This is a genomic window from Cyanobium sp. ATX-6F1 (genome assembly GCF_047395825.1).
Lineage (GTDB): Bacteria > Cyanobacteriota > Cyanobacteriia > PCC-6307 > Cyanobiaceae > ATX-6F1.
In genome coordinates this window covers 109,807-162,809 of sequence record NZ_JBCEBF010000002.1, presented here as the reverse complement: position 1 = coordinate 162,809, position 53,003 = coordinate 109,807, and the positions used below count along the sequence as shown (strand labels likewise).

General features: G+C 66.8%; 63 protein-coding genes, 1 tRNA gene and 12 pseudogenes (1 of these 76 running past the window's edge). 45 read left to right on the top strand and 31 right to left on the bottom strand.

The annotated features are described in order from the left end of the window. Nucleotides 1-54, bottom strand: the 5' end (the start) of a protein-coding gene (locus AAF143_RS10730; protein WP_315859652.1) for a carbonic anhydrase. Its footprint begins 771 nt before the window's first position; the window shows 54 of its 825 coding nt (coding positions 1-54); the start codon lies at nt 52-54; the stop codon falls past the left edge of the window. On the opposite strand from AAF143_RS10730, the pseudogene AAF143_RS10725 reads away from it, so the two are divergent. Both AAF143_RS10725 and AAF143_RS10720 read left to right on the top strand, forming a co-directional pair. Further along, nucleotides 36-736: pseudogene (locus AAF143_RS10725) on the top strand (MFS transporter); the annotation flags it as partial. The gene AAF143_RS10730 and the pseudogene AAF143_RS10725 sit on opposite strands and share 19 nt — an antisense overlap. Then, a complete protein-coding gene (locus AAF143_RS10720; RefSeq protein ID WP_414027052.1) occupies nt 725-1,300 on the top strand; it encodes an MFS transporter in 576 nt (191 codons plus the stop codon). The pseudogene AAF143_RS10725 and the gene AAF143_RS10720, both read left to right, overlap by 12 nt. On the opposite strand, the gene AAF143_RS10715 is transcribed toward AAF143_RS10720, so the two are convergent. Next, the gene (locus AAF143_RS10715; protein WP_414027000.1) at nt 1,301-1,489 is read right to left on the bottom strand and encodes a hypothetical protein; all 189 of its coding nucleotides are present in this window, start codon (nt 1,487-1,489) and stop codon (nt 1,301-1,303) included. It abuts the gene before it with no gap. 169 nt (nt 1,490-1,658) lie between these two features. Between AAF143_RS10715 and AAF143_RS10710 the strand changes: the two genes are divergently transcribed. Then, the gene (locus AAF143_RS10710; protein ID WP_255010681.1) at nt 1,659-1,982 is read left to right on the top strand and encodes a hypothetical protein; all 324 of its coding nucleotides are present in this window, start codon (nt 1,659-1,661) and stop codon (nt 1,980-1,982) included. Here AAF143_RS10710 and AAF143_RS10705 read toward each other — a convergent pair. Then, a complete protein-coding gene (locus tag AAF143_RS10705) occupies nt 1,898-2,830 on the bottom strand; it encodes a sterol desaturase family protein (protein ID WP_414026999.1) in 933 nt (310 codons plus the stop codon). The genes AAF143_RS10710 and AAF143_RS10705 overlap by 85 nt on opposite strands. Nucleotides 2,831-2,942: 112 nt before the next feature. On the opposite strand from AAF143_RS10705, the gene AAF143_RS10700 reads away from it, so the two are divergent. Beyond that, nucleotides 2,943-3,182: a hypothetical protein gene (locus AAF143_RS10700; RefSeq protein WP_255010679.1), complete on the top strand. Its 240-nt coding sequence runs from the start codon at nt 2,943-2,945 to the stop codon at nt 3,180-3,182. A gap of 23 nt (nt 3,183-3,205) precedes the next feature. Here AAF143_RS10700 and pdxH read toward each other — a convergent pair whose 3' ends face one another. Then, nucleotides 3,206-3,868 (bottom strand): pyridoxamine 5'-phosphate oxidase, encoded by a 663-nt coding sequence (gene pdxH / locus AAF143_RS10695; protein ID WP_255010677.1) that lies wholly within the window; start codon nt 3,866-3,868, stop codon nt 3,206-3,208. Nucleotides 3,869-4,099: 231 nt separating this feature from the next. Between pdxH and AAF143_RS10690 the strand changes: the two genes are divergently transcribed. Beyond that, nucleotides 4,100-4,735, top strand: a complete 636-nt coding sequence (locus AAF143_RS10690; protein ID WP_255010675.1) for a hypothetical protein — start codon at nt 4,100-4,102, stop codon at nt 4,733-4,735. A 44-nt stretch (nt 4,736-4,779) separates the two neighbouring features. Beyond that, nucleotides 4,780-5,480: pseudogene (locus AAF143_RS10685) on the top strand (VIT family protein). 2 nt (nt 5,481-5,482) lie between these two features. Here the strand turns inward: AAF143_RS10685 and AAF143_RS10680 are convergent. Both AAF143_RS10680 and AAF143_RS10675 read right to left on the bottom strand, forming a co-directional pair. Beyond that, on the bottom strand, nt 5,483-5,923 hold the full coding sequence (locus AAF143_RS10680) for an NUDIX hydrolase (protein WP_255010672.1): 441 nt from the start codon (nt 5,921-5,923) through the stop codon (nt 5,483-5,485). Further along, nucleotides 5,923-6,114, bottom strand: a complete 192-nt coding sequence (locus AAF143_RS10675) for a hypothetical protein (protein ID WP_255010670.1) — start codon at nt 6,112-6,114, stop codon at nt 5,923-5,925. Before AAF143_RS10675 ends, AAF143_RS10680 begins: the two co-directional genes overlap by 1 nt. 105 nt (nt 6,115-6,219) lie before the next feature. On the opposite strand from AAF143_RS10675, the gene AAF143_RS10670 reads away from it, so the two are divergent. The 3 genes from AAF143_RS10670 to AAF143_RS10660 all read left to right on the top strand — a co-directional run bounded on the left by AAF143_RS10670 (nt 6,220) and on the right by AAF143_RS10660 (nt 7,600). Beyond that, on the top strand, nt 6,220-6,453 hold the full coding sequence (locus tag AAF143_RS10670; RefSeq protein WP_255005453.1) for an antitoxin: 234 nt from the start codon (nt 6,220-6,222) through the stop codon (nt 6,451-6,453). Further along, the gene (gene vapC, locus AAF143_RS10665) at nt 6,450-6,851 is read left to right on the top strand and encodes a type II toxin-antitoxin system tRNA(fMet)-specific endonuclease VapC (RefSeq protein WP_255010669.1); all 402 of its coding nucleotides are present in this window, start codon (nt 6,450-6,452) and stop codon (nt 6,849-6,851) included. Before AAF143_RS10670 ends, vapC begins: the two co-directional genes overlap by 4 nt. A 215-nt stretch (nt 6,852-7,066) precedes the next feature. Beyond that, nucleotides 7,067-7,600 (top strand): cupin domain-containing protein, encoded by a 534-nt coding sequence (locus tag AAF143_RS10660; RefSeq protein ID WP_255010658.1) that lies wholly within the window; start codon nt 7,067-7,069, stop codon nt 7,598-7,600. 35 nt (nt 7,601-7,635) lie between these two features. Here the strand turns inward: AAF143_RS10660 and AAF143_RS10655 are convergent, their stop codons facing one another. The 7 genes from AAF143_RS10655 to AAF143_RS10625 form a co-directional block, all read right to left on the bottom strand. Then, complete coding sequence (locus AAF143_RS10655) at nt 7,636-8,061, bottom strand: type II toxin-antitoxin system VapC family toxin (RefSeq protein ID WP_255010656.1); 426 nt, start codon at nt 8,059-8,061, stop codon at nt 7,636-7,638. Nucleotides 8,062-8,065: 4 nt separating this feature from the next. Continuing rightward, nucleotides 8,066-8,362, bottom strand: a complete 297-nt coding sequence (locus AAF143_RS10650; protein ID WP_255010654.1) for a type II toxin-antitoxin system Phd/YefM family antitoxin — start codon at nt 8,360-8,362, stop codon at nt 8,066-8,068. A gap of 156 nt (nt 8,363-8,518) precedes the next feature. After that, on the bottom strand, nt 8,519-8,932 hold the full coding sequence (locus AAF143_RS10645) for a type II toxin-antitoxin system VapC family toxin (protein WP_255010653.1): 414 nt from the start codon (nt 8,930-8,932) through the stop codon (nt 8,519-8,521). Then, complete coding sequence (locus AAF143_RS10640; RefSeq protein WP_255010651.1) at nt 8,929-9,183, bottom strand: antitoxin; 255 nt, start codon at nt 9,181-9,183, stop codon at nt 8,929-8,931. The genes AAF143_RS10645 and AAF143_RS10640 overlap by 4 nt, the downstream gene beginning before the upstream one ends. Before the next feature lie 235 nt (nt 9,184-9,418). Continuing rightward, the gene (locus AAF143_RS10635) at nt 9,419-9,550 is read right to left on the bottom strand and encodes a hypothetical protein (protein ID WP_414026998.1); all 132 of its coding nucleotides are present in this window, start codon (nt 9,548-9,550) and stop codon (nt 9,419-9,421) included. A gap of 14 nt (nt 9,551-9,564) precedes the next feature. Then, nucleotides 9,565-9,981: a pyridoxamine 5'-phosphate oxidase family protein gene (locus AAF143_RS10630; protein ID WP_414026997.1), complete on the bottom strand. Its 417-nt coding sequence runs from the start codon at nt 9,979-9,981 to the stop codon at nt 9,565-9,567. Next, nucleotides 9,978-10,169 carry a hypothetical protein gene (locus tag AAF143_RS10625; protein ID WP_255010648.1) on the bottom strand — a complete coding sequence of 64 codons (192 nt, stop codon included), beginning with the start codon at nt 10,167-10,169 and terminating at the stop codon, nt 9,978-9,980. Before AAF143_RS10625 ends, AAF143_RS10630 begins: the two co-directional genes overlap by 4 nt. A 144-nt stretch (nt 10,170-10,313) precedes the next feature. Here AAF143_RS10625 and AAF143_RS10620 point away from each other — a divergent pair, with 144 nt between their 5' ends. The 8 genes and pseudogenes from AAF143_RS10620 (at nt 10,314) to AAF143_RS10585 (ending at nt 16,091) form a co-directional block, all read left to right on the top strand. Continuing rightward, the gene (locus AAF143_RS10620) at nt 10,314-10,583 is read left to right on the top strand and encodes a hypothetical protein (RefSeq protein WP_255010641.1); all 270 of its coding nucleotides are present in this window, start codon (nt 10,314-10,316) and stop codon (nt 10,581-10,583) included. A 444-nt stretch (nt 10,584-11,027) separates the two neighbouring features. Then, nucleotides 11,028-12,119 (top strand): acyltransferase family protein, encoded by a 1,092-nt coding sequence (locus AAF143_RS10615; protein ID WP_414026996.1) that lies wholly within the window; start codon nt 11,028-11,030, stop codon nt 12,117-12,119. Nucleotides 12,120-12,326: 207 nt separating this feature from the next. Next, nucleotides 12,327-13,240, top strand: a pseudogene (locus AAF143_RS10610) (histone deacetylase). A gap of 123 nt (nt 13,241-13,363) precedes the next feature. Further along, nucleotides 13,364-13,894: a DUF4236 domain-containing protein gene (locus AAF143_RS10605; RefSeq protein ID WP_255010636.1), complete on the top strand. Its 531-nt coding sequence runs from the start codon at nt 13,364-13,366 to the stop codon at nt 13,892-13,894. Between the two features lie 538 nt (nt 13,895-14,432). Beyond that, nucleotides 14,433-14,675 (top strand): AbrB/MazE/SpoVT family DNA-binding domain-containing protein, encoded by a 243-nt coding sequence (locus tag AAF143_RS10600; RefSeq protein WP_255010634.1) that lies wholly within the window; start codon nt 14,433-14,435, stop codon nt 14,673-14,675. Then, a complete protein-coding gene (locus AAF143_RS10595) occupies nt 14,672-15,088 on the top strand; it encodes a type II toxin-antitoxin system VapC family toxin (protein ID WP_255010632.1) in 417 nt (138 codons plus the stop codon). The genes AAF143_RS10600 and AAF143_RS10595 overlap by 4 nt, the downstream gene beginning before the upstream one ends. Before the next feature lie 193 nt (nt 15,089-15,281). Next, nucleotides 15,282-15,932: a hypothetical protein gene (locus AAF143_RS10590; RefSeq protein ID WP_255010630.1), complete on the top strand. Its 651-nt coding sequence runs from the start codon at nt 15,282-15,284 to the stop codon at nt 15,930-15,932. Nucleotides 15,933-15,956: 24 nt separating this feature from the next. Then, nucleotides 15,957-16,091 carry a hypothetical protein gene (locus AAF143_RS10585; RefSeq protein ID WP_255010629.1) on the top strand — a complete coding sequence of 45 codons (135 nt, stop codon included), beginning with the start codon at nt 15,957-15,959 and terminating at the stop codon, nt 16,089-16,091. A 190-nt stretch (nt 16,092-16,281) separates the two neighbouring features. Here the strand turns inward: AAF143_RS10585 and AAF143_RS10580 are convergent, their stop codons facing one another. From AAF143_RS10580 to AAF143_RS10570, 3 genes are all read right to left on the bottom strand, one after another. Next, nucleotides 16,282-16,461 carry a hypothetical protein gene (locus tag AAF143_RS10580; protein ID WP_255010627.1) on the bottom strand — a complete coding sequence of 60 codons (180 nt, stop codon included), beginning with the start codon at nt 16,459-16,461 and terminating at the stop codon, nt 16,282-16,284. Nucleotides 16,462-16,618: 157 nt separating this feature from the next. Continuing rightward, nucleotides 16,619-17,098, bottom strand: a complete 480-nt coding sequence (locus AAF143_RS10575) for a DUF427 domain-containing protein (protein WP_255010626.1) — start codon at nt 17,096-17,098, stop codon at nt 16,619-16,621. A gap of 447 nt (nt 17,099-17,545) precedes the next feature. Further along, nucleotides 17,546-18,193 carry a hypothetical protein gene (locus tag AAF143_RS10570; RefSeq protein WP_255010625.1) on the bottom strand — a complete coding sequence of 216 codons (648 nt, stop codon included), beginning with the start codon at nt 18,191-18,193 and terminating at the stop codon, nt 17,546-17,548. A gap of 190 nt (nt 18,194-18,383) precedes the next feature. Here AAF143_RS10570 and AAF143_RS10565 point away from each other — a divergent pair. From AAF143_RS10565 to AAF143_RS10550, 4 genes and pseudogenes are all read left to right on the top strand, one after another. Beyond that, a pseudogene (locus tag AAF143_RS10565) lies at nt 18,384-19,189 on the top strand (prohibitin family protein). Between the two features lie 81 nt (nt 19,190-19,270). Continuing rightward, nucleotides 19,271-19,795 (top strand): hypothetical protein, encoded by a 525-nt coding sequence (locus tag AAF143_RS10560; protein ID WP_414026995.1) that lies wholly within the window; start codon nt 19,271-19,273, stop codon nt 19,793-19,795. 167 nt (nt 19,796-19,962) lie between these two features. Next, a complete protein-coding gene (locus AAF143_RS10555; protein ID WP_255010622.1) occupies nt 19,963-20,394 on the top strand; it encodes a VOC family protein in 432 nt (143 codons plus the stop codon). 129 nt (nt 20,395-20,523) lie between these two features. Beyond that, complete coding sequence (locus AAF143_RS10550) at nt 20,524-21,243, top strand: GAF domain-containing protein (RefSeq protein ID WP_255010621.1); 720 nt, start codon at nt 20,524-20,526, stop codon at nt 21,241-21,243. A 197-nt stretch (nt 21,244-21,440) separates the two neighbouring features. Here AAF143_RS10550 and AAF143_RS10545 read toward each other — a convergent pair whose 3' ends face one another. The 4 genes and pseudogenes from AAF143_RS10545 to AAF143_RS10530 all read right to left on the bottom strand — a co-directional run. Then, nucleotides 21,441-22,103 carry a hypothetical protein gene (locus AAF143_RS10545; RefSeq protein ID WP_414026994.1) on the bottom strand — a complete coding sequence of 221 codons (663 nt, stop codon included), beginning with the start codon at nt 22,101-22,103 and terminating at the stop codon, nt 21,441-21,443. Between the two features lie 135 nt (nt 22,104-22,238). Beyond that, on the bottom strand, nt 22,239-22,448 hold the full coding sequence (locus tag AAF143_RS10540; protein WP_255010615.1) for a hypothetical protein: 210 nt from the start codon (nt 22,446-22,448) through the stop codon (nt 22,239-22,241). A gap of 49 nt (nt 22,449-22,497) precedes the next feature. Then, a complete protein-coding gene (locus tag AAF143_RS10535; protein ID WP_414027053.1) occupies nt 22,498-22,902 on the bottom strand; it encodes a hypothetical protein in 405 nt (134 codons plus the stop codon). Between the two features lie 193 nt (nt 22,903-23,095). After that, a pseudogene (locus AAF143_RS10530) lies at nt 23,096-23,347 on the bottom strand (flavin reductase family protein); the annotation flags it as partial. Nucleotides 23,348-23,536: 189 nt separating this feature from the next. Here AAF143_RS10530 and AAF143_RS10525 point away from each other — a divergent pair. After that, nucleotides 23,537-24,412, top strand: a complete 876-nt coding sequence (locus AAF143_RS10525) for a transglutaminase family protein (RefSeq protein ID WP_255010606.1) — start codon at nt 23,537-23,539, stop codon at nt 24,410-24,412. Nucleotides 24,413-24,471: 59 nt separating this feature from the next. On the opposite strand, the gene AAF143_RS10520 is transcribed toward AAF143_RS10525, so the two are convergent. Both AAF143_RS10520 and AAF143_RS10515 read right to left on the bottom strand, forming a co-directional pair. Continuing rightward, complete coding sequence (locus AAF143_RS10520; RefSeq protein WP_255010604.1) at nt 24,472-24,786, bottom strand: SemiSWEET family sugar transporter; 315 nt, start codon at nt 24,784-24,786, stop codon at nt 24,472-24,474. Nucleotides 24,787-24,794: 8 nt separating this feature from the next. Next, nucleotides 24,795-25,349, bottom strand: coding sequence for a GNAT family N-acetyltransferase (locus tag AAF143_RS10515; protein ID WP_255010603.1), 555 nt, complete (start codon nt 25,347-25,349; stop codon nt 24,795-24,797). 276 nt (nt 25,350-25,625) lie between these two features. Between AAF143_RS10515 and AAF143_RS10510 the strand changes: the two genes are divergently transcribed. From AAF143_RS10510 to AAF143_RS10500, 3 genes are all read left to right on the top strand, one after another. Continuing rightward, the gene (locus AAF143_RS10510) at nt 25,626-25,850 is read left to right on the top strand and encodes a hypothetical protein (RefSeq protein WP_255010602.1); all 225 of its coding nucleotides are present in this window, start codon (nt 25,626-25,628) and stop codon (nt 25,848-25,850) included. A 985-nt stretch (nt 25,851-26,835) separates the two neighbouring features. Next, nucleotides 26,836-27,123 (top strand): hypothetical protein, encoded by a 288-nt coding sequence (locus AAF143_RS10505; RefSeq protein ID WP_255010601.1) that lies wholly within the window; start codon nt 26,836-26,838, stop codon nt 27,121-27,123. A gap of 173 nt (nt 27,124-27,296) precedes the next feature. Continuing rightward, nucleotides 27,297-27,605 carry a zincin-like metallopeptidase domain-containing protein gene (locus AAF143_RS10500; RefSeq protein WP_315859653.1) on the top strand — a complete coding sequence of 103 codons (309 nt, stop codon included), beginning with the start codon at nt 27,297-27,299 and terminating at the stop codon, nt 27,603-27,605. 385 nt (nt 27,606-27,990) lie between these two features. Here the strand turns inward: AAF143_RS10500 and cobA are convergent, their stop codons facing one another. From cobA to AAF143_RS10485, 3 genes are all read right to left on the bottom strand, one after another. Further along, nucleotides 27,991-28,776: a uroporphyrinogen-III C-methyltransferase gene (gene cobA, locus AAF143_RS10495; RefSeq protein ID WP_255010599.1), complete on the bottom strand. Its 786-nt coding sequence runs from the start codon at nt 28,774-28,776 to the stop codon at nt 27,991-27,993. Next, nucleotides 28,773-29,246 (bottom strand): hypothetical protein, encoded by a 474-nt coding sequence (locus tag AAF143_RS10490; RefSeq protein ID WP_414026993.1) that lies wholly within the window; start codon nt 29,244-29,246, stop codon nt 28,773-28,775. The genes cobA and AAF143_RS10490 overlap by 4 nt, the downstream gene beginning before the upstream one ends. Before the next feature lie 133 nt (nt 29,247-29,379). Beyond that, nucleotides 29,380-30,135: a hypothetical protein gene (locus tag AAF143_RS10485; protein ID WP_414026992.1), complete on the bottom strand. Its 756-nt coding sequence runs from the start codon at nt 30,133-30,135 to the stop codon at nt 29,380-29,382. 225 nt (nt 30,136-30,360) lie between these two features. On the opposite strand from AAF143_RS10485, the gene AAF143_RS10480 reads away from it, so the two are divergent. Next, nucleotides 30,361-30,783, top strand: coding sequence for a hypothetical protein (locus AAF143_RS10480; protein WP_255010595.1), 423 nt, complete (start codon nt 30,361-30,363; stop codon nt 30,781-30,783). On the opposite strand, the gene AAF143_RS10475 is transcribed toward AAF143_RS10480, so the two are convergent. Beyond that, entirely contained in the window at nt 30,707-32,272 is a 1,566-nt protein-coding gene (locus AAF143_RS10475; protein WP_255010593.1) for a ferredoxin--nitrite reductase, read from the bottom strand. The two genes, AAF143_RS10480 and AAF143_RS10475, sit on opposite strands and share 77 nt — an antisense overlap. Before the next feature lie 125 nt (nt 32,273-32,397). Here AAF143_RS10475 and AAF143_RS10470 point away from each other — a divergent pair. The 8 genes and pseudogenes from AAF143_RS10470 to AAF143_RS10435 all read left to right on the top strand — a co-directional run bounded on the left by AAF143_RS10470 (nt 32,398) and on the right by AAF143_RS10435 (nt 39,828). After that, nucleotides 32,398-33,429: pseudogene (locus tag AAF143_RS10470) on the top strand (anthranilate phosphoribosyltransferase). Continuing rightward, complete coding sequence (locus AAF143_RS10465; protein WP_414026991.1) at nt 33,430-33,786, top strand: nitrate reductase associated protein; 357 nt, start codon at nt 33,430-33,432, stop codon at nt 33,784-33,786. Then, entirely contained in the window at nt 33,758-33,913 is a 156-nt protein-coding gene (locus AAF143_RS10460) for a nitrate reductase associated protein (protein ID WP_414026990.1), read from the top strand. The genes AAF143_RS10465 and AAF143_RS10460 overlap by 29 nt, the downstream gene beginning before the upstream one ends. A 201-nt stretch (nt 33,914-34,114) precedes the next feature. After that, entirely contained in the window at nt 34,115-35,413 is a 1,299-nt protein-coding gene (locus tag AAF143_RS10455; RefSeq protein WP_255010590.1) for a CmpA/NrtA family ABC transporter substrate-binding protein, read from the top strand. A gap of 97 nt (nt 35,414-35,510) precedes the next feature. Further along, entirely contained in the window at nt 35,511-36,362 is an 852-nt protein-coding gene (gene ntrB, locus AAF143_RS10450; protein WP_414027051.1) for a nitrate ABC transporter permease, read from the top strand. 4 nt (nt 36,363-36,366) lie between these two features. Continuing rightward, nucleotides 36,367-38,386 (top strand): annotated as a pseudogene (locus AAF143_RS10445) (nitrate ABC transporter ATP-binding protein). 12 nt (nt 38,387-38,398) lie between these two features. Continuing rightward, nucleotides 38,399-39,232, top strand: a complete 834-nt coding sequence (locus AAF143_RS10440; protein WP_255010587.1) for a nitrate ABC transporter ATP-binding protein — start codon at nt 38,399-38,401, stop codon at nt 39,230-39,232. After that, on the top strand, nt 39,229-39,828 hold the full coding sequence (locus tag AAF143_RS10435; protein WP_255010586.1) for a Crp/Fnr family transcriptional regulator: 600 nt from the start codon (nt 39,229-39,231) through the stop codon (nt 39,826-39,828). The genes AAF143_RS10440 and AAF143_RS10435 overlap by 4 nt, the downstream gene beginning before the upstream one ends. Here AAF143_RS10435 and AAF143_RS10430 read toward each other — a convergent pair. Both AAF143_RS10430 and cynS read right to left on the bottom strand, forming a co-directional pair. Continuing rightward, a pseudogene (locus AAF143_RS10430) lies at nt 39,825-41,959 on the bottom strand (molybdopterin oxidoreductase family protein). The gene AAF143_RS10435 and the pseudogene AAF143_RS10430 overlap by 4 nt on opposite strands. After that, nucleotides 41,956-42,411, bottom strand: coding sequence for a cyanase (cynS, locus tag AAF143_RS10425; RefSeq protein WP_255010584.1), 456 nt, complete (start codon nt 42,409-42,411; stop codon nt 41,956-41,958). The pseudogene AAF143_RS10430 and the gene cynS overlap by 4 nt, the downstream one beginning before the upstream one ends. 195 nt (nt 42,412-42,606) lie before the next feature. Between cynS and AAF143_RS10420 the strand changes: the two are divergent. The 6 genes and pseudogenes from AAF143_RS10420 to AAF143_RS10395 all read left to right on the top strand — a co-directional run. Next, nucleotides 42,607-43,007: pseudogene (locus tag AAF143_RS10420) on the top strand (NTP transferase domain-containing protein); the annotation flags it as partial. Nucleotides 43,008-43,162: 155 nt separating this feature from the next. Next, a pseudogene (locus AAF143_RS10415) lies at nt 43,163-44,232 on the top strand (GTP 3',8-cyclase MoaA). 6 nt (nt 44,233-44,238) lie between these two features. Continuing rightward, nucleotides 44,239-44,688 carry a hypothetical protein gene (locus tag AAF143_RS10410; RefSeq protein WP_414026989.1) on the top strand — a complete coding sequence of 150 codons (450 nt, stop codon included), beginning with the start codon at nt 44,239-44,241 and terminating at the stop codon, nt 44,686-44,688. A 5-nt stretch (nt 44,689-44,693) separates the two neighbouring features. Then, a complete protein-coding gene (locus AAF143_RS10405) occupies nt 44,694-44,900 on the top strand; it encodes a hypothetical protein (RefSeq protein WP_255010572.1) in 207 nt (68 codons plus the stop codon). 96 nt (nt 44,901-44,996) lie between these two features. Beyond that, a complete protein-coding gene (locus AAF143_RS10400; protein WP_255010570.1) occupies nt 44,997-45,641 on the top strand; it encodes a hypothetical protein in 645 nt (214 codons plus the stop codon). Nucleotides 45,642-46,194: 553 nt separating this feature from the next. Next, the gene (locus AAF143_RS10395; protein ID WP_255010568.1) at nt 46,195-46,908 is read left to right on the top strand and encodes a hypothetical protein; all 714 of its coding nucleotides are present in this window, start codon (nt 46,195-46,197) and stop codon (nt 46,906-46,908) included. On the opposite strand, the gene AAF143_RS10390 is transcribed toward AAF143_RS10395, so the two are convergent. From AAF143_RS10390 to AAF143_RS10380, 3 genes are all read right to left on the bottom strand, one after another. Further along, nucleotides 46,850-47,989 (bottom strand): hypothetical protein, encoded by a 1,140-nt coding sequence (locus AAF143_RS10390; protein WP_414026988.1) that lies wholly within the window; start codon nt 47,987-47,989, stop codon nt 46,850-46,852. The genes AAF143_RS10395 and AAF143_RS10390 overlap by 59 nt on opposite strands. Further along, the gene (locus AAF143_RS10385; RefSeq protein WP_414026987.1) at nt 47,986-48,258 is read right to left on the bottom strand and encodes a hypothetical protein; all 273 of its coding nucleotides are present in this window, start codon (nt 48,256-48,258) and stop codon (nt 47,986-47,988) included. The genes AAF143_RS10390 and AAF143_RS10385 overlap by 4 nt, the downstream gene beginning before the upstream one ends. Nucleotides 48,259-48,472: 214 nt before the next feature. Further along, nucleotides 48,473-48,544: transfer RNA gene (locus tag AAF143_RS10380), tRNA-Lys, on the bottom strand. A 60-nt stretch (nt 48,545-48,604) separates the two neighbouring features. Here AAF143_RS10380 and AAF143_RS10375 point away from each other — a divergent pair. From AAF143_RS10375 to AAF143_RS10355, 5 genes and pseudogenes are all read left to right on the top strand, one after another. Beyond that, nucleotides 48,605-49,129, top strand: coding sequence for a gamma carbonic anhydrase family protein (locus AAF143_RS10375; protein ID WP_255010565.1), 525 nt, complete (start codon nt 48,605-48,607; stop codon nt 49,127-49,129). 110 nt (nt 49,130-49,239) lie between these two features. Next, a complete protein-coding gene (locus AAF143_RS10370; protein ID WP_255010563.1) occupies nt 49,240-49,362 on the top strand; it encodes a photosystem II protein Y in 123 nt (40 codons plus the stop codon). Between the two features lie 8 nt (nt 49,363-49,370). Next, nucleotides 49,371-50,739: pseudogene (trmFO, locus tag AAF143_RS10365) on the top strand (FADH(2)-oxidizing methylenetetrahydrofolate--tRNA-(uracil(54)-C(5))-methyltransferase TrmFO). A gap of 52 nt (nt 50,740-50,791) precedes the next feature. Further along, nucleotides 50,792-52,332, top strand: a pseudogene (gene crtH / locus AAF143_RS10360) (carotenoid isomerase). A 178-nt stretch (nt 52,333-52,510) separates the two neighbouring features. After that, the gene (locus AAF143_RS10355; protein WP_255010558.1) at nt 52,511-52,795 is read left to right on the top strand and encodes a hypothetical protein; all 285 of its coding nucleotides are present in this window, start codon (nt 52,511-52,513) and stop codon (nt 52,793-52,795) included. Nucleotides 52,796-53,003: the final 208 nt, after the last annotated feature.

The window sequence follows — 53,003 nt, the reverse complement described above, 5'->3', positions numbered from 1 at the left end:
TCGGGCCGCCGCTGCCTTGGTGAGCACCGACGGACATGCCGGCTGGGGAGTCATGCCAGGCTCGCCAGCGTCGCTTGTCCCGTCGCTCGCCCCGGATGCGCCAACCACTGGCGGTGCTGCCCCGCGAGGTGTGGCTGATCGGCCTGATCAGCCTGGTCAACGATGGCGCCAGCGAGCTGATCTACCCGCTGCTGCCCCTCTATCTCAGCTCCGTGCTGATGGCGGGGCCCCGGGCCCTGGGGCTGATCGAGGGTGTGGCGGAGGCCACCGCCAGCCTGCTCAAGCTCGTCTCCGGCGTGGTGGTCGATCGCACCCGCAGGACCAAGCCCTGGATCGTGGGCGGCTACGGGCTGGCGGCCCTGGCCCGCCCCCTGATCGCCCTGGTGGCCTCCTGGCCGGCGTTGCTGCTGCTGCGCTTCCTCGATCGGGTCGGCAAGGGCCTGCGCACCTCCCCCGTGACGCCCTGCTGGCGGGCTGCGTCGGAGCCGACCAGCGCGGGCTGGCCTTCGGGGTGCACCGCGCCATGGACAACGCCGGCGCCGTCATCGGTCCGCTGGTGGCGGCACTGTTGCTGGCCCAGCAGGTGCCCCTGCGCCAGATCATCCTCGGGGCCGCCCTGCCCGGGGCCCTGTGCGTGGCCCTGGCCCTGAGCCTGCGGGAACGCCCGGGGCCTGCTCCCCGAACCGCGCCGGCGGCGGCTCCCGCCGCTCGCTTCGACTGGCGGGTGGGATCCCTGCCGCCTGAGCTGCGCCGCTACCTGGCGGTGGTGGCCCTGTTCACCCTGGGCAACTCCTCCAACCTGTTCCTGCTGCTGCGGGCCCAGGAGCTGGGGGTGCCCCCCGCCCAGGTGCCGCTGCTCTGGGCGGCGGTGTCAGCGGTGGCGATGCTGTTTTCGGCCCCGCTGGCGGGCTGGTCGGATCGGGTGGGCCGCTGGCAACTGCTGGTGGGCGGCTACGGCGCCTACGCACTCTTCTATCTGCTGCTCGGCAACTTGAGGCTGGGGGGCATGGCCCTGTTTGCCCTGTTCGGGTTCTATGGCCTGTTCATGGCCGCCACCGAAGGGGTGGAGAAGGCGCTGGTGGCGGATCTGGCCCCGCCGGAGCAGCGGGGCCGCGCCTTCGGCTGGTTCAACCTGACCACCGGGGCCCTGCTGCTGCCGGCGTCGATCCTGTTCGGCTGGCTCTACCAGGCGGCCAGCCCAGCGGCGGCCTTCGGCTTATCCGCCAGTTGCTCCCTGGCGGCCGCCCTGCTGCTGGCCCGGTTCCGACCAGGCGCCGGAGGCGCCTTGGCCTCGCCCTGATCAGCCTTCGCCCCCTTCGCCGCCCTCGCCGCCTTCCTTCCCCTCGTCGTGAGCCTTGGCGCCAGGGGTTTTGGCGGCGTGGGGCTTGGCCGTGGGGGCCGACTGATCGGGGGCAGTCGCTTCGGGTTTGGCGTTCTCCGGGGCCATGGTCGGTTCGGGGGTCTTGCCGCAGGCGCTGACCCCCGCCACCAGGCCGGCGGTGGCCAGGAACAGGGCGAGGCTGGAACGGGGGGCATGGGCGTGGGTGAGGAGTTGAACCCATTGTTGGCTGTTGCCGCCCCGGAGCCCCCACCGATGTGACGATGGCCTGTGCCATTGGTGACCGGGCTGACCAGGGTGGGTTCAGCTGGGGGGATCGATGGGATCGGAGTTCGCTCGTCGCCTGCGCCAGTTCCTGGCCCTGTTCGTGGTGTTCGTGCTCAGCGCCGATCTGCCCTTGCGCGTGTTTCACCTGGCCCAGCATCTGATCTGGCGCGGGCCGGGTTTCGCGGCCGCCAGCTTCGAACATGGCTGGCAACTGCTGGCTGTGGCGGGGGCGTTGGTCTGTGCCCTCTACTTCGCCCAGGAGCACCTGGGCAGCCGGCGCCTGGTGGCGTCCTACCCGCCCAGCGAGCCCGTGCCCCTGGCCCTCCACGGGCTCGGGCTGCTCTCGGGGCTGATCACGTTGCTCGTGGGTCGCTGAGGGCGGGCTCGCCCAGCGCAGCGGTGCCCAGGGAGCTGACGTAGGCGGGATCCTCGCTGCCGAACAGGCGATCGAGGTGGGTGGAAGTAGAGGCCGAAGTGCACCGCCGGGCGCCTGTGGTGCAGGGCATGGTGGCTGGGCCCGATCAACCAGCGGCCCAGCCAGTGGTGCGGAAAGGCCGTGGGCAGCCGGTCCAGGCCCAGGTGGTTGACCACAGCCCAGACGGTCATGGTGGTGAGCACGGCGATCAGGGTGATCGGGTGCAGCGGGATCAGGGCCACCACCGCGAGCAGGAAGAGGGCCTGCACCGCCGCTTCGGGGGGATCGAAGGCGAAGGAGGTCCAGGGGTTGGGGCAGCGGGAGCGGTGGTGACCCCGGTGCATCCAGGGGTAGAGCGCGCTCAGGTGGACGAGCCGGTGGGTCAGATAGAACCAGGCGTCCTGCAACAGCAGCACCAGGAGGTAGCTCGCCAGGCCGTAGGCCAGGCCGCCCAGGGGCTCCGGCACCTCCGTGTAGAGGCGGGTCAGCCCGTGGCGATGGGCCGCCAGCAGGACCAGGGTGGCCAGGGCGAACACCCCGGCCGAGAGCACCGAGAGGACGATGTCGCGGCGGATCGAGACCGCCGAGGGTCGTTGTGGTGGCGCCTGGGGGATCGCTTGCGGGGTGGCGCCGGGGCGGTAGAGCAGCAGGTAGGAACCGCCGGCCACCAGGAAGTAGCGGGCCAGGATCAACCCGAACACGATCAGCCCGTCGATCAGCGGTGTGAACCCCTGAACTCCCATCGAAAAAACCATGTCCGCCATGTCCGCCAGCCCACCCATCCCATCGATCCCCACCGTCAAGGCCATCCCTGCGCTCCGCCCGGCGCCCCCTTTGCGGCCAAGCTAGGCGCGGATTCACACCACAACGGCCTCCTCTGCCAACGGGCCAAGCTCACCAGCCCTTTCCCCTGCGCTCGCCATGGCTCTCGATCCACTCACCCTGTTCGGCGTGGTGGCCGTGGCCGTGATGCTGATCGCCTACGCCCTTGAGGAGCGCGCCCCGTTCTGGGTGCTGGTGTTCGCCGCCGGTTGCCTGGCCTCGGGGGTCTACGGGCTGCTGGCGGGTGCCTGGCCGTTCGCGGTAGCGGAGGGGATCTGGTCGCTGGTGGCGCTGCGGCGCTGGCGCAGACGCACGGGACTGGCCCGCCGAGGCGGCTGAACGGCCCGGCTGGCCTGCGGGCCCTAGGGGGCCAGGCGCTCGATCGCCCAGGCCTCCTCGCCGTTGCTGCGCCCGTAGCGGAAGCGGTCATGGAGTCGGTTCTCCCTTCCCTGCCAGAACTCCAGTTCACGGGGAACCACCCGGAAGCCGCCCCAGAAATCGGGCAGGGGCACCTCACCTCCGGCGAACTTGCGCCGCAGTTCCTCCCACTTCAGCTCCAGGATCGTGCGCGAGTTGATCACCTCGCTCTGCTGGGAGACCCAGGCCCCGAGTCGGCTGCCGTGGGGCCGCGAGGCGAAGTAGGCGAGGGATTCACCCAGGCTGATGCGCTCGGCGCGGCCGATCACCCCCACCTGGCGCTCGAGCGCGTACCAGGGAAACAGCAGGCTGACCTGGGGGCAGGCGGCGATGTCGGTGGCCTTGCGGCTGCCGTAGTTGGTGAAGAACACGAAGCCCCGCCCGTCGAAGGCCTTGAGCAGCACCGTGCGTGAACTGCAGCGGGACCCATCGCTGGTGGAGAGCACCATCGCGTTGGGTTCCGGCAGCTCGGCGGCGCTGGCCTCGGCGAGCCAGCGGCGGAACTGGGCCATGGGATCGGCCGCCAGATCAGCCCGGCGCAGTCCGGCCAGGCGGTACTCCCGGCGCAGGGAGGCCACATCAGTGCTGCTGGTGCCGGCGGGATCCATCGTTGGCTGTGGCTGTTGGATCGCCCCAGCCACCGTAGGTCGATCTCCGCCGGCGCCAGGCGGCCTGGGGCTGGCGGAGTGGTCGGGTTGGTGGAAGGCTTTTCACCCGGGTGATCAGCGGTTGCAGGCGGCTGCTGGGCACGATGCGGCAAACCGTGCGGCCCCGGCGCGGGTTTCCCCTTCCCCTGGCGTCCCTCTGCCTGCAGATTGGTCCCTAGGTGAGTGCATGCGATGGAATGGACGCCCAGGGCCTACGGCCACAAACTTGGAAATCTGCTGGTGCGCTGGGGCTCAGCCCTGCAGGCCCAGCCTGCCCCTGAGACCCAGCCTGAGGCCCAGCCAACGGACCAGGCCCAGCTTTTGATGGCGGACCCGCTCCCCGGCGCGCTGGAGTCCGCCGGCCCCAGTGCGGCGCCGATCCCGATGCGGCCGGGGGTGCGCCTGCCGCTGTCGATGGAGCGGGCGGTCCAGAGCCGCAATCTCTCGGTGCTCAAGCGCGAGGCCACCGATGCCCTGGCGGCCCTTGGCTCGGCCCATGCCCTGGTGACCTCGGCGCGGCTGGCCCAACTCCAGGGACTGCACCAGGCCCTGGAGCTCGGGAAGGTCTCCGAGCAGGATCTCAATGCCGCCGCGATCGACTACCAGGCCTGGCAGCACGACCAGGTGCGGCTCTTTGATGTGTTGCGTCTGGTGGCCGGGATGCAGGTGCCCAGCGGTCGCACCTTCGATCAGATCGACCCCCGCTTGCACAAGGCGGCCAAGCACCATCTGTCCTCGCTGTCGATCGAATACCAGCGCTCGCTGCTCTCCGAGCAGTTCCGCGGCAGCCTGCCTGCGGCGGAGGAGGACGGCACAGGCCACGACTGATCGGCCCCAGGCGCCATGCTGCACCGAGGCAAGCGCAGAGAACGATGAGCCACGACGCTGGACGCAGCGAGGGGCACCGCTCCCACCGCGCCGGATGGCTGCGTGCCGTGGTGCTGGGGGCCAATGACGGCATCATTTCGGTGGCCAGCCTGGTGGTGGGCATCGCCGCCTCCGGGGCAGCCAAGGAGCAGGTGCTCGTGGCGGGGGTGGCGGCCACCGTCGCCGGGGCGCTGTCGATGGCGGCGGGGGAATACGTCTCGGTGCAATCCCAGGCCGACACCGAGCGGGCCGACCTGGCCAAGGAGCGCCAGGAACTGGCCCTCGATCCTGCTGGTGAACTCGCCGAGCTGACGGAGATCTACATCCGGCGGGGCCTCGATCACGGCCTCGCCCGGCAGGTGGCCGAGCAACTCACGCTCCATGACCCCCTGGGCGCCCATGCCCGCGATGAGCTGGGCCTCAACGAGATTCTGCGGGCCCGGCCGATCCAGGCCGCGCTGGCATCGGCCGCCAGCTTCGCCATCGGCGCCAGCCTGCCGCTGCTCACCCTTGAGCTCACCCCCGCCGGGCGGATCACCGAGCTGGTGACGATCAATGCGATCGTCGCCCTGGCGCTGCTGGGGGGCTGTCGGCCTCGATCGGCGGCGCCTCCCTCTGGCGCGGTTCCCTGCGGATGCTGTTCTGGGGCACGTTCGCCCTGGCGCTCACGGCCGCGGTGGGGCGGCTGTTCGGTGCCGCCGGCTGAGCTCAGGGTGGCGGGGGCGCCGCCAGGGCGCTGGCGGCGATCAACAGCGAGGGGGCCAGGGGCCGGTGCTGCCGCAGCTTCGGGCTCCACACACGGCCGCTGTTCAGTTCCCGGGTGCTGGCGAGCACCAGGTCCTGGCCCTCCAGCAGCTGCAGGGACTCCAGCGGCACGGTGAGATCGGCGCGAAAGAAATGGGCGACGCGCGCCGGGTTGCTGTGGCGGAACCAGAAGGGCAGCTCCCCGGCCTGCCAGTTGATCTCCTCGAGCAGTTCACGGCGCAGGGCCTGCTCGGGCGTTTCGCCCGGATCCAGATGGCCGCCGAACAGCCCCCAGTGCCCCGGCGCGACGATGCCCGGGAGGTCGTCGCGGAGCTGCAGCAGCCAGCGGCCCTGCCGTTCGAGCATGGCGATCGCCACTTCGACTCCCAGCGGCGCAGGCTCCATCAACCCAGGGCCGCCTTCGGGGGTTCGGGCAGGGAAGGCGGCTTCTGGGGTTGAAACAGCGGCAGCAGGCTTGTGATCCCGATCATCACAAACGACAGCGCCCCCACCAAGGCCAGCAGCCGCAGGCCCAGGGGCATGCCGCGATCAACGGCCCAGTCATCGGGATCCTGGTCGGGGGGCAGGGATGGCAAGGCGTGGGCGCGGAGCTGGCGACCAGCCTGGCAGGGGGCTTGCCGCCATGGGCCAAGTTCCAGCCGTGGTGGCTACCATGGGTCACTACCGGATCCGGGCCTCCGATGGACACCGCACGTCTGTTTCAGTCGGGCCGCAGCCAGGCGGTGCGGCTGCCGAAGGACTACCGCTTCAGCGGCAACGAGGTGGTTGTGAAGCATTTCGGCAACGGTGTGCTGCTGCTGCCGATCGATGACCCCTGGCAAACCCTGGAGGCAGGGCTGGCAGCCTTTGAGCCGGGGTTCGTGATCACGCGCGAGCAACCCGAGGAGCAGATCCGGGAAGCGATCAGCCCATGATCTTGCTCGATACCAACATCTGCATTTACATCATCAATGCCAAACCAGCAGCTGTACTGGAGCGGTTCAAGAACTACCGACTTGGAGAGATTGGCCTCTGCAGTGTGGTAGCTGCCGAGCTGGCCTTTGGTGTTGCCAAGAGCGGATCGGCACGCAACCGTCAGGCTCTGGAGATGTTTCTGGCCCCACTAACGATCCTGCCCTTTGACGAGCGCGCCGCCTGGGCCTACGGCGACCTGCGTGCGGAGCTGGAACGCAGGGGTACACCGATTGGTTCACTCGACACGATGATCGCGGCCCATGCCCTGAGCCTGCAGGCCACGCTGATCACCAACAACACCCGTGAGTTTGCCCAAGTGCCCGGTCTGCATGTTGATAACTGGGCACCAACGGCGTAAGGCGCCGCACAGGCGCTTTGACCTCCACAGGATTCGGATCAGCAGGGCCGCCAGCGCTTCTCGTGCTCCAGCCATCGAACCTCTTGCCTCTCCACAGCTCTTGCCAGACCGGACCGATGGCGCGGTTCTGGCTGGGTGGTTCACCAACCCCCCAAAGGGCTTGACCGGTCCAGCCGTCTGCGCCTGATTTGGAACAGATTGGGGCCATTGCAGAGGTGGGTGTTGTCACTGACGGCCGTGCACTGGCTCTGGTCTGTGGACTGGGGCTGCTGGCGCAGGCATCGCCTGTCCGCACCGACGAGGTGATCGGCCGTCCTGGCGACGGCGGGGTCATCACGGTGCGGCCAGCCACGCAGCACGACAGCCGCCAGGGTCTGGGGCGATTCGTGGGCATCTCCGGTGCCAACAGCGGGGCCCGCACACTCTCGCTCAACCGCATCGTCATACCGCCCGGTGCCAGAGCAAGGGCTCATCGCCACCGCAACTACGAGACGGCGATCTATCTGCTGCAGGGAACGGTGGAAACCCGCTATGGCGCCGGCCTGCGCCAGCGGGTGGTGAACCGCGCCGGCGATTTCATCTTCATTCCAGCCGATCTACCCCATCAACTGGTGAATCTCAGCGCCACGGAGCCAGCGATCGCCATCGTCACCCGCTCCGACCCAAACGAGCAGGAAAGCGTGGAGCTGCTCGACGATGCCGGTCTGCCCCTGCCAGCTGACCACCAGCACGGTCCCGCCCATCCCTGAGTAGATCTGCGGCTAAAGGGTTGGAGCGTCTCTGCTCACGAAAGAACGTCCATCTTCAGCAGAGCCGCAGCCTGCTTGAGCCGGCGATCGAAGCAGGCAAAGGTCAGCGGTTGTTCACTGTTGATCTGCAGTTCATGGGCTGCTGCCAGCTGCACGCTGTCGTAGCCACGCAAGGCAAAGACATCAGCAAACCGCCCGGCTGTCTCGACGAGGCTCTGGCTGACCTCGACGATCGTGCAGAGCGGCCAGCTCTGGATCAGTTGCTCGCGGGCCTGCTCGAGCATCACGGCGTCGCCGGGCACCTCTCGCTGCCGGCGGGCCATGCCCGCCATGACTTCTGCCCAGGTGATCCGGCACACCGCAATCGCCTCAGCTTCCATGCTGGCTTGCAGCATCTGATCGGAGCCGGGCTCGCTGATCAGCAGCTTGATCAGCGCACTGGTGTCACAGAACAGGATCACCGGCTCAATCCCGGTCTTCCAGCACGATCTCACTCACGAGCTTGCCGCTATCGTTCAACTTCACCGGCGGTGGAAAGACCGGCTTCTGGCCGCTCCAGGTGATGACGCAGGCATCGATCGCTTTCTGCAGCGGATGCGGCGAGGAGGATGGATCTGGCTGCTTCACAGCGGTGATGCGGGCAATGGGTCTGCGATGGGAGGTGACCTCCACCACCTCACCGGCCTGAGCGCGGGCCAGCCACTCAGAGAGGTGGGTCTTGAGATCCCGCACCGACACCTGCTTTGCGACCACATCAGCCATGGGCACTGCTGTTTTTGTGACTACATTAGACGGTTGGCTAGGACTGCGGCGCTCCGACGTCCTCACTGACTCAAGTGCGCCGCTGGAGACGATCGTCGCCTGCGTGATTGATCTGGTTCAGTCTTCGTTGTCGCCTGACATGCGACATTCCATCGGTTATCCCGCTGCGGCCCAATCTTCCAGGGCCAGCCCCTCGATGCGGGCGAATTCACGCCCGTTGTGGCTCACCAGGGTGGCGCCAAGGGCCAGGGCGTGGCAGGCGATCCAGAGATCGTTGCCGCCGATGGGTGTGGCCTGCCGCTTGAGGGTGGTGGCCTGCACGGCGTAATGGCGGCAGATGGCAGGGCCATCGGGATAGAGCACCGGCACCTGCCGGGCCAGGGCCTCGAGCTGCAGGAGGGTGGTTTCGCGGCGCTGGCTGCCCTCGGCACCGCGCAGCAGTTCGGCCCAGGTGATGAACGACATCGCCAGGCTGTCGTCATCGGCGAGCTGATCGATGCGCTCAGCTACCTGCGGCGGCCGGTTCTTGATCAGGTCGATGAGGATGTTGGTGTCGAGCAGGTAGATCAAAGGGTCTCCCGGTCCTGCACCGCGCTCGGACTTGCCTGCTGCGCTTCCAGGCTGGCCACGAAGCTGGGTTCAAAGCCCGCGAGGGTGTCGAGCAGGGCCTGGCCACGCTGGGCCGGGCAGGGGTGAATGATCAGATCACCGCTGGGGCTGCGGGTGATCTGCACCCGGTCGGTGGTGAGGCGGAACTCGGCGGGGATGCGCACGGCCTGGCTGTTGCCGTTCATGAACACCCGGCTGGGAAGCACGTCCATGGGCTGCCGACTTGTGTGTACGAGTGTGTGGATACACTCTAGTCGAACGACCGTGGCCGTCTCGCGCTTGGGCTGCCGTGGCCTGCGCGGGGGCCTGGCCGGTGCCGGTGCGCTTCGGGGGGATCGCGCCCGCCAACTGCCAGCGGCGTTCTGCGCCACCTGGGCCCATGGGGTGCTGGTCCTGGAGTTCACGCGGGTGCCTGCTGGTTCAGGTGCTCAGCGGCCGCTTCCTCCTTCAAGGATTCAGGCGCTCCTCGGTCCAGCCGTCGTCTCGGCGCCAACGCCGGCGCTGGTGCGGATGATCCCGTAGCTCCAGCAACTCCACCTGCGCCAGTTCGATGCGCAGCAGCTGGAAATGCTCGGGCAAGGGAGTGCCGTCCGCTAGCTCTGATGGGAACCCCCTGAGGCATCGAACGCTGCTCCCGGTTCGGGCCAGCCCCAGAGCGCGCGTCCTGCGGGGGTGAGACCTTGCCAGTGCCGAAGACGCTCATCCCATTCCAGGTCAGTGGGCAAGGTCAGAACGTCCCCGCGCAGGCGGAACTGACAGCGGGCTTTGGGCAGCAGCCAGCACAGCTCAACGGCGGGCTGCTGCCGGAGCTCAGCCGGTTTGGCGCTGCGGCCATCGGTGAACAGATCCAACGCGGCGCCATCGGCCCAGCCCCGGAAGACCAGGGTGCGCACCCGTGGGGTGCCATCGGGGGCCACAGTGGCGAGCTGCAGCCAGCGGGCCGCTGGTGATCTTCCTTCCCGCTCGCGGGCCCCGCGCAGCAGCGGCCGCCATGGCGGCAGCGCCGTCATGCCGCTTGCGCTGGGCGGCGGTTCAGGGCCAAGGCCCCAGCGGCGAGGGTCGCCAGACCCAGGGCGCCCGAGGCGGCCTTGATCTGGACCCGAGCCTTGATCAGCAGGGTGAGCAGCAGCAGCACCATGGCCTGCAGGCCGGCGATCTTGGCGGCCGTGAGGGGGCAGAAGGGGCTGGGCAGCAGCATTGGAGAGAAGCGATGGCCCAATCCTGGCGAGGTAGCCCAGTCGCCGTGCCAGCAAAAGGTAGTTGGGGGAACCCTGCGCCAGGCCGTGACAGGTGACGGCAGCTGCGGAGCCGAAGCAGCAGAGCCGCCTCTGATCTCAACTGGGTGGCGGCCTGGCCGGTGCCGGTGAGCTTCGGGGGGATCGGGCCTGCTATCTGCAGGCGATCGATTGAATCCCGCGAGGAGCTGGGGGCTGTGCTGGTGGGTGATCGCCTGGAGATCGGTAGCGAGATCGAGAGCCATGCCGCTGTTCTGGGCCACTGGATTGGGCTGCTCAAGGAATCACCAAAGGTGCTGTTTCAGGTGCTCAGCGAGGTCCGACAGGCGGCGGAATTGATTTGCCCGGAGAAGGGTGCGATTCAGGATGTGGAGTAGCTGCTGGTCGGCCAAGTTCACCTGTCGATCCAATCCTTCGGCGAGATCCTGCAATCCCAGCCCTCCCGACAGCTGTGCGTGCTGACTGCCGCCTTCCTTGCTGCTTTGGTAGCTGCTGGCTCGCACCAGATCCGGTGAGGCCCATGGTGGTGATGCATCAATCAGCTGGACCCTGACGTTCAATCTGAGGTCAGCCAGAGCAAGAAGGCGCTGGTGTCCGACCATTCAGCGCAGGTGTTCACTTCGCGACCAGTATTCCCATCCATAGACGTATGACCTTGGCGCCGCAACTCCTGCATGCGTTCATAAGCACCAATCGCCGTGCTGCCGGGCTGCGGCCCCTCTGCCGGCACAGCTTGATGCATCGGGCTTAAACTGAATCATGGGCGAAGTCACTGACTGCGACATGCGGCGGGAGGGAACTCTTAAGGCGCCCATGCCCCCTTGCCCCGTTCCCATGATCTGGATTGGCTGCGGTTGTTGGCTGTCTTGCTGCTGATCGCTTTTCACTCAGCTGCTGTGTTCTACGAAGGGGAACTGGGCCGTTTCTATGTGGTCAATGCACAAAGCAGTGCCGGCCTGGGTGTGTTCATCCATTTCGTGTACCAGTGGCACATGCCACTGTTTTTCTTTCTGGCCGGTGCAGCCAGCTGGTATTCCCTTCAGACCCGCACCCATGGGGAGTACCTTCGCCAACGTCTGCGGCGGCTTCTGGTGCCCCTGCTGATTGGAATTCTGGTGCTTGTTCCACCTCAGGTGTATGCACACGAGCTGCAGGCTGGCCGAGAGAAGGGCAACTTTCTGGAGTTCTACCCCCACTTCTTTGCTGGAATCCGACCGGCCGGTCTGTTCGAATGGGCCCATCTCTGGTTTCTGGCCTATCTGCTCGTGATCTCGATCGTTTGCCTTCCGCTCATGCTGAAGCTCAGCGAGCTCACCGCGGTGAGCGTCAGGCTTCCGCTGGATCCAATCACCCAAGGCGTGGGATCCTTGATCCTCCTGGCCGTGCCATTGATGGCGGTCGAGGCCCTGTTACGCCCCCACTGGATCGGCTTTCAGAACCTCTACGACGACTGGGCTAATCTACTGCTCTATTTTCTATACTTTCTCTATGGCTATCTGTTCTGCTGTCGCACCGGGCTGTGGTCGGTGCTGGATCAGCACAGGTGGCTCCTCTGTGCCACGGCCGGGCTGGGAATGGCGCTCCTGCTGGCCCTTGAAATCACCCAGCGGGCGCCGGAGCGTGCCTACTCGGCGCCTTACATGATCTATCAGGCCTTTCGAGGTTTCAACAGCTGGTGCTGGGTCCTGGCCCTGCATTCTCTGGCACGGCCCTATCGCACGAGCAGCCACCCCATCCTGCTCTATGGCAATCGAGTGGCCTTTTCCATCTATCTATTTCACCAACCTCTGGTTGTGATGGTCGCCTTCATTGTGGTGCCGCTCTCTCTGGCGATTGCTGCAAAGTTCGTGCTGATCAGCTTGGTCGCTCTGGTGCTCAGTGTGGGCCTCCATGAGGCACTGACCCAGCGCTAGCACCGTGCCCATGGGATGGCTCCCGATCAGCATCCATTCCAATGGCTCCAGCCTCACCAATTCCACGGCGGTAGGCTCCCAAACGAAGTGACCAATCCTATGGACGATGCTTGTTAAAATGTCTGGTTATTGTGATGGTTGTGATGTCCGCATGGCAGCAAACTGCGCTCATCGAGTGCGCCTGCCATCGATGCAGACGTGCCGCTGATGCGTCCCGCACTGGTGTACCACCCGGCTTATTCCGTGCCACTGCCGAGCAGTCATCGCTTTCCGATGGCGAAGTTCAGGCTGTTGAACGAGTATCTGCTCCGGCACGATCTGGCCCATCCCGAACAGTTCCATGCACCGATGCCGATCTCCCGCCGGGAGCTCGAGCTGGTTCACAGCAGGCCGTATCACGAAGCATTCTCCCGCGATCAACTCAACCCGGCTGAGCAGCGGCGGATCGGCCTGCCCGCCACCGGGCCCCTGGTGCGGCGTAGTTGGCTGGCCGTGGGGGCACCCTTCTCACGGCAAGGCTTGCCCTGCAGCAGGGACTGGCCTGCCATCTGGCTGGTGGGACCCACCACGCTTTCCCGGATTACGGAAGCGGGTTCTGCATTTTCAATGACGTCGCCGTGGCCGCACGGGTTCTGCTGGCCGAGGGAGCGGTGCGCCAGGTGATGGTGATTGACCTGGACGTGCATCAGGGGGATGGCACCGCTGCGATCTTTGCCGGTGACCCGCGCGTGTTCACGTTGTCGGCCCACGCCGCCAGCAACTTTCCCCTGCACAAGCAGACCAGCGACCATGACCTGCCCCTGGCCGATGGGCTGGACGATGACGCCTATCTGGCAGCGGTAGGGGGAGGGATCCCTGAACTGCTGGAGCAGGTGCAGCCTGATCTGGTGCTCTACAACGCCGGCGTCGATCCCCACCGCGACGACCGCCTGGGCCGGCTTTCCCTCAGCGACACCGGTCTGCTGCTGCGCGACCGGATGGTGCTGGAGCTTTGCCTCAGGCGGCGCATCCCTGTGGCCACGGTGATCGGCGGCGGCTACGACGCCTTGGAGCCTCTGGTCGAGCGCCATTCCCTGGTGTTCCGCGCCGCGGCAGAGACGGCTCGGCAGCTGAGGCTCTAGGGCTGGTCCAGCTGGAGCCCATGGGCTGAGGGCCGGGCTGGTGGCGCGCAAGGCCCTCACCTGACCCCAGGCAGGGGGCGGCAAGATCGGCCTACACCCTGGCCCCTGAGTCGGTGCGCTCCCATGCCCTTCCGCTACCGCCGCAGCGCCCGTCTGGGCCCGTTGCGCTTCAACTTCGCCAAAACAGGCCTCAGCTCGATCTCGCTCGGTGGTCCTGGGGCCTCCTTCAACATTCCCGTAGCGCGCTCCGGCGGCGCCCGCACCACGGTGGGGTTGCCCGGCACCGGGCTGAGCTGGAGTGTCGAGGCTGGCCCCGCAGAAGACCTGCCCAACAGCCGTCGCCTCAGGCCCGGCCAGCTGGATGCACTCAAGGCGAGCTGCCTGAATGTGCTGCACCAGCAGCTGTTCCAGCCCGGCGGCATGGGAGCGAAGCTCTGGGAGCTGAACCTGGTGAGCCGTTTGTTGAACGATTCCTCCATCGGTGAGCGCACCAGCGGGCTGCTGACGGTGATCGAAACCGCCGAGGCGATGGAGGCCTACCTGCTGCGGGCCCAGGGCCAGGACGACTTGAAGCGCAGGGCCAAGCGCTGCGTCGAGGCGGTTCAGGAGGCGCACCGGCAGGCCAGGATCCGGGGCTGGCCGAGTCAGGCATAAACCCCTATGGCTCCTGCCAGAGGGCCGGACGATGGTGAGTGCATCGACAACCGGGAGGCTCCAAAGCATGGAAGACACCCCACCTGAGCATCAGCCAGGAGCGCGCTGACGATCCGGTCCCTGCTCCAACACTCTCGACGGATCACTGACTTCCCCGGCGTGTGACGTTGTCGCCGTCCACTGCACCGTTAACGGCCTCGCCTCAGGTGCCAGCGTCAGCAGCTCCGCCCCCACCAACCCAACTGCTTCAGAGCCCAGTGGCCTCGTCACCGGGCTTTGTCGTGAGCACGCTCCCGATCAGCCACGACAACCTCGCCGAGCTCACAGCCCCTTTCCAGCACCGCTTCATTGGTGGTGTATGGCCGCTCAACAAGATCACCAATCAGGGCAAGCAACCACAGCCGCTTGTTCTCTGGGTCGTCGTCTGTGGGGAACGGCTTGCTATGAGAGCTGCAGCGGCGCCATCGCCAAGGCCAGCGGCCGTTGGCCGTAAGCAGGCCCGCTATTCTTACTTGGTAATACTCCTTGGCGTTCGGTCGTGGATCCCTCCAGCACCAGCTCGATGACCAGCAAGGGGCAGGTCACCATCCCCAGTGCCCTGCGCCAGCAACTCGGTCTGGCCCGGGGCAGTTGCGTCAGCTTCCAGCTGGTGGGCGACCACATCGAACTGCGGCCCTGGCGGCCGCAGCAGCCCCTGCCCGCCAGCGGCTTCGGACTGCTCAAAAGCCAGCGCTCGCCCGTTCCGGTCGACTTCGATGCCGCCAGCCTGCTGCGGCCATGATCGGGCTGGACACCAATGTGCTGGCCCGCTACTTCGTGGAGGAAGCCAGGGGCGATGCCGCCACCGAAGCCCAGCGTCAGGCGTCTCGCCAGTTGATCGAATCCGGCCAGGATCTGTTTCTGCCCAAGACCGTGACCCTGGAACTTGAGTGGGTGCTGCGGGGCTACTACGGCTTCCCGGTGGAGCAGGTGCTGCAGGTGTTGGATCAGCTGCTCAGCCACCCCTGCCTTGAGATCGAAGACCGCCCGGACCAGGAGCAGGCGGTGGCCGGCCTGCGCTCCGGTCTTGATTTCGCCGACGCCCTGCATCACGCCAGTTGCCGCCACTGCGAGACGATCGCCTCGTTTGATGATCGTGGTTTTGCCCGGCGCATCCGCCAGCTCAACCTGTCGCCCCGCGTGGTGGTGCCGTAGCCAGGCCCTCGCCATCGGATCGGGCTTCAACCTATGGTCACGACGACGGCTCTCGCGATCGTGCTCCCTGCTGTCGTTGTTCCCAGTCCCATCGGGGTTGTTGGGTGGCTGGGGGCGCTGAGCGGCCAGGCCTCCAAGATCGTCTGGAACGACAGGCCTAGGATCCCGCCTCCGACGTTGCCCTCCCTGGTGCATGGTCCGCCTTCTGCTCGCTCTGGCCATCGCGACGCTGCTGCCAGCTCCGATGCTCCCGGCCGCAGCAGAACCGCCCCAGGCCGATCCGCCCACCGCTGCGACGACAGCAACCCCCACCGAAGCACCCAGCCAAGCGCCGAGCGCAGCCGAAACCACAGCCCAGAGCGAGGGCCTGGCGGCGGCGGCCCAGAACCCGATCGCCAACCTGGTCAGCCTTCCCTTTCAGTACAACCTCACCCCGGGCCTCGGGCCGAACGGTGCGGACAGCCTGAATGTGCTCAACATTCAGCCGGTGGTGCCCTTCGCGCTCAGCAAGGACCTCACCCTGGTGACCCGCACGATCCTGCCGCTGCTGAGCCAACCCACCGCATCGGGCACCCAAAGCGGCATCGGTGATCTCAACCCCAGCTTCTTCTTCGTGCCCAAGGGCAGGGGGCCCTGGACCTTCGGATTCGGCCCCACCCTGGTGTTGCCCACGGCCAGCGACAGCAGCCTGAACAACGTCTGGTCGTTCGCGGGCGCCAGCGACCGCGTCCCGGTGAGCGCCTTTCTGCTGCAGCCGTTCATCAACTACAACCTGCCCAACGGCTGGTATCTGGTGACCTCGCCGGTCATCACCGCCAACTGGCAGGCGCCCAGTGGCGAGTAGTGGATCGTGCCGGTGGGGGGCGGCGTGGGTCGGCTGTTCCGCCTGGGTGGCCAGCCGATCAATGCCTCCCTGCAGGCCTACGCCAACGTGCTGAAGCCCGATCTCTTCGGCGACGTGACGATCCGGGCCCAGATCCAGTTCCTGTTCCCCCAGCGTTAGGAGCAAGGCCTGTTGCTCCTGCTCCGCCAGGCGGATCAGATCCCCTTGGGTGATGGTCGACCAACCCAGCCCATCAGCTTCGAGCACCCCACGGCCGGTCCGTGATCGGCGGGGGCGGCGCCACGGGGCGGAGTTTGACCATGCAGCGCCTGGTCCTCGATGGATCAAGACGCGTCCACAGCCGAGGCTCTCAGCCCCCGAACCTCCGATCCAGCCATTGCGTGATCACATAGACGCCGATGAACATCGGCAGATAAGCTATCCACATATTGGGGAGATCCAGCTCTGAGTTGTTGATCAGAACAAGCCCTAAATAGCTGATCAGGCCATAGATCAAAGCCCTGCGCAGGGGGCCAGCAAATTTGTTCAAGTGAGCGGCAACAGTGGCTTGAATCGATCCTATCTGCGCTCAAAACATCTTGGCCTTCCCAGGGCGGGATCAACCCTGCACAGGGCCAGGGGTTGCCCCGTTGATGCACCAGTTCAGGGCTCCTGGGCTGGCGGCTGCCCATCGGGGAAGGGTGGCCTCAGATCAGCTCCGGGTGGAGGGGATCTCCCTTGAACGGGCCGCTGACGGCACTGGTGATCCAGCCGCCATAAAAGCCCCCTTGTTGGGGGCGCACCCGTTCCCCATCCACCCAGCAACCGTCCATCTGGGCTGGATAGAGGGCAAACCAGCCCGCCAGGGCCGCGAAGGCCGCGCTCGGCTCGGGGTAGTGCCAGAGGGCCCGCTCGATCCGCCGCGTCCCCACCACCAGATCGAAGTAATGGGCCACACCCTTCCACTCACAGAAGCTGCGGCCGGGCACCGGCTCAAGCCATTGCAGCGCGATCGACTCCGGTGGTAGGTAGTAGGTGGGTGGATGGAAGGTCTCAAGCACCTGCAACGACTGCCGGGTGTCGCAGAGCAGCTCACCGAGGGCCCGCACCAGCACATGGGAGTGGCAGACCCGCAGGGCCGGGGGCCGGGGATAGTCGGAGGCTTTCTCCGCGGCTGGTGAATCCATTCGAACGCTCCCTTGATGGCCATGGCTCCACCATGGCTCCACCTCCCTCCGATCGGTGATCGCCGCCTCTCGATCGGGCCCTGGTCCGCGATGGTGTCACGGCTCTGATCCCTTGGTGGCTGCTGGCGCTGCTGCTGGCGCTGGCGCTGCCCATGGGCAGGTGACGGTGGGGTTCCTGGAGCCAATGAAAAGGGCGCCCCGTGTCGGGCGCCCTCGGGCCGGTTGCAGGGAACTGGTTGGAACCGCCCTGGTCGAGGCCTCTGATTCATGTATAGATCCGTTGGGCCGTTGTGTCAGTACGGCAAACCTCACTCCTGGGCCCCACCCCATCAATCCTGGGGCTCGCAGGCGCTCGGCGAACCAGCCATGGCACTGGCCGGCGTCCACCGGCTTGCCTTTGGGGTCCTGCGTGCGGGGCAGCTCCGCCATTCAGCTCAGCAGGTCAGATCAGCGATGCGCAGCCGGTGCGGGCAGCCGCTCCAGCAGCAGCTCCAGCTTGCGGTCCTGCTCGCGCAGTACTCCCAGGAAGCCGGCCGCGGTCAGAGCCAGCACGGCCAGCCAGGCCAGGGAGGTCCACAGCACGGCCTTCAGGACTCCGGAACCACCCACGACGGCAAGCGGGGCATGGGTCAGAAGAGCCGTCGCGGCGGGGGCGGTGTCGTCGACATCGAGATTGAGGACCAGCCGCAGCACGGCCTCCGGAGTGACCGGAACGATCGCTGAGCTGAGTGCTGGCGATTCCGAGCTGGCCAGCAGTTCCTGGCGGCAGCGATGCAGTCCGCCACCTGCCCAGAACAGCCCCCAGGCTCTGTTGTTCCGCTGCAGCACCACCCACCGCTCGGGTCTGGCGTCAAGCCGCGCCAGCTGAGCGGCCTTGGACAGCGACCAGCTGCGGCCCGCCGCCACGGAGGGATGGGCCTCCAGCAGCAACGTCCCTTGCGGATCACGGGTGAAACCCGTCACCACCTGCAGCGCAAAGACATCCACGATCTGGCAGGGCACCGCTCGCTGGGCCTCGCTCCACTCCGGTGCCATGAACAGCAGCGCACCGTTCTGGCGGCGCAGGCAGTCCTTGACGAGATGGTTCTCCTGCACCGTGCCCTTGCACCAGAGAAAGCAACGCTAGGGAACGTCATGCCTCACGCCAACAGCACCTGAGGCCTTGAGGGCACCTGTCACAGAGGTGAACGCATCCCCCCAGCGGCAGCGAGCAAGCCCCGGCCAGAGGCTCGCCGGCGGGCCCATCCCCCTAGGGTCGTCGCACCCCCAAGGATTCAGGCCGCCCATGCAATCTCCGATGCGCTCCGGCGCAGACAACGGCTTCGGTGGCCTCTGGCAGCTGACCGTTGCGGCGATTCTGGTCGTCCTGCTGCTGCTGACCCAGACGGTGTTCATCGTTCCGGCGGGCACCGTCGCGGTGGTCACCACCCTCGGCAAGGTCACCGGAGTGCCCAGGCAGCCGGGGGCCAACTTCAAGATCCCCCTGGCCCAGAACACCTCGCTGTTCGATGTGCGCACCCAGGTGGAAGCCGGAGCAGTTCTCCACCCTCACCAAGGATCTGCAGGTGATCCAGGCCACCGCCACGGTGGAAGTACGCCATGAAGCCCGACGAGGCGGGCCGCGTCTACGAAACGATCGCCACGGACGACCAGCAGATCTATCCGCGGGTGATTCAGCCCTCGCTGCTCAAAGCGCTCAAGTCCGTGTTCTCCCAGTACGAACTGGTGACGATCGCCACGGAGTGGAACTCCATCTCCGAACTGGTGCAGGAGAAGGTCGCCGATGAGCTGCGCAAGTTCGACTACGTGACCGTCCAGGGTCTGGATCTGACCGGCCTGCAGATCGCCGAGGAGTACCGCGCCGCGATCGAGCAGAAGCAGATCGCCGAGCAACAGCTGCTGCGGGCCCAGACCGAGGTGCTGATCGCCGAACAGGAGGCCAAGCGCTACCAGACCCTCAACTCCAGCCTCGATGACCAGGTGCTCTACAAACTGTTCCTCGATAAGTGGGATGGCCAGACCTCGGTGGTGCCCGCCCTGCCGGGGGCGGCTGGGGGCGGCAATCCGGTGATCGTCAACGGGCGCCGTTGATCTCCGTGCTGGTGACGGCCCAGCAACGCTGTTCACCACGATCCCCGCCACCATCGAGATCCTTTCGCCCCTCCCCCGCCGGTGTCCAGCTTCGATCGCCGATCCGTCCTGCTGGCCCACAACGCCGGCGTCTGGGAGGGCTGCTTCATCCGTCTGGATGGACGCGGCGTTGAGAGCGAGCGCTTCGGCACACGTCTGCTGGTGCAGGAGAGCGGCGGCCAGATCGAAGCGGCCCTCACCTACCTGAACACCGGCAAGGTGGCCACGATGGGCTTCGCCGAGCCGCCGGATCTGATGGCGATCAGCCCCGAGGGCCACTGGAGCCTCGGCCCCGACAGGACCGGTCCCTGGTTCGCGGTGATGGAGCTCTGCCTGGTGGACGGCGAGCGCCGCCGGCGGGTGGTGGTGCGCCACGGCGCCGAACGGCTCGAGAGCGTGGTGGTGGTGGTGGAGGCCCGTCCCGGACTGGCGGATCCGGCTCCGGCGGCGCCCTGCGGGCGGCGGTCCTGGAGGGGGTCGATGGCCCTGCCTGCACCTGGCAGCTCAGCGCCGACCTCACCCTCACCACAGCGCTGGAGCGGCGCATCGGCGACTCCCTGGCGGTGACGCTCCGCTGGCAGAGCACGCCCGGCCGGGAGCTGGTGCTGGAGCGGGTCTATGGCGCCAACGGCCTGCCCCAGGTGGCGCCTGCGCTGGTGTGAGCGCGCACCGGGGCCTTCCAGTGTGATCATCACCATTGACGTCCACCGAGCTCCCCTGAGGGAGCGCATGCCATGACGACCCCGCCTCCGACTGGCGTTCCAACGGTGCTCTCCGGCCTCGGTGGCTTGGCCCACATCGGGATCCGCGTTCACGACCTGGAGCGATCGGCGGCCTTCTACGCCCGGCTCGGTTTTCAGTTCGTGGCTGGGCCGATCGGCCTTGAACCGGTGGCGATCCTCAGCCACCCCAGCGGCCTGGAACTCAATCTGATCCTCAATGCGCCCACGGCGACCGCGGCCAACGTGCTGATGGACGGCCCTGACAAACCGGCGGGCCTCACCCACTTCGCCCTGCTCTGCAACGACCTGGACACCGCGATCAAGGAGCTGCGGGCCGTGGGCCTGGAGCCCAGCGCCGGGCCGGTGGACTTCGGCGGCCAGGCCCGCGGTTTGTTCCTGCGGGATCCCGACCGCAACGTGATCGAGCTGCACCAGCGGCTCTGATCTGAGGCTCTGATCTGAGTCCCTGGTCGGGGCAGGGGAGCGGTGAGGAAACGTGAAGCCGCTGCTGAGCCGGGGGAGTGGCCCCGACAATGGGGCCAAGGGACATCAGGATCCTTCGGTTTGATGCCCATGAAGGCGCCACTGAGCGAGCGAGAGAACGAGCGGCTGGAAGCCCTTCGCGACTACCGCATCCTCGACACAGCGCCCGAGCGGGCCTTCGACGATCTGACCGCACTGGCGGCCTACATCTGCGATGTGCCCATCGCCCTGGTCAGCCTGGTCGACACGGACCGTCAGTGGTTCAAATCGACGTTCGGCCTGGAGGCCACGGAAACCAGCCGGGACGTCTCCTTCTGTGCCCACGCCATTCTCGAAGACAAGATCCTGGTGATTGAGGACACCCACCTCGATGCGCGCTTCGCCGCCAATCCCCTGGTGACCTCGGAGCCCAACATCCGTTTCTATGCGGGCGTCCCGTTGCTGACGCCGGAGGCCTTGCCCCTGGGCACCCTCTGCGTGATCGACCACAGGCCGAGGGAGCTGAACGCCGCCCAGATCCGGGCCTTGGAGGGGATCGCCCGCCAGGTGGTGACCGAGCTGGAGCTGCGGCGCGTGTCCGCCCGGCTGGCTGAGGCCCTGGAGAAAATCAACCTGATCGAGGGGCTGATCCCGATCTGTTCCTATTGCAAGGCGATCCGCAACGACGCGGGCTACTGGTCGAGTGTGGAGGCCTTCATCAAGCAGCATGCCGATGTGTCCTTCACCCATGGGGTGTGTGAGGCCTGCATCGACAAGCACTTTCCTGAGGTGGCTGAGGCGATGCGCCAGCAGGACGCCGGCCATCCTTGACTCTGCGGATGTGGCTGACGCTCCCGTGGCCCCCTCACAGGGGATCGCGCCCGCTCAGCAGAAGCCAGCGCGGCTGACCTGAGCTCCGGTCGGCGAATCAGCTCCAGGAGACCCATGCCCAGTCGCGATCTCCCTGATCCTTGAAGCCTGAACCAGTTGAACGTCGAGGCCCCTGGCCGCCAGCCATCTGGAGCCGTTCAGCCGCGCTGCTCACCCCGGCCAGAGAAACGTATTGAACAGACGTGCACCCAACGTCGTTTGATAGCGAAGGGTGTGCGTCGCCGACAAGCTGACCACCGCCCCCAGTCGGTCGGCCGTTTTGACACATTGTTGGAATGTCTGCGCCGTGTAGCACTGCACGTCGAGCTGATTGCAGCCGCCGGGAGGTACCAGTCCAGCCTGGAAGGGCTGGATACTGCAGAAAATCGGCTTGGTGTAGAGCTGACGAAGCCGATAGAAATCGGCCAGGCTGTAGTTTGCAAAAAGTGATCATCCACCTGGATTCCATCACCGTTGCGGGCCTCATGCAGCAGGTCTGGGATGGTCAGCGAGCGGTACTGAGGGGATTGCACCCAGACCACAGGCATCAATCCTTGCCGACGGGCTTCCTGGGCAACCTGCTGTTGCATTGGATCGGACACCTTGCGGTAATCCAGAAACACCACGTTGTAGTGAACGGCGCGAATCTGAGCCATGACCTGGCTGATTCCATTGGTTGAGGTGTAAAACCAGATCTGCGGCTGCGACAGCCATGTTCCATTCGGTGCGGCGCCTGCGGCGAGCGGTGCCAGGAGCAGCCCCGCTGCGGCGACAACATGGGGGGCGATGGATCTGAGCAATTCAGATCTCTGAAAAACCACGAAAGCTGAAATCCAGGATTGGTTGAATCTAAGTGGCTGTAAAAGGCAACGGCCTCTCGGCTTGTGTTCTTAAGCCTGCATCAAGGGCAGCGGCTGACTCCTACCCACCGGGAGCCATGGGCTGCTCAATCGTTGCTACTCCACGGAGAGGAGCAGCAGTGCACCGGCGATGCTCAAGGCGCAGATCGCCAGCAGTGCGGGCCAGAGCAGGGCGTAGCTGAAGAAGGCTGAGATGAAGGCAAAGGCCGCCCCGATCAGGCAGACCACACCAGCCCGGGCGCGTTCGCCGGGGGAGGGCCGGGCGATGGTCAGGAGCCGTTGCAGGAGGGAGTTTTTGGTGTTCATGGAGATGGTGTTGGTCAGGCTTCCAGTGCCGCCAGTTGGGTCGGGGTGTTCAGTGCTGAGCGACGAGGCTCGAGCGAACGCCGTCGCCTTCGTTGGTGCAGACCGCCTTGCCTTGGGTGGATCCGCCGGAGCCATCGCGGCTGCGGAACACCAGGGCCGCGTCATCGCTCGCCTGCTCAAAGCTGATCGGCTGATACGAATTCGGTTCGCGGAGTTGCAACCTGGTGGCCAGTTCGCAGGAGTAGCGCTCGACCACAGCAGAGGGGGCGGATACCCCCTGGGCCTGGCCGGCAAGGGCCTGGGCTTCCACACGCTCGGCCAAGCGGGGATCCTTCCTGGGGTTGGCGACGACGTTGCCGTAGGTGATCAGGGCTCCGGCGAGAAGGCCGCCGCCGAGGGTCATGGCAATGGTTGAGGGCCGGTTCATGGTGGAGGGGGTGCTGGTGGGATTCATCACCCTTGATCTCTTCACGATCTCCTCTGCCCATCCCGTTGTGCATCCCCCGAATGGGGAGACCCAGCCGCGGCCGCACCAGCTCGAACACGTCCCCCAGGCAACGCTCCTGCACGTGCACCATCACCACCTGGCCCAGCGCCATCGTGAACGTGGTACCGGGCACGGCGATCAGTCCGGCGGCTTCGAATTCATTGCTGCCGGGTGGGAAGTCGGTGGCGGTGATGTTCATCGCCCCGGCAAGCCGCTCATCCACCCCATGCACCGCAAAGCAACGGGTCTGGCGGATGTTCCGCAGGGTGTCCTTCTCCCGATCAGGCCGCGCACCGATCGAGACCATCAGCACCGCCGGCTGATCACTCACGGCATTGAAGAAACTGAACGGCGCCAGGTTGGGCTGGCCCTCGCCGCTGATGCTGCTGACCCAGGCAATCGGCCGCGGCACCACCACGCTGGTGCAGAGCCGCTAGAGCGCCCCCATCCAGGCTGTCGGGGTCGATGGAGCGAATCGGCTCGGGTCCGGGCATCAACGGGCCGCAGTCAGGGGCTCCCATGCTGCAGCAACCCCCCCAGTCCCGAGGGCGGTGAGCTGTCCGTAGGCTTGGGGTGGCGGTGTGACTTACCCGGGCTGACGATGCTGTTCCAGATCCGACATGCGCTGCGCTACGTCTACGACCGCCCGGTGTTCCTGGAGCCGATGACGGTGCGGCTCACCCCGCAGCAGAACGGCCACCAGCGGCTGGTGCAGCATCACTTGCATGTGAGGGAGGAGCCCGCCGGCATGAGCCGGATCGTGGAACCCGACGGCACCGATGCGCTCGTGGTCTGGTTCGACCGGGAGCGGGCGGAACTGGAGATCGAGATGGAATCGGTGGTGGAAACCCTGCTCGAGAACCCCTTCGGCTGGATCGAGACCCATGGGGCGGCCCAGAAGCTCCCCGTGGCCTACCCGATTGAGGCGGCCGACTCCCTGGCGCCGACCATGGGAGCGGCGACATCAGGATCGGTGCGGGTCTGGGCGGAGGCCCTGGCCGAGGCGGCTGATCGATCGACCACGGCCTTTCTGATGCGGCTGGCCGACGAGATCCACTCGGGCTTTCACCATGTCGGACGGCTGGATGGCGATCCGATGACGGCGGAGCAGACCTTGCAGACCCGCAGCGGTGCCTGCCGCGACACGGCCACCCTGTTCGTCGAGGCCTGCCGCAGCCAGGGTCTCGCGGCCCGCTTCGTGAGTGGCTATTCGATGCACCATCCCCCTGAGGTGAGCGAACACGAGCTGCATGCCTGGGCGGAGGTCTACCTGCCGGGCGGCGGCTGGCGCGGCTACGACCCCAGCCTCGGCCTCGCCGTCGCCGATGGCCATGTGGCCCTCGCCGCCGCGCCCGATCACCGGCTGGCGGCTCCGGTCACGGGCACCTACCGCGGCACGGGAGTGGGCTCGCAGATGACCTACAGCGTGAGCGTCAAGGCGACGGAGGCGGAGCCTGAGCTGGAGTGGGCACCTTGATCAGCAACGGCCAGCGGGCGACGGAAGGAAGCGAGGCCCTCGCCGCCGTCCTGACTCCCTCAGTCGTCTTGATCTGTTGCTCGATGGGGAGGTTGGCGCCATTCCTTCAACCGGTCGCGCAGCTTGTGCTGAAGAATCAGGCCGGCCAGCACGACGGTGACGGCATTGGCGACCATCAGCGGGCCGTTGCGCGTCAACACGCCGTAGACAAGCCACAGGGCAATGCCGCTGGTGAACAGGCTGTACATGCTCAGGGAGATGCCACGGGTGTCCCCGCGTCTCAGTGTCTTGATCGCCTGCGGAATGAAGCTCAGGGTGGTCAGCGTGGCGGCCCCGTAGCCCAGCAGGTCAATGGTTGTTGATGGTTGAGCCATGGAGGTTGTCAGGGCTTTGAGGCTAGGGCGGTAGGTGGATGTTCCCTGGGCTGAGCCTGAGCCTCCACCAGCGCCTGAACCATCACCAGGGCATCCACATAGCCCCGTTGTTTGTGGCGAAATGCCCCGGGCAGCACGCCGACGGTGCGGAAGCCGTTGCGCTCCCAGCAGCGCAGGCCGGCGGTGTTGGTGCTCACCACCAGGTTGAACTGCATCGCCCGAAACCCGAGCTGCCGGGCAGCCTGGAGCGAGTGCTGGCAGAGGCAGCTGCCGAGGCCTTGCCCCCGGCACGGCTCCGCCACCACATAGCCGGCATTGGCCACGTGGGCACCCAGGCACAGGGAATTGGGCCTGAGGTAGTAGGTGCCCACCAGGGCCCCGGTGGCATCGAGCGCCACCATCACCGCCTGGCTCTGCTCCACCCACAGGCCCCTCGCCTCGGTTTCGCTGATCGCCGGGTCGTGGGGAAAGGTTTCGCCGGCGCGCAACACCGGCTCCAGCAGGCGCCACACCCCCGGCCAGTCGGCCGGCTCAAAAGGGCGGATCTGCAGCGGAGGTGCCATGGCCGCGTCGATGTCTCAGAACGATCAGCCGCGGGCCTTCGAGCGTTGGCCATCGGTGCCCCCATGGGCCAACCCGGCGGCGATCTCCCAGAGGATGGTTCGCCCAGGGGCCGGTGATTGCCTGCCCTGGTTGAGATGGGTCGCCTGAGATTCGAACTCAGGACCAATCGGTTAAAAGCCGGGTGGTTTGGCTTCAGTGTGCTTGGCATGACTGGCTCTTGTTCATGAAGTGACAGATCTTTTGACAAACATGGTGGTCGCTGATTCGACTTGCCTGTGCGGAGATCGAGTCGCTTGGCCCGCTTCGAGCACCTCTACCTCGGGTACGGCCTGAGCTTTGTGCTCCCCCGCGAGCAGCAGGTAGAACTCCGCCATGCCCTCCTGCCGGAGCGCCCGATCTATGCCGTGCCCGGCCGGGTTCGCGCAAGGGCCTCCTGGTCGGCCGAGGGGACCGACTTCGACTACCGCCTGCCCGAGGCCGAGCGGAAGTGGTGGTACTGATTCGGACCCGAGAGCCTGGAGCCTCCAGCGACGATCGAGGACATGGCCGAGAGGCTGGCCGAGGGGCACCGCTGGTAGGGGGCTGCTGTCAACCTGCTGTCAACCTGCTGTCAACTTGACAGCAACCTGACAGTCAACTTGACACGTTTCGACGGATCCTCTCTATAGGTCTTCTTCTACTCTGAGAACGAGAACGAGAAAGAGAAGAGACGACCATCGCTCCATCCCGATCGAGACTCCGTCCCGATCGGGACTCCGCAAGCGTCCACCTGGGAAGCAGAGGGGACAGATCCGAGAACCCTCGTCTCTGACCGCCGAGAGGCTGCTCGTCCCCAGAAGCCCCGAGAAGGGCCCTCGACCGACCCCGACCGATACGTTCCATCTGTCCGCCCCCTGACCGAGCTTCCTGGGGCGCCTGGGCCCCGATCGGGAAGCCTCAGGCCCCAGGGACGACCCCCGATGCTGACCGACTACCAGATCCGACTCCTGGAGATCGTCGACAAGGTCCGCTGGAGCGAGCCGACCGACGTCTACGACTTCCAGCTGGTGCGGAGCGTCTGGACACGGGTAGATCTCTGGAGCAACCATGAGCGGACGCCGAGAGGCTGTTCAGCTCCAGAAGCCCCGAGAAGGGGCCTGAACCGACCCCGACCGATACGTTCCACCTGTCCGACCCCTGACCGAGCTTCCTGGGGCGCCTGGCCCCCGATCGGGAAGCCTCGAGGCCCCAGGGACAACCCCCCGACTCTGAGCGACTACCAGATCCGACTCCTGGAGATCGTCGACAAGGTCCGAATGGAGCGAGCCGACCGACGTCTGCGCGTTCCAGCTCCTACGTAGGGCCCTGGGCATGGACGACCACGTCGTCAACTTGGGTCTTGAATGTGAGTTTGGAGCAGGTTGAGTTCCTGACGGGGGGTGTTATCTGCCAGGGCCATATCGAGTCCCTGCAGGCCCCCGTAGAATGGGTGGTCGCACTTTCGTCATGACACCAAGTCGCCTTAGCCGTCCGGCCTCACGCCGGGCTTCCGTTCTCTCAACAGCCTTTGTCGAAGAGTTCCATCGCCTGCTGTTAGAGCGGCCCAACCTGCCGAAGACGGCGCTGGCAAAGTCGGCGCTGGCCATACACCCGGACGGCAGGCGGCTGCGCCTCCACTTCCTTGACGAACGGTCGATGTGCCAGGCACTCCTGCAGCGGCATCGTGCGAAATATTTCGACTCCCACCCGCAGATGTGGAAGCTGCGCGGGACCCGTCAGGGCGTGAAGGCGTAGACAGCCTCGGTGGAAACCCCCAGCTTCACCGCTGGGGTTCATTTGATCAGGCCCGGGCGCTGACGTTGCAAGGCTGCGGCGTCTCCATCGGGAAGATTTCGCGTCTGCGGAACGGGCCTCTGGAACCGACTCCCTGCAACTTGAACCAGCTACATCTCGGCATTTGCGATGCCATGCACGGGTCAATGCTCAAGAGGCAGGGGCAAGGAAGGAGCGGGAGTTTTCCGGTTGGTGAAGTTCGTCACTGCTGGCGACACGGCTCCCCGTCGACATCGTCGAATTTTTCACTAGGTCACTACGCCCGAGAGGCGCTGGTCGCTGAGCTCGGGGCGGTGCTGCTGGGTGATCGGCTGGAGATCGGCAGCGAGATCGAGAGCCATGCCGCCTATCTGGGCCACTGGATTGAGCTGCTGCAGGAATCACCCAGGGTTCTGTTCCAGGTGCTCAGCGAGGCGCGGCAGGCGGCGGATCTGAATCTGTAGAGAAATACATTGATCAATCCTGGAAGCAGATGCTGAAAGCCCTTATTCAACCCTCGATCAAAGCCAGGAGTCGCTCCCGACTCTGCTGATGTGAGCCGCTGAGTTCCACCGTCGCGAAGCGAATCGCGTGGCCCTAGATCGTGATGGTTTATCGACCTCGCCGTCGATGGCGGGGCAGAAGCAGCAGGCTTCCGGCCCGATCAGCAGCTGCAAGCCCATGGCCCGCCTGTGACCGGAGGTAGGCGTATATGTGGTACACATTCCCCGACTTGAGGGACTGGCCGAGATGCCAACTTTTCCCAAGGATTGAGGTGATCTTGGTGGCGATTACTAACAGGCGTCCCCCACACTTCAGCAGCTGACAACGGGAGTCTCTGGGGTGAACTCAGAAGGGGATCGGCAGCTCCACATCCGCGGGGGCGGGGGCGCAGGACGGCACCCGCTCCTCCACCACCTGGCCGATCACCACGATCGAGGGGGACTCAAAACCCTCCGCCTCCACCCGGTCGGCCAGCTGGGCCAGCTCCGTGACCAGCTCCCGCTGGCCGTTCACGGTTCCCTGCTGGATCACCGCCGCCGGCGTGGTGGCCCCCAGGCCTCCCGCCATCAGTTCCTCGCAGATCCGGCGCAGGTTGTGCAGGCCCATGTAGATCACCAGCCCGTCGCTGCAGCGGGCCAGACCGCGCCAGTCGACCCCTGGCCGGCCCTTGTCGATCTCCTCGTGACCGGTCACGAAGGTGACCGACGAGCCCGCCCGGCGGTGGGTGACCGGGATGCCCACATAGGCGGGCGCCGCGATGCCGGCGGTCACACCCGGCACCACCTCCACCGGCACCCCGTGGCGGGCCAGGTGGGCCGCCTCTTCGCCACCGCGGCCGAACAGGAACGGGTCGCCCCCTTTGAGCCGCACCACGCAGCGGTGGCGCTGGGCCAGCTCCACCAGCACGGCGTTGGTGCTGGGCTGGGGCACGGAATGGTGGCCGCGGCGCTTGCCCACGAAGTGGCGCTCGCAATGCTCCGGCGTGAGTTCCAGCAGCTCCTGCGGCACCAGGGAGTCGTAGACGAGGGCATCGCACGCGCGCAGGAGCCGATGGGCTTTGAGCGTGAGCAGCTCCGGATCCCCCGGGCCCGCCCCCACCAGGTACACCTTGCCTGGGATCGGCTCACTCATGGCAACTCGCCCAACAACTCCAGCAGCAGCGCGCGGAAACGGGGGCGCTGCAGCAGGGGCGGCCCGAGCAGAGCGCCCAGGCTGTCGGTGAGTCGGTTGGCCGCCAGGGTGAGGGGCAGGGCGCCTGTGGGGATCGCCAGCGTCAACGCCTCCAGATCTGCCGCACTGTATGGACTGGCCACGCAGATCGCCCCGGTGACCTTGCTCAGATGGCGCAGGTAGCGCTGCCCCAGTTCGCCCTCGACGGGGTGATGCAGCAACCGGGGCGACTCCAGGCCATTGGACACCGAGGTCACCTGGACCTGCTCGGCCCGTTCAGCCAGTTCAGCCCTGAGGGCCCGCTGCCAGGCGGGCCAGGCCCCCAGAAACGGCAGCCGCCGCGGCGGCCCCGCCTGGCGCCAGGCGGTGGCGATCGCCGGCACGTCGTGGCGCACATGGCCGCCGGGGAGCAGCAACAGCGGCACCAGCAACCAAGGGGGCGGTTCCCCATCGCCGTGCCCGCCGGTGCTGCCACTGCCGTTGCTGCCGTGAGCGCCTGGAAGCGCACCGGGGCCCCACGGCGGCGCTCCAGGGTCTCGGCCAGTTCCAGCAGCTCCGGCGGAATCACCCCTTCCGAGCGCCCGTGCACCACCAGCAACAGGGGGCTGGCCGCCGCTGCCGCCAGACGCCTGTGCAGGCGAGCGCCCACGGCGGGATCCAGGGGGCGGCGGGCCAGACGCGCCAGGCCGGCGCGGCCAGCGGGAAGACGGGCCAGCAGATCCACGGCCTGGGCGGCCAGGATGCCGTCGAGATCCTCGGCCAGCCGCTCCAGGAGCTGACGCAGGGGGCGAGGGGCCAGGCGCTCAACCCCACCGCCAGCCCTTCGAGCGCTCCCCGGCGCAGGGCCCTCGACCCTGGATCACCGGCCAGCCGCGCCAGTAAAGGGAAATCGTCGCCATCCCGCTGCAGACCCAGGGGCGGCAGCAGGGCCGCCGACAGGGGAAGGTCAGCGCGCTCCAACTCCTCCACCGCCTGGCGCAGGGCCCTGGCGCAGGCGGGGTGGCGCCGGCGGCCGATCAGGGCCAGCTGCTCCGCCTCTCCGGGCGCCCCGAAGCGGGACCCGCCGGGGCCATGGTCGTTGAGCCAGCACACCAGCAGTCGCGCGGCATCGGCCCCCTCCAGCCGGTCGGCCAGCACCGCCAGCAGGTCAGTCTCGGAAGCGAGGGATCCCGCCTCCAGCGCCCGCAGCCAGGGCTCCAGCTCGCTGGGCTCCAGGCGCCGCAGCTGCTGCAGCAACGGCCAGCGGCCGCCATCGCCGGGGGGCGGCAGGAGGGCGGGGAGCGGCGGATCCGCGGGGGCGCCGTTCAAGAAGCTGTGCACGCGCTCAGGAATTGCCCACCCCCAGCCAGCAAGGCCCACACCTTGGCACCCCTCCAGCGCCAGCGCTGGTTCCTTGGCGGGGGCTGCATCGAAGGCCAGGGGGCCCGTTGACCCATGGCGCCTCATTGGTAGCCATCGCTACGTTTCATGTGCTGGTGGCGATGGGGCCTGGACCCCGGCGGCGGCGTGAGTAGCAAGGGGGCAGGACTGAGCTGGACGGGCGCCATGGCTGGGAACCAAACCGTTGTTGGGACCACAGGATCGAGGGCCTGCCCCCAGCTCAGCTTCACGGACTTGAAGGAACGGCAGTTGGTGTGGCTGCTGGTGCGGCAACTGGGCCATGTGCAGTTCGAGCGGGCTGATGCCGCCCTCAGCCAACGGCTCTGGCAGGAGGTGGCGGCCCTTGGGATCGATCCCGAGCGCATCTGTGCCCTGCTCTACGGCGGCCACGACCTGGGCGACCAGGGGGCGCTCGAAGAGCTGGACCGCAGCTTCAGCCAGAGGTGCCGCCCCAAGCTCAGCAGCAGGCGCGGGCCACGGGGCTGGCTCCCGGGGCGCCCAGGCCGCTCCCTCAAAGGGGCTGCGTTCGCCGCCGGGCCCCGAAACGCTCCACCAGCAGCGCCTCAAGCACATCGGGCAGCTGGCTGAGCGGTACGGGCGTTTCGTGCAATTCGCCCAGGCGGGGATCCCCCGCCATGGAGCCGTCCAGGAAGATCTTGACCGCTTCCACCATCTGGCCATCCAGGCGGGCTTTGGCACCCATCAGACCGATTTCGCCCATGTAGGGCTGGCCGCAGGCGTTGGGGCAGCCGGTCCAGTGGGTGCGCACCCCATGGGGCAGCTCCAGCCGCTGCTCCAGCTCATCGACCACCGCCTGGGCCGTGCTCTTGGTGGGGATGAGCGCGAAGCTGCAATAACGGTTGCCGGTGCAGCTCACCGCTTCGGCCTGCAGGGGCCCCGGGGTCACCTGGAAGCGTTCCAGCAGGGGCTCCTCCAGCAGGGCCTCCAGCCGGCCCTGGGGCACATGGGCGATCAGGACATTCTGGCTTTCGCTCAACCGCAGTTCACCCGTGCCGTACTCCCGGGCCAGGCGGGCGAGCTCCACCATGCTTTCGGCCTCCAGCCGGCCCATCGGCACGTGCAGGCCGACCCAGTAGAGGCCCTCCTGCTTCTGCCCATGGACCCCACAGATGTCCCGCGGGGCACGGTCCACCAGGTGGGAGCCATCGTGGCGTGGCACCGCCGCCGCTGCCGCCGCACCGGCTAACTCGCCGTAGGTGTCAAGCACCTCGCTGCGATAGCGCTCGAGGCCGAGGGCATCGATCAGATACATCAACCGGGTCTTGTTGCGGTTGGTGCGATCTCCCTGGCGCTCGTAGTGACGCAGCAGCGCGAGGCTGAACTCAGGCAACTGATCGCCTCGCAGCCACAGCCCCAGGGGCATGGCCAGCTCGTTGCGCTGGGCCGAGAAGAAGCCCCCCACCATCACGGTGAAGCCGAGTTTGTCGCCGTGACGGGCCGGCAGGAAGGCCAGATCGTTGTGGAGCAAGAAGCTGTCGGGCGCGCCGCCCACGGCCACGTTGAACTTGCGCGGCAGATTCTTCGGACCCTCCGGACCGAGCAGCCGTTCCTGAATCGCCTCCACAAGCGGCCGGGTGTCGACGAACTCCTCCGGGTCGATCCCCGCCAGGGGATTGCCGGTGACGTTGCGGGGGTTGTCGTGGCCGGACTGCCGGCTGGTCAGGCCCACGGCCTCCATCGCCGCCACCAGGGGCGCCATGTCTTCGAGCAGCAAGCCCCGCAGCTGCAGGTTCTGGCGGGTGGTGATGTCGGCACTGCCATGGTCGCCGCAGCGGTCCAACACCTCGGCCAGCACCTCAAGCTGGCTCGCCTGGATCAGCCCATTGGGGAGCCGCAGCCGCACCATGAACCGACCGGGGGTCACTGGCCGAAAGAAGATCCCCAGCCACTTCAGATGGATGGTGAGGGTGGCTTCGTCGAGGGATTCCCAGCCGGCTTGACCAAGCTCGGCCAGCCGGGGCTGGAGATCAAGGCCGCAGAAGTCGGCCTTGGCCTGCTCCACTTTGTTGCGCTTGGCCGGAGTGCCGGGGGAAGGAGCGGTGGTGGGGGTTGTCACGGAGCGGCGCTGGGGTCAGTCATTCTTAGGGACAATGTTTCAGGGGACGCGCCCAGCACTTGTCGCAACCATCACTCAAGGCCTTCAAGGGGAGCCACCCTTCTGAGCTGGAGCGACGGCCGGCGATGGCAGCCCATGGCCTGCGCTTCCGTGAGTTGCTTGCCAAAGTGGGCAGTGGCGAGCACACCAGCACGGGCCTGAGCCGGGGCGAGGCCCGTGAGGCGATGGACCTGATGCTGGCCGGCGAGGTGGGGGAAGCCCAGCTTGGCGCCTTCCTGATCGCCCATCGGATCCGGCGCCCTTCGCCGATCGAGCTCACCGGCATGCTCGACAGTTACCGCGCCCATGGCCCGGTGTTGCGCAGTCCTGGCCGCAGGCCGCTCTGCTTCGGGGTGCCCTACGACGGACGCAGCCGCACGGCGCCCCTGGTGCCCCTGGTGGCGCTGTTGCTGGCGGCCAGCGGCCAGCCGGTGGTGCTCCACGGCGGCGATCCGATGCCGGTGAAGTACGGAGTCACCCTTGCCGAGCTTTTTGCGGTGCTGGGGATCGAGTGGCGGGGTCTGACGCTTGCGGCGGTGCAGGCGCGGCTCGATGATCACAACCTTGCCCTCACCCACCAGCCCCTGCACTTCGTCGCCGCCGATCGCCTCCGGCCGGTGCGCGACGCGATCGGCAAGCGTCCGCCGGTGGCCAGCCTGGAGCTGCTGTGGACACCCCATCAAGGCGAGCACCTGCTGGTGAGTGGTTTCGTTCACCCCCACCGAGAGCCGGGCCTGGGAAGCCCTCGCCGCCGCGGGCGAATCCGACCTGCTCACCATCAAGGGGCTTGAGGGCTCCACCGATCTGCCCACCACCCGCGCCGGCATCACCGCCCGGGTGCGCCAGGGGTGGTGGAACGGCTGATCCTGCACCCCCGCGACCACGGCATCGCCAGCGAGGAGGTGCGCTGGGAGTCGCTCGAGACCTGGGGCTCCCAGGCCCTCCAGGCCCTGGCGGGGAAAGGGCCCCTGGCGGAGGCCCTGGTCTGGAACCTGGGGGCGCTGCTGTGGCTCTCGGAGGTCTGCTCAGGCCTGGAGGAAGGGGTGCAGCAGGCCAGGGCCCTGCTGGCGGCCCGGGCCGGTGAGCGCCTGCGGGCCGCTCTGGCGGAGGCGCACTGAATGGCACCGGGGGCTGAGGGGCTGCATGCACGCGATTTCGCCTTCGAGGCCGACTTCGCCTCGAACCTGCGCTGCATCCCGATGGCGGTGCGGCGCAAGCTCGATCTGGCCGGGGTGAAGCTGAAGCTCAGCCATTGGCTGGCGCTGCCGGAGCCGGAACGGCAAACCCTGGTGGAGTGGCACGACGACCCCGGCTCGATCACAGATCTGCGCCGGCATCTGCTGGCTCGCACGGCCGCCCTGGCGGACGGGCCCGCCCGCCCCTGCCCCCCGCCAGCGAGGAGCCCTGGCAGCAATGGGGCAGCGTGCCCGAGGCCGTGTTGGCGGCTTGCGCCCCCTGGGGCTGCAGCTCGATGACGTCGACTGGGCGGGGCTCGATGAACTGCAGCGGTTCGTGCTGGTGAAGCTCAGCCAACCAGGGCACGAGCACCGCAACCTGGCCCACGCCCTTGCTGAGTTCCTGACAGAAGCGGAGCGTTTGTAACAATCGTCACCGGGGGTGGCTCGGCGTGGTGTTGTTAGTGCGTTGGTCAGCTTCAGCGCCAACACGATCCTTGATCCATCGGCACTGGTCGCCGCGTTCTGAAGCCAGTCCGATCATGCGCACCCTTCCGGCCCTGGCCGTCAAGGGAAAGTCATGCCGCCCACCACTGCTGTTTCGCCTGCCTCCGTGCCTGCCGCCTCCATGCCGCCTCTCTCCCGTCGATCCTTTCTGATTCGCACCAGCCTTTCCACCGCCTGCCTGGGCCTCACGCTTGGGATGGCCGGCACCGGCCTGCTGGCGCCCCTGGCGGCCCAGGCGGCCCCCGGCAAACCGGAAACCACCGAGGTGGAGCTGGGCTTCATCGCCCTCACCGATGCGGCACCTTTGATCATCGCCAAGGAGAAGGGCTTCTTCGCCAAGCAGGGGATGCCCGGAGTGACGCTCAAGAAGCAGACCTCCTGGGCCGTGACCCGCGACAACCTGGAGCTCGGCAGCAGCAAAGGCGGCATCGACGGCGCCCACCTGCTCACCCCGATGGCCTACCTGCTCACCACCGGGGCGATCGCCAAGAGCAAGCAACCGGTGCCGATGAACATCCTCGCCCGCCTGAACGTGAATGGCCAAGGCATTTCGCTCTCGAATGCGTTCCTCAAAGACAAGTTCACAGTCAAGTCTCCAGGCCTGAGCAAGGCTGTGGCCACGAAGAACGCCACGGGTGACAAGTTCAAGGCCGCCGTCACCTTCCCGGGCGGCACCCACGACCTCTGGATGCGCTACTGGCTGGCCGCCAACGGCGTCGATCCCAACAAGAATGCCGACCTGGTGGTGATCCCACCGCCGCAGATGGTCGCCAACATGCAGTCGGGAACCATGGACACCTTCTGCGTGGGTGAACCCTGGAACGAGCGCCTGGTGAACAAGAAACTCGGCTATTCCGCCCTGATCACCGGCGAGCTCTGGAAAGACCATCCCGAGAAGGCCTTCGCCCTTCGGGCCGACTGGGTCAAGAAGAACCCCAACGCTTCGCTGAGGCTGCTGATGGCGGTGCAACAGGCCCAGAAGTGGGCCGACAACCCCTCCAACACCAAGGAACTGGCCACGATCCTGGCCCAGGACAAGTACGTCAAAGCGACCGTGGACGACCTGCTGCCCCGGCTCAGGGGGGACATCGACTACGGCACCGGCAAGGTGGTTAAGAACAGCCCTTTGAAGATGAAGTTCTGGGCCAACAACGCCTCCTTCCCCTACAAGAGCCACGACACCTGGTTCGTGACCGAGGACATCCGCTGGGGCTACCTGCCCAAGGGCACCAACATCAAGGGCCTGGTGGCGAAGGTGAACCGCTCCGACCTCTGGCGTGAGGCGGCCAAGGCCAACGGCTACAAGGAGATCCCCAGCGGCGATTCCCGTGGTGTGGAGGTCTTCTTCGACGGCGTCAAGTTTGATGCCGCCAACCCCCAGGCCTACCTCAAGGGCCTGAAGATCAAGGCCCTCAAGTAGGCCTGCCTGGGCCCATGGCTCCGCTCCGGAGGCGTCCCTGGGCCTCCGGAGCCTTCTTTGTTCTCTCCACTCGCACCGGTCCCGATGATCACGGCCTCTGCCCCCCGTCGCGCCGCCGGTCCGACCCGCGGTCGCCCCCCGGGCTCCTGCGCTCACCTGGCTGAGCAGCCCTCTGGCCCGGCAGATCAAGGCTCCGGTGATCTGCATCGGGTTGACCCTGCTGGTGTGGCAACTTGCCTGCACAATCAGCGGCACCGCCTTTCCCGGGCCGATCCAGGTGGTCACCCAGACCTGGAACCCCTACATCAGCAAGCCTTTCTACGACGACGGCGGCACCGCCAAGGGCATGGGCTGGCAGATCCTGATCTCCCTGCAACGGGTGGCGATCGGTTACAGCCTGGCGGCGGTGGTCGGCATCGCCGCGGGCATGGCCCTGGGTCTCAACGGTTTCATCCGCAAGGGGTTCGATCCAATGATCCAGGTGCTGCGCACGGTGCCGCCCCTGGCCTGGCTGCCGATCTCGCTGTTGCTGTTCCAGCAGGCGGACATTGCGGCGATCTTCGTGATCTTCATCACGGCCGTGTGGCCGATCGTGATCAACACCGCCGTGGGCATCCAGGAGATCCCACAGGACTACACCAATGTCGCCCGGGTGCTGAGGCTGAGCAAACGTGCCTACATCCGAGAAATCGTCATTCCCTCCACCGTTCCCTACGTGTTCACGGGCCTGCGCATTGCCATCGGCCTGGCCTGGCTGGCGATCGTGGCTGCTGAGATGCTCAAGGCTGATGGTGGCATCGGCTACTTCATCTGGGATGCCTACAACGCCGGCGGCGACAGCAGCACCAGCCAGATCATCCTGGCCATCGTCTACGTGGGCATCGTGGGCCTGATTCTCGATCGGCTCATCGCCTACGTCGGTAGCCGCCTGAACACCGGAGCCCACTGAAACCATGCCTGCCCTGTTCACGGTCGACAACATCACCCAGTGCTTTGCGCTCAAAGGAGGGGGCACTACAACGCCCTGAAGGATGTTTTTCTCGACATCGCCGAGGGCGAGTTCGTCTCCCTGGTAGGCCACTCGGGCTGTGGTAAGTCAACGCTGCTCAACCTGTTGGCCGGTCTCACCCAGGCCACGGAGGGAGGCATCTTGATGGAGGGGCGTGAGGTTACCGATCCAGGCCCTGACCGGATGGTGGTGTTTCAGAACTATTCGCTGCTGCCCTGGAAAACGGTGCATCAGAACATCGCCCTGGCCGTCGACAACGTGATGGCTTCCAGCAGCAAGGCCGAACGGGAATCGATCATTGATCACCACATCAAGCTGGTGGGGCTCAAGGCGGCGGCCGAAAAGTATCCCCACGAAATTTCAGGTGGGATGAAGCAGCGGGTGGCGATCGCCCGGGCCCTGGCCTTGCGTCCCAAGCTGTTGCTGCTTGATGAACCCTTCGGCGCTCTTGATGCCCTCACTCGGGGCAATCTTCAGGAGCAGTTGATGCGCATCTGCGAAGAGGCCAAGGTCACCACGGTGATGGTCACCCACGATGTTGATGAGGCGTTGCTGCTCTCCGATCGCATCGTGCTGATGACCAATGGCCCGGAGGCCTACATCGGCCAGATCATGGAGGTCGACCTGCCCCGGCCCCGCACCCACCTGTCCGCGGCGGCGCATCCCACCTACTACTCCCAGCGGGGAGGTGGTTCAGTTCCTCAATCAGCAGCGACTGGCCCGGCTCCAGCGTCTCAATCCAGCCACCGCCATCGCCGCCAATACGCTCGAAAAGGTGAATCTGGACATCGGTTTCATCCCGCTCACGGATTGCGCCCCCTGGTCGTGGCCCAGGAGCGGGGCTTCTTCGCCAAGTACGGCCTGGAGCAGGTGACGTTGCGACGCGAGACGAACTGGAAGACCCTCGAAGCCAATGTGCGCCAGAAGGTGCTGGATGCGGGCCAGATGGTGGCGGGGATGCCCTTCGCCATGACCCTTGGGGGCGGCGGACAGCCACCCACGCCGGTGATCTCGGCGCTCACCCTCTCACGTAACGGCAATGCGATCACCTTGCATCGCCGTTTTGCCGAGGCCGGGGTGCACAGCCTGGCCGACCTGAAGGCCTGGACCGTTGCCAACCCTGGCCGCAAGCCTGTGCTGGCGATGGTGCATCCCGCCTCGATGCACAACCTGATCCTGCGGGCCTGGCTGGCCTCCGGCGGCATGGAACCCGGTCGGGATGTGGAGCTGATCGTGATCCCGCCCCCCAGATGGTGGCCACGCTCAAGGCCGGCAGCATCGATGGCTTCTGTGTTGGGGAGCCATGGAACAGCCGCGCCGTGCAGGAGGGTCTGGGCACGGTGATCGCCACCGATGGGGAGCTCTGGAACGGCCATTGCGAAAAGGTGCTGGGCGTCCGTGAAGACTGGGCCGCCGCCCACCCGCTCACCCACCAGGCCCTGATCAAGGCCCTGATCGAAGCCTGCCGCTATTGCGACGATCCCGCCAACCGCGCCGATCTCAGCGAGCTGCTGGCCCGCAGGGAGTATGTGGGCGCCGATGGGGCCCTGCTGCGCCCAGGCCTGATCGGTCCTTTCGACCGGGGGCTGGGCGAGCCGCAGCCGATGCCGGAGTTCTTCCGCTTCTACGGGGCCCAGATCAACCCGCCCGACCCCAGCGATGCGGCCTGGATTCTCACCCAGCTGGCGCGCTGGGGCATCAGCCCCTTCCCGCTCAACTGGGAGGAGGTGATCGAGCGGGTGCAGCGTCCCGACCTCTACGCCGCCGCCGCCGAGTCGCTGGGTCTGCCGCTCGAGAGTCGGGCGTCTACAGCGCTGCAGCCGTTCGGAGCGCCAAGGCTCGACCCAGACGACCCGCTGGGCTACCTCGAGGCGCTCGGCGCCAACGGCGCGATCAGCCGCGAAACGGTTGTCTTGCCGCCCAGACCCGGCCCGATCCCCGTCTCCCCGTCCACTCTTCGCTGAATCGCCAAGCCCATGCAGACCGAAACCGTCACGGCGCCGCTGGCCGAACAGACCCGGGAGGCCTTCCTGGTGATCGATGGCGTCTCGAAGGTGTACCCCACCAAGACAGGGCTCTTTCCCGTTCTCGACAACATTCAACTCAGCGTTGCCGAGTGTGAGTTCGTCTGTCTGATCGGCCATTCCGGTTGTGGCAAGTCCACCCTGCTCGACATGGTGTCGGGATTCCGCCAGCCCACCGAGGGTGAGGTGCGGCTGGAATCCCAGACGATCCAGGAGCCGGGGCCAGAACGGATGGTGGTGTTCCAGAACTACTCGCTGCTGCCCTGGCTGAGTGCTTACGACAACATCGCCCTTGCGGTGAACCATGTGTTCCCGGAGCTGAAGCGCAATGGCCAGGCCCGGGAGCTGGTTGAGCAGAGCCTGGCCATGGTGGGACTCACCGAAGCGGCCGACAAGAAGCCGGCAAGCCTCTCGGGGGGCATGAAGCAGCGGGTTTCGATTGCCCGGGCCCTGGCGTTGAAGCCCAAGGTTCTGGTGCTCGATGAGCCGTTCGGCGCCCTCGATCCGATCACCCGGGAGGAACTGCAGGAGGAGCTGCTGCGCATCTGGGCCGACCACAAGGTGACGGTGCTGATGATCACCCACGACATCGATGAAGCCCTGTTTCTGGCCGACCGGATCGTGATGATGACCAACGGCCCAGCCGCCACGATCGGCGAGGTGCTGGAGCTGCCGTTTGCGCGCCCACGGGATCGAGCCCGCTTGATGGAGCAGCCGGAATACTTCGATCTGCGCAATCGCGCCCTTGATTTCCTCTACCGCCGCTACGCCCACGACGACGAATGAACCGGGCCTCCCTGCTCAGACCCGCCCGCTCAGGGCTCAAGCTGGAGCAGGGTCAATCCGTTCTGTTGGATGCCAACTCGCCCCTGCTGAGCCAAGGCCTGCGGGTGCAAGCTGGATTGGTACGGCTCTACCTGCCCAGCCCCGAAGGGGTGGAGATCACGATCGGCTTCCTGCAGAGCGGAGAGGGCCTCAACCCGGAGACCGTGCTCCGTGACTGGGTGGGGCTGGAGGCGCTCTGTCCGGCCACGCTCTCCACCCTGACACCGGCCGATCCGCTCCCGAAGGCGGGCGAGGGCGTGGGCGACTGGATGCTGGAATTGCTGCTGATCCGTCACCTCAACCAATGCGAGCAGCGCCTCCAGGCTCTGCTGACCCTGTTGGTGCTGCGGTTGGGCCGACGCAACGGTGCCTGGTACGAACTGCCCATGCGCCTGACCCACGAACGCCTCGCTGAACTGATGGGTAGCACCCGCGTCACGGTCACCAAGATGATGTCGCGGTGGCGGGAGACCGACCTGGTGGAGTACGGCGATGGCGGCAGCACGGGGCTGCGCCTGGCGCCGGCCTTGATTGAGTCGGAGCGCCTAGTGGCCTAAGCGTCCACCGGCTCGAGGCACACCGCCGCCGCCTTGAGCTCGGGCTGCTTGGAAATCGGGCAACCGAGCTCGTGCATCAGGCGATTGGCCTCACAGGGAGTCGCCTGGGCTGCCCCCCAGTGCATCGGCAGGAAGACCGTGCCCGGGCGGATGCGCCTGGTGATCGTCACCGTGGCCGTGAGGCTGCCCCGCCGGGAGCTGATCAGGGCCAGGCCACCCTCACGGAGGCCGGCGAGCTCGGCATCGTCGGGATGGACCTCCAGCAGCGGCTCCGGTTCCATCGCCAGCAGACGCTCCACCTTGCCGGTGCGCGTCATCGTGTGCCACTGGCTGAGATGGCGGCCCACGGTGAGCACCAGGGGGTAGTCGTCGTCGGGGGGCTCAGCCAGGCCAAGGGGTTGATCGGCCAGAAAACGTGCCCGGCCGCTGGGGGTGGGGAAGCGGCCCTCGGTGTACAGGCGGCTCACACCACCACCGGGAGGGGTGCCCAGGGGGAACGGCCACTGCTGGGGGCCGTGCTCGGCCAGCAACTGGTGGCTCAAGCCGCCCTGGTCGCAGAGCCGACCGCGGGTGCAGGCGGTGAACTCGTCGTAGACCTCGGCGCTGGAGCCGTAGCTGAACAGCTCGACGAACCCCAGGCGGCGGCCCAGCTCGGCGAACACGGCCCAGTCGGGGCGGGCTTCACCGGGGGGCGCTCGGAAGGCGGAGCAAAGGGTGACGCGGCGCTCGGAGTTGGTCATCACCCCCGCCTTCTCACTCCACTGGGCCGCCGGCAACACCAGGTGCGCCACGGCTTCGGTTTCGGTGCCCACGTAGGCCTCCGACAGCACCACCAACGGGCAGCGGGCGACGGCGGCGCGCACCCGATCGAGGGAGGGCAGACTCACCAGCGGGTTGGTGGCCGCCACCCACCACAGCCCCAGCTGATCGCGCTCCATCGCCTCGATCTGCCGCCACACATCCAGCCCCGGTTCGGCGGAGATGGCGCCCGGGGCCAGGCCCCAGTGGCGCTCCAACTCGGCCCGGTGCGTCGGCTCGGCCACAGCGCGGTACCCGGGCAGCAACTGGGCCAGGCCCCCCGCCTCACGGCCGCCCATGGCGTTGGGCTGGCCGGTGAGTGAAAAGGGCCCCGCCCCCGGCCGCCCGATCTGGCCGGTGAGCAGATGCAGGTTGATGATCCCGCTGACGGTCGCCGAGCCCTCCGCCGACTGATTGACTCCCATCGACCACAGACTCAGCACCGCGCGGCTGCGTCCCCAGAGCTGGGCCAGCTCCTGGAGCTGCTCTTCGCTGATGCCGCAGAGCTGGGCGACCCGGGACGGCGTCCACTCCTGGAGCAGCGCGGCGCAGGCACTGAAGCCCTCGGTCGCTTCCTCGATGAAGCTGTGGTCGATCGCCGCCTGCTTCAGCAGCAGATGGCCGATGCCATGCAGCAGCACCAGATCGGTGCCGGGGTGGATGGCGAGGTAGTGGTCGGCGATGCCGATGGTGGCGGTTTCGCGCGGATCGACGACCACCACCCGAAGCTCATCGGGATCCTGGCGCTTGCGATGGCGCTTGACGAGCCGCTGGAACAGAACCGGATGGCACTCGGCGATGTTGGCGCCGATGACGAACACCGTGTCGGCCAGATCGAGATCGTCGTAGCAGCAGGGGGGCCATCGGAGCCCAGGCTGCGGGCGTAGCCCGACACCGCTGAGCTCATGCACAGGCGGGAGTTGGCATCGAAGTTGTTGCTGCCCAGGGCCCCCTTGAACAGCTTCTGGGCCAGGTAGTAGTCCTCGGTGAGGAACTGACCCGATCCATACATCGCCAGGCCCTGCGGCCCCAGCTCAGCGCGCACCTTCTGGATCTGCCGCACCAGAATTTGGAAAGCCGTCTCCCAGTCGATCGGGGTGAAGGGCTGATCGGTGCGCTCGCGGTACAGGGGCGTGGTGAGGCGGCCGCGGTCGAGCGTTTCACCAACGGTGGCCCCCTTGATGCACACCTGCCCCAGGGAGGAGGGGTGCTGGCGATCACCCCGGGCCGTCCAGCTGCCATCCGGTTCGGCCGGGGGTTTGAGATCGAGGCCGCAACCCACACCGCAATAGGGACACTGGGCGCGGGCGTTGCCGGACTCGGCGCCACTCACCACTTGCGGTAGGGCAGGAACTTGCCATTCATTGTCACCTTCACCCGATCGCCCTTGGGGTCCTCCACCCGATCGACATGGAGGGTGAAGTCGATCGCCGACATGATGCCGTCGCCGAACTTTTCCTGGATCACGTCCTTGAGCGGCAACCCATAGACCTGCAGGATTTCAAAGAAGCGGTAGAGCAGCGGATCGGTGGGAATCACCGGATTGAGGGCACCCTTGAGCGGGTAGGCGGTGAGCTCTTCGAGCAGGGAGGCCTCGAGCTGCAGAGCCGTCAGCAACGTGGAGGCCTCCTGGGCGGTCGCCATCGCCTGGCCATGCAGCAGGCTCGCCACCCAGACCTCATCGGTGCCGATCAGAGCGCCCAGATCAGCGAAGCTCAAACCAAGCCGACGCTTGGCCGCCAGCAGCGTGGTGGTGAGCTCGGAAGGGACCGAAGCGGCGGCCATGGCTGGTGGGAACGGTGGCCGGACCCTACGGAGCGCCCAGGGCCGCTCCGGTAGCAACCGCTACGGAATTGATGGGCTCAGCGCTGCCCCCGGAATGGGGGCGCCATAGGGTGAGCCGCTGCCGCCGTTGGCCTTGGACCCGCGGACCATGCCCCCCTGCGGACCTGCCTGCTCAGTGGCGGCGAGAGCCGCCGCATGGGCCGCGACAAGGCCCTGCTGCCCCACCCGGAAGGGGGCAGCTGGCTGGAGCGCAGCCTGCGCTTGCTGGCCCTGGCTGGCGCCCCGATCACTGTGCTCAGCCGGCACCCCAGCCACCTCGATCTGGCCCGGGCCATCGCCCCCTCCCTGGCGGTGCCCCTGGAGATCCTCGAAGAACCGGCCCCCTGGGAGGGCCCCTGCGGGCCCTGGCCCGGCTGATGGAGCACCACCCAGGTGCCTTGTTGCTGCTCTGCCCCGTCGACATGCCCTGGCTGGATGGCGACAGCCTCGACATCCTCTGCCAGGAAGCGCATCGCGACCCCGGGCAGGTGCTGGTGGCCCACGATGGCGAACGCCTGCAGCCGCTGCTGGGGATCTACCCCGCCGATCGACAGCAGCGGGCCTCGCTTCAGGCGCACCTCGCCCTGGGCCGCCGCAGCCTGCAGGGCTGGCTGGAGGCGGTGGGCGCCCGCAGCGTGCCCCTGCCGGCCGCCCCCTGCGCAACGCCAACGACCCCGCCGCCGCCGCCGCGCTCTGGCCCTAGCGTGCGCCCATGGCGCAAGGTCCCCTGGATCAGCTCGGCCGGCCCCTGGGGGTGCTGCGCCTGTCGCTCACAGCCCGCTGCAACCTGGCTTGCCCCTACTGCTGCCCGGAGGGGGAAGATCCACCTGAGCTGCTCAGCCAGGGCGAGCGCGTTCAGCTCGTGGAGACGGCCGTATCCCTTGGGGTGCACACCCTGCGACTCACCGGTGGTGAGCCCTTGCTGCATCCAGGGCTCGAAGCGCTGATTGCCGCCCTCCAACCCCTGCGCCAACGGGCCGAAGGCGATCGCCGCGGCCGTCTGCGCGAGATCGCCCTCACCAGCAACGGTGTGCTGCTGAGCGCCGAACGGGCCCATGCGCTCAAGGCGGCGGGCCTGGAGCGAATCACCCTCAGCCTCGATGGCAGCGATGGCGCCAGCGTCGCGCGCATGGCCGGGCTGACCGGGGGCCGCCGCCGGAGCGGTGGTGCTGGAGAAGGTGCTCGCGGCCATCGAGCACGCACGCGCCGCCGGTTTTGATCCAGCCACCGGGGCGCTCAAGCTCAACGCTGTGCTCACCCGCGGCGGCAACGGCGAGCAGCTGCTGCCCCTGGCGGAACTGGCCCGGGAGCGGGGGCTGGAGCTGCGCCTGATCGAGTTCATGGATGTGGGCCATCGCAACGGCTGGTCAGCCGATCAGGTGCTCAGCGCCGCAGAGATGGTGGCCCGCCTCGGTGAGCGCTGGCCCCTGGAACCCGTTGGCCGCAGCGCCCACGGCACCGCCAGCCGCTGGCGTTACCGCGATGGCGAGGTCGCACGTTGCCGTGGTGGCCTCGATCAGCGCCCCCTTCTGCGGCGACTGCAACCGCCTGCGCGTCACCGCCGATGGGATCGCCTACGGCTGCCTGTTCGCCACCAGGCGGCACCGATCTGAAACCCTGGCTGCGGCCCGCCCTCGATTCCACTGGCCTGGCAGGCGCCCTGGGGGCCTGTGGGAGGCGCGCACCGATCGCTACAGCGAGGAGCGCCAGGAGCAACAACGAGTCGCGAGCAGCGCCCAAGTCGCGGCCCCACGGGCCGAGATGGCCTACCTCGGGGGTTGAGCGCTGGTGACCCTGCTGCGCTACTTCGCCAAGCTGCGCCCGGGCAAGCAGGTGCTCTGGTGCTATCTGATCTGGTACCTGGTCAGTGCCATCGCGCTGTTCGAGCCCGACCCGTTGCTGTGGCTGAACTCCCTGGGCCTCAGCGTGATCATCGGCGTGGGCCTGATGCTCAGAGTCTCCAGGGATGTCGCTTCGCCAACCGATCGCTGGCAGACCCTGCGACTGTTCCTGATGCCGTTCTGCGTGTCGAGCTTCGCGGCGCTCACCAAGGGGAAGGGCTACGTGCTGCTGATCCCCGGGCGGGGAGAGGTGCTCACCGTTTCCCTGGCCGCCTGCGGCGGATTTCTGCTGGCCTGCCGGCTGCTCAGAAATCGACTGAAGTGTGGTCCCGGCCATCGGACGCTTTTGGACGACCCCTTGACCCCGGCGGCAGTGGAGCGAACCTCTGGGAGCTGAAGCTGGTGAGCCGCCTGCTGATCGATCCCGCCATCAGTGATCGCATCCTCGGGCAGCTTGCTGTGATCGAAACCCCAGAAGCAATGGAGGCCTACCTGCTGCGGGCCCAGGGCCAGGACGACCTCAAGCGCAGGGCCAAGCGCTGCGTCGAGGCGGTCCAGGAAGCGGTCAAGCTCGTGAGCGCCAGGAGCTGGCTGCTTCAGCGGCCTTGAAGCTCGGCTGGTATTCCCCTTGCCACCAACCTCAACAGTCCCGCAGGCCAGGTTGAAGACCAACAGAAGGCCCTTCTGCGTGGGATTATCGGCTGAATGAATGACCTGCGCGAGGGCGATCTGATCGACGAAGACGAGCTGCTGGTCTACGTCAACTTGCTCAAGAACAAGCTGCTCAAATCCAGGCTCCTCCAGCAGCAAGCCGCCAGCCAGAGGAAAGAGGAGTTCAGTGAGTCTCCCGATCTTCAGAGGGAGTTGAGCATCGCGATCACGGGCGCCCTCGACACCCACAGCGCCATGAGCACCGAGGCGCTGAATGAACCGGACTTTTGTTCGGAACTCAAGGTCATCCTGCTGAACATTGAAGAGCTGTGGGAGGGGTTGAGGAAGAAGGCTGAAGCCCGCGCAAAGCGAGCCGCTCGTGCTCGGAGTAATTCGCTTGAGGACATGCGGCTGAACAACGTTCAGCTCTTGCTTGACCGAATTCCGGACCCCGATGGAGATCTGCATGACTGGTCGGAGTTCGCCCACACGATCGACGGCTACGAGGTTGCTGGGTCTTTCGAGGCGTGTGCTGCTCTCCTCAACGACAACACCGCCACAAACTTGACGGAATTGCGCTGCGCCTTGTTCTTCTTATCGCGGCAGGATCGCCATGGGGGATATTTCGACTGCATGCCCCAGGCGCGTGAGCTGCTGCGGAGAATCCAGGAGAAGGTCAAGGCCGGCGAGTTGGAGTGAGCTCAAGAGGGCGACCCATGGCTTGAGCCCCTTACTCCCACTACCAGTGATGATTTGATCAGGTATCCCCCTTGCCCAGCACGTCGCTGATGGTCGCGACCAGTCGGGGAGGGCGGCGGTCAAGGGCATCTGATCACTGAGATCAGGATCACGCTTCGGCAGAGGTTCTTGCCGAGGGTTTCATCCTGATTACCCGTCCGCAGCAGGCAGCAGGCCTGAGATCCGGATCCCGCTGGGCCTCCTGTTGCCCGTCTCGATCGGCGACTGAACCGATACAAAACCAGACCACGATGGTCCAAGTGCTGCCAAGACAGGTTGATCCTTTCCCCAGTCCGTCCTCGATCTGTCATGGAGGTCATTAGAGAGCCATGTCAGATCGCCGACGCAGCTGGGTTCTCAGGTTCTAAGTCCATGGCAAGAACCTTCCAGCCGATCCACTCGGCCGCCGCCGAAGCAGTACCAGGCCAAGGAGTTCTGGACCACGGCCTATGCCTTCACCTCCAGAAGCGGCTACCTCAACAAGGCCCACGCCCAGCACCTGGAGGGCCAGCTGTTGCGCCTCGTCCAAGAGGCCAAGCGTTGCCGCCTGGAGAACGCCGTGGGTGGCCGCAGCATCTCCCTGGCCGAGATGGACCGAGCCGAGGCCGATGGCTTTCTCGAAGAGCTGCTGCTTTGCGGCCCGGTGCTGGGGCTGCGGATCTTCGAGCAGCCCTTGCGCCCGATCAACCAGAAGCGCAGCGATCTGCTCCTGCTCAAGGATCCCCAAGCCAGCGGGCAGGGTTTCGAGTCTCCAGGCGGCTTCGTTCAATTCCCCTTCCATGGCTGCAGCCCTGCTGCTCGCCCGCTCTGCCAACGGATCGGCGGCGGTGGTGGACCAACCGTGACGACGGAGTCGGGCCGTAGCACTGCACAGACGCAGGCCCCCGGTGAAGACGTGCTCGTCTATGAGGCCTCCGATGGCCAGATGGCCGTGGAGGTGCGCCTGGAGCAGGACATCGTCTGGCTGAGCCAGGCGCAGATGGCGGCGCTGTTCGGCTGGGAGCGCTCGGTGATCACTCGCCACGTGGGCAACGTCTTCAAGGAGAGGGAACTGCCCGAAGAAAGCAATGTGCATTTTTTGCACATTGCAGGCTCAGGCAAGCCCGTGGGCTCCTACAGCCTCGACGGTGAAGGTGCATCTGGAGCGCTTGGGCCTGACCGCGTCCTGATCAGTTCACGTTCTTCAGGGCAGCCATCGCCCTGGCTCTGGCCAGGATCTCGGGCGTGATCCCCTCCAGGTTCAGGCTTTCACGGCTTGGGCGCTGGGCTCCTTCGTCGAGTGCCTTCTGGCGCACCATGCCCTGCTCCATCTGCTCGGCGGTCAGTTCGGCGAGGTAACGCTTGGCGTGGATGGCCTCGCTATGCCCCATGGAGGAGGCCTTGAGAGAGGTGGACCAGGTGGTCATCTCTCTCGCACGGATCGCCCAGGCATGCCGGAGGTCGTAGGCCTTGCAGCGTCCCCGCCTGGCCTTGGGCTTGGTCTTGCCCGGAACAGATCTTGGTTGGTGGCTGCCGTACAGCTTCACAGGGATCTCCCTGTCCTCCCGACCGCTGTTCTTGAGCCAGTGGGCGACGATGCGCCCCAGGTCGCTGTTGTTCCAGAACTGCAGGGTCCCATCGGCAGCTTCGGCTGCCTTGACGGGGTAGCGCTTGCGCAGTTCCTTGAGCATCTTCTGGCCGTGCTGAAGGTCATCCAAGCGGAAGCGCTTCAGCCAAGCCTCGGGCAGGGCGATGGCGAATCGGTGCCCCGTCTTGGTGGCTGAATCGCCGCCGGCTTCAAAGGCGCTGATCTGCAGGAAGGTCGGATCGGAGCACTGGCCAGGAAGCTGCTCGATGTGCCAGATCTCGTGGGGCCGCAGACCGAAGGTGGCGATCATCGCCATCACCCACCCCCGCAGGGGATCGATCTGTTGCAACTGGTCCAGCCAGGCCTGGAGTTCCTCGCTCCGGGGGATGTATCGAGGAGCGGGTGTCTTCGGACGGCCGGCAGAAGCCTTGAGGCCCTCCAGCTTCTCGCGAAGCTCGGGGGTGGCGATCGAGATCCCCTTCTTGGCCAGGTAGTTGGCCATCTGGATCGTGCCGTAGAAGACGCTGGTGTTGAACGTTCGCGAGACCAGGGGCTGGCTGGAATCGGTGCGGTGCGCCAGCAGCGACGCGGGGGTGTAGAGGCAGAACTGCTCCAGCTGCTCAGCCCTTGCTTCTTGGTCGTCACTGAAGGCAACACCGAAGTAGCCCTTGTCACAGAAGCAACTGAAGGGGTTCCGGTCTCGGGCTTTCGGTCCCCCAGGTGCGATGTCGTCCTTGATCACACGGCGGATCTCCCCCAGCTCAGGCCACGGCTGGAGAGGCCGCCCTTGGTTGAGCCATCGAGTTGACTCCAGTCGAGACCTGGGCCACCTCGTTTGAGGTCCTTGCTGGCAGCGAGAAGGACCCCTGCCAGAGCCTCCACGGCTTCATCGTCATCTGCCAGGTAGGCCTTGGCAGTGAGCGCCCGTCCGTCTCTCTTCGTCTCGTAGACGGTCAGGTACGGGCTTCCCTGGCGTTCACGCAGCCGGTAGCGGCAGCCCGCCAATCGCAAGCGCTGAATCGCCTGTTCAACAGCCCTCCGCCCGTACACCGACCGTCCGTCGCAGCTGCCCCAGTCTGCCAGGAATGTTTGTCACTCAGTGACAGAAAAGTGCGTCAACTGGTCACAACCTGCACCAACTCGCACAAGTTGAGCCGGCTGGTGGATGACTGAGAAAGGCTGTTGGAGACTGGGGTTTGCCCCAGATCTCCTGCCCTGCTTGAGATGGGTCGCCTGAGATTCGAACTCAGGACCAATCGGTTAAAAGCCGAGTGCTCTACCGCTGAGCTAGCGACCCGCCCGGATGGGCAAGAGGCAACGTATCACACGGAGAATGGGGCGATTCGAGCTCCTCTCCATGCTCACGCCGCCCTGGCCTCAGCCCAGCATTCACCCCGAGGCCTGGGTGGCCCCCAGCGCTGTCGTGCTGGGCGATGTGACCCTTGAGGCGGGGGCGAGCCTCTGGCCTCTGGCGGTGGCCCGCGGCGATCTCTGCGCCATCCATGTGGGCGCTTTCAGCAACATCCAGGACGGGGCCGTGCTCCATGGCGATCCCGGCCAACCGGTGCGCATCGGTGCCGAGGTCACCGTGGGGCACCGGGCCGTGGTCCATGGGGCCACCCTGTTGGACGGCTGCCTGGTGGGCATCGGCGCCGTGGTTCTCAACGGGGTGACCGTGGGCGAGGGGGCCCTGGTGGCGGCCGGTGCCGTGGTCACCCGCGATGTGCCGCCCCGCACCCTGGTGGCGGGAGTGCCGGCCCTGCACCGCCGGGAGATCAGCCCCGCTGACGCCGCCGAGCAACGGGCCCATGCCCGCCGCTATGCCCTGCTCGCCCAGGCCCATGCCGGCCGCAGCGCCGTCACGGGCTTCGAGAGCGGCTGAAGGATCCTTTCGCTCAGCTGCCGATTGATGCGTTTTCGATCAACGCGGCCCCCTGACCCTGGCCCGGCCCTGGAGTTTCGTAGGATCAGATCACGCTTAACCTGAAAACCATGGATGCTCGGCTGCTGCTGGTTGCTGCCCCGATCCTGCTCGCCGTGGGCTGGGCTGGGTTCAACATCGGCCGTGCCGCCATCGGTCAGGTGCAACTGCTGCTCAAGCGGTCCCGCGCCTGAGGGCTGATTTGAGCCGATCGGTCTGGGTGGTGGGAGCCGGCTTGGCCGGCACGGAGGCCGCCTGGCAGATCGCCGAGGCGGGGATTTCCGTTCGCTTGATCGAGATGCGGCCCGTGCGCCGCTCCCCGGCCCACCACAGCCCCCATTTCGCTGAGCTGGTCTGCAGCAACAGCTTCGGGGCGCTCTCCAGTGATCGGGCCGCGGGCTTGCTGCAGGAGGAACTGCGTCGCCTGGGATCGCTGGTGATCGCCACGGCCGACCGCCATGCGGTGCCCGCCGGCGGGGCCCTGGCGGTGGACCGGGGTCGTTTCAGCGAGGCGCTCACGCAGGCCTGTGAGCGCCATCCCTTGATCAGCGTGGAGCGGCGCGAGCTCACCGAGCTGCCTCCGCCCGAAGATCTGGCGGTGCTGGCCACCGGACCGCTCACCAGTGCCCCCCTGGCCGAGCAGCTGCGGGCCTTCACCGGGCGCGCCGACTGCCATTTTTTGACGCCGCCAGCCCGATCATCGAAGGCGAGAGCATCGATCTGGAGAAGGCCTTCCGCGCCAGCCGCTACGACAAGGGCGACGCCGATTACATCAACTGCCCGATGGACCGCGAGCAGTACGCGGCCTTTCGCGAGGCGCTGCTGGAGGCCGAGCAGGCGGAACTCAAGGACTTCGAGCGCGACAGCGCCACGTTCTTCGAGGGCTGCCTGCCGATCGAGGAGCTGGCCCGCCGCGGCGAGGACACCATGCGCTACGGCCCGCTCAAGCCGATCGGCCTCTGGGATCCCCGCTGGGGTGATCTGCACGACCGCGAGCTGCGCCGCGCCAAGCGCGCCTATGCCGTGGTGCAGCTGCGTCAGGAGGACAAGGCCGGCCAGCTCTGGAACCTGGTGGGCTTTCAGACCAATCTCAAGTGGGGCGAGCAGAAGCGGGTGCTGCGCCTGATCCCTGGCCTGGAGCACGCCGAATTCGTGCGCTTCGGGGTGATGCACCGCAACACCTTCCTGGAATCCCCCAGCTGCTGGAGCCCAGCCTGCAGTTCCGCCGCCGCCCCAGCCTGCTGGCGGCCGGGCAGCTCACGGGCACTGAGGGCTATGCCGCCGCCGTGGCCGGGGGCTGGCTGGCGGGCACCAATGCCGCCCGGTTGGTGCGGGGGCTGGAGCCCCTGGTGCTGCCGCCCACCACCATGGCCGGCGCCCTGTTCGGCTTCATCAGCTCGGCCCCCTCCGATCGCTTCCAGCCCATGCCCCCCAACTTCGGCCTGATGCCCGAGCTGCCCGAGCGCGTCCGCGAGAAGCGCGCCCGCTATGGCGCCTACCGCGACCGCTCCCTGGCGGATCTGGCGCCGTTCAGCGCGCCGGTGGCCGAACCCTGGCTGCTGGTTGCCTAGCGTCGGCCGATCGCTTGCCGCGCCCTCTCCGGTGACCCTCGCCCCCAGCTCAATCGCCGCCGGCCTCCCCAGCGGTGACGCCACGGATCCCTGGGATGTGGTCGTGATCGGCTCGGGCTTCGGCGGCCTGGTGACCGCCACCCAGCTGGCGGCCAAGGGGCGAAGGTGCTGGTGCTGGAGCGCTACCTGATCCCCGGTGGCAGCGGCGGCAGTTTCGAGCGCGAGGGCTACACCTTCGATGTGGGCGCCTCGATGATCTTCGGCTTCGGCGAAACGGGTCACACCAACCTGCTCACCCGGGCCATGGCCGCCGTGGGCGAACACCAGCCCACCATCCCCGACCCCAGCCAGCTCGAATACCACCTGCCCGGTGGGCTCACCGTTGCCGTCGATCGCGACTACGGGACCTTCATCGAAACGCTCACGGCCCGCTTTCCCCATGAGGCCCGGGGCATCCGCGCCTTCTACGACACCTGCTGGGGGTGTTCCGCTGCCTCGATGCGATGCCGCTGCTGTCGCTGGAGGATCCGGCCTACCTGGCCAAGGTTTTTTCAAAGCACCGTTGGCCTGCCTGGGGCTGGCCCGCTGGCTGCCGGTGAACGTGGGCGCCGTGGCCCGGCGCCACATCCGCGACCCCGAACTGCTGCGCTTCATCGACATCGAGTGCTACTGCTGGTCGGTGGTGCCTGCCGATCGCACGCCGATGATCAATGCCGGCATGGTGTTCAGCGATCGCCATGCCGGCGGCATCAACTACCCCAAGGGAGGCGTTGGTTCGATCGCCCGGCGGCTGGTGCACGGCCTCGAGCGCCATGGTGGCGCGATTCGCTACAAGGCCCGGGTGACGCGGGTGCTGCTGGAGGGGGCCGCGCCGTAGGCGTCGAGCTGGCGGGCGGAGAGTGTCTCCGCGCCCGGCGGGTGGTCTCCAATGCCACCCGCTGGGACACCTTCGGATCGCTGGTGGATGAGGCCCACACCCCGCGCGCCGAACGCACCTGGCGCCAGCGCTACGAGGAATCGCCGTCGTTCCTGAGCCTGCACCTGGGGGTGAACGCAGGGGTGATCCCCGCCGGCAGCCACTGCCACCACCTGCTGCTGGAGCGCTGGGAGGACATGGAGGCGGAGCAGGGCACGGCCTTCGTCTCCATCCCCACCTTGCTGGATCCGGAGCTGGCCCCCGCCGGCCACCACATCGTGCACACCTTCACCCCCAGTTCGATGGCCACCTGGGAGGGACTGTCCCCTTCCGATTACCGCCGGGCCAAGGAGGCGGCCGCCCAGCGACTGATCGCGCGCCTGGAGGCTGTGTTCCCTGGCCTGGGGGCCGCCATCACCCTCCAGGAGATCGGCACCCCGCGCAGCCACCGCCGCTTCCTCGGCCGCCACCGGGGCAGCTATGGCCCCGTCCCCCGCGGTCAGCTGCCGGGCCTGCTGCCGATGCCCTTCAACCGCACCGCCATCCCCGGCCTCTATTGCGTGGGCGATTCCTGCTTTCCCGGCCAGGGCCTCAATGCCGTCGCCTTCAGTGGCTTCGCCTGCGCCCATCGCCTCGGCGCCGACCTGGGCCTCAACCCCTGGGCCCTCCCTGACTGAAATGGCGGCTGGTTGAGGGAAGTCAGTGGTGGAACCACTCAACCTGGCCGAGAGGCGCCCTGAGCTTCATTGACCCCGACGAGACGGGCAGTGGCTGGTTCGGGTTTCCGGGCCCGGGCCTGCCACGCGCTGCCTGCGTGCTCCATAGGCTGTTCCTTGAACATTCACGGTTCAGGTGATGGGCGCTTCCCCGCTTCCGAGTTCCGCAGATCTGGCTCTCTACCTGGAGCAGCGGGGCGAGCTGGGTAAGCCCTGGATGTGGCACCTGCTGCGCCAGGCCAAGTTGCGGGAAGCCAGAGCCACGATGGATCCGGAGCAGATGATGGAGTCGATCCAGGACGCCCACGCCGACCTGATGCGCCTGGGGGAGTTCTGGAAGGGGCGCGAGGCGGAGGTGTTCGGCGGGCGCTACGCCCCGAGCACCGTGATCGAACCCCTGCCCGGCTCCCCCGACGACCGATGAGCTCTGAGGCCACAGCCGTTGAGGGCCGCCCGGAGGTGCCTGAGACCGGCTTCTCCAGCTACCCGATGGCGCCCCTGATCCGCCTCACCCTGCTCAGCCTCTACCTGGCCCTGGTGCTGCCCCTGCCCCTGTTGGCCCCGGTGGACCTGAGACCCTGGATGCTGGCGGCGCTGCCCCTGGGTTTTCTGCTGGTGCTGGCGATCACCAG

Coding starts and splice junctions, on each gene's coding strand:
- AAF143_RS10590 (WP_255010630.1), top strand. CDS start 15,282: ATGGTCCGCCTTCTGCTCGCTCTGGCCATCGCGACGCTGCTGCCAGCT.
- AAF143_RS10705 (WP_414026999.1), bottom strand. CDS start 2,830: ATGGCCTTGACGGTGGGGATCGATGGGATGGGTGGGCTGGCGGACATG.
- AAF143_RS10400 (WP_255010570.1), top strand. CDS start 44,997: ATGAATGACCTGCGCGAGGGCGATCTGATCGACGAAGACGAGCTGCTG.
- AAF143_RS10505 (WP_255010601.1), top strand. CDS start 26,836: ATGACACCAAGTCGCCTTAGCCGTCCGGCCTCACGCCGGGCTTCCGTT.
- AAF143_RS10595 (WP_255010632.1), top strand. CDS start 14,672: ATGATCGGGCTGGACACCAATGTGCTGGCCCGCTACTTCGTGGAGGAA.
- AAF143_RS10625 (WP_255010648.1), bottom strand. CDS start 10,169: ATGCTGCTGCCCAGCCCCTTCTGCCCCCTCACGGCCGCCAAGATCGCC.
- AAF143_RS10555 (WP_255010622.1), top strand. CDS start 19,963: ATGACGACCCCGCCTCCGACTGGCGTTCCAACGGTGCTCTCCGGCCTC.
- AAF143_RS10525 (WP_255010606.1), top strand. CDS start 23,537: ATGCTGTTCCAGATCCGACATGCGCTGCGCTACGTCTACGACCGCCCG.
- AAF143_RS10440 (WP_255010587.1), top strand. CDS start 38,399: ATGCAGACCGAAACCGTCACGGCGCCGCTGGCCGAACAGACCCGGGAG.
- AAF143_RS10520 (WP_255010604.1), bottom strand. CDS start 24,786: ATGGCTCAACCATCAACAACCATTGACCTGCTGGGCTACGGGGCCGCC.
- AAF143_RS10680 (WP_255010672.1), bottom strand. CDS start 5,923: ATGGAGCCTGCGCCGCTGGGAGTCGAAGTGGCGATCGCCATGCTCGAA.
- AAF143_RS10650 (WP_255010654.1), bottom strand. CDS start 8,362: ATGGCTGATGTGGTCGCAAAGCAGGTGTCGGTGCGGGATCTCAAGACC.
- AAF143_RS10670 (WP_255005453.1), top strand. CDS start 6,220: ATGGACACCGCACGTCTGTTTCAGTCGGGCCGCAGCCAGGCGGTGCGG.
- AAF143_RS10500 (WP_315859653.1), top strand. CDS start 27,297: ATGCACGGGTCAATGCTCAAGAGGCAGGGGCAAGGAAGGAGCGGGAGT.
- AAF143_RS10355 (WP_255010558.1), top strand. CDS start 52,511: ATGGGCGCTTCCCCGCTTCCGAGTTCCGCAGATCTGGCTCTCTACCTG.
- cobA (WP_255010599.1), bottom strand. CDS start 28,776: ATGAGTGAGCCGATCCCAGGCAAGGTGTACCTGGTGGGGGCGGGCCCG.
- AAF143_RS10690 (WP_255010675.1), top strand. CDS start 4,100: ATGGAATGGACGCCCAGGGCCTACGGCCACAAACTTGGAAATCTGCTG.
- AAF143_RS10480 (WP_255010595.1), top strand. CDS start 30,361: ATGGCTGGGAACCAAACCGTTGTTGGGACCACAGGATCGAGGGCCTGC.
- AAF143_RS10710 (WP_255010681.1), top strand. CDS start 1,659: ATGGGATCGGAGTTCGCTCGTCGCCTGCGCCAGTTCCTGGCCCTGTTC.
- AAF143_RS10465 (WP_414026991.1), top strand. CDS start 33,430: ATGGCACCGGGGGCTGAGGGGCTGCATGCACGCGATTTCGCCTTCGAG.
- AAF143_RS10535 (WP_414027053.1), bottom strand. CDS start 22,902: ATGAATCCCACCAGCACCCCCTCCACCATGAACCGGCCCTCAACCATT.
- AAF143_RS10630 (WP_414026997.1), bottom strand. CDS start 9,981: ATGACGGCGCTGCCGCCATGGCGGCCGCTGCTGCGCGGGGCCCGCGAG.
- AAF143_RS10700 (WP_255010679.1), top strand. CDS start 2,943: ATGGCTCTCGATCCACTCACCCTGTTCGGCGTGGTGGCCGTGGCCGTG.
- AAF143_RS10455 (WP_255010590.1), top strand. CDS start 34,115: ATGCCGCCTCTCTCCCGTCGATCCTTTCTGATTCGCACCAGCCTTTCC.
- vapC (WP_255010669.1), top strand. CDS start 6,450: ATGATCTTGCTCGATACCAACATCTGCATTTACATCATCAATGCCAAA.
- AAF143_RS10435 (WP_255010586.1), top strand. CDS start 39,229: ATGAACCGGGCCTCCCTGCTCAGACCCGCCCGCTCAGGGCTCAAGCTG.
- AAF143_RS10550 (WP_255010621.1), top strand. CDS start 20,524: ATGAAGGCGCCACTGAGCGAGCGAGAGAACGAGCGGCTGGAAGCCCTT.
- AAF143_RS10370 (WP_255010563.1), top strand. CDS start 49,240: ATGGATGCTCGGCTGCTGCTGGTTGCTGCCCCGATCCTGCTCGCCGTG.
- AAF143_RS10515 (WP_255010603.1), bottom strand. CDS start 25,349: ATGGCACCTCCGCTGCAGATCCGCCCTTTTGAGCCGGCCGACTGGCCG.
- AAF143_RS10540 (WP_255010615.1), bottom strand. CDS start 22,448: ATGAACACCAAAAACTCCCTCCTGCAACGGCTCCTGACCATCGCCCGG.
- cynS (WP_255010584.1), bottom strand. CDS start 42,411: ATGGCCGCCGCTTCGGTCCCTTCCGAGCTCACCACCACGCTGCTGGCG.
- AAF143_RS10575 (WP_255010626.1), bottom strand. CDS start 17,098: ATGGATTCACCAGCCGCGGAGAAAGCCTCCGACTATCCCCGGCCCCCG.
- AAF143_RS10640 (WP_255010651.1), bottom strand. CDS start 9,183: ATGGACGTGCTTCCCAGCCGGGTGTTCATGAACGGCAACAGCCAGGCC.
- AAF143_RS10605 (WP_255010636.1), top strand. CDS start 13,364: ATGCCCTTCCGCTACCGCCGCAGCGCCCGTCTGGGCCCGTTGCGCTTC.
- AAF143_RS10375 (WP_255010565.1), top strand. CDS start 48,605: ATGCTCACGCCGCCCTGGCCTCAGCCCAGCATTCACCCCGAGGCCTGG.
- pdxH (WP_255010677.1), bottom strand. CDS start 3,868: ATGGATCCCGCCGGCACCAGCAGCACTGATGTGGCCTCCCTGCGCCGG.